This is a genomic window from Ruminococcus hominis (assembly GCF_014287355.1).
Classification (GTDB): domain Bacteria; phylum Bacillota; class Clostridia; order Lachnospirales; family Lachnospiraceae; genus Schaedlerella; species Schaedlerella hominis.
The window spans coordinates 3171930-3229600 of the sequence record NZ_JACOPE010000001.1; the positions used below are offsets into that span (position 1 = coordinate 3171930).

Annotated in this window: 57 protein-coding genes and 1 pseudogene (2 of these 58 cut by a window edge); 7 read left to right on the top strand and 51 right to left on the bottom strand. The window is 38.1% G+C overall.

Features of this window, described 5'->3' with window-relative positions; genetic code table 11:
- The 21 genes from tilS to H8S40_RS14500 form a co-directional block, all read right to left on the bottom strand.
- Positions 1 to 434 carry the beginning of a tRNA lysidine(34) synthetase TilS gene (tilS, locus tag H8S40_RS14400; RefSeq protein WP_117989957.1) on the bottom strand. 1039 nt of this gene lie to the left of the window's left edge, so only the first 434 of its 1473 coding nucleotides appear in the window; it begins with the start codon at positions 432 to 434; its stop codon lies beyond the left edge, outside the window.
- 42 nt (positions 435 to 476) lie between these two features.
- Positions 477 to 1874: a SpoIIE family protein phosphatase gene (locus H8S40_RS14405; protein WP_186865482.1), complete on the bottom strand. Its 1398-nt coding sequence runs from the start codon at positions 1872 to 1874 to the stop codon at positions 477 to 479.
- A 199-nt stretch (positions 1875 to 2073) separates the two neighbouring features.
- Positions 2074 to 2400, bottom strand: a complete 327-nt coding sequence (locus H8S40_RS14410; protein ID WP_117989955.1) for an FtsB family cell division protein — start codon at positions 2398 to 2400, stop codon at positions 2074 to 2076.
- Between the two features lie 195 nt (positions 2401 to 2595).
- Positions 2596 to 2877: a spore cortex biosynthesis protein YabQ gene (gene yabQ / locus H8S40_RS14415; RefSeq protein ID WP_186865483.1), complete on the bottom strand. Its 282-nt coding sequence runs from the start codon at positions 2875 to 2877 to the stop codon at positions 2596 to 2598.
- A 9-nt stretch (positions 2878 to 2886) separates the two neighbouring features.
- Positions 2887 to 3171 carry a sporulation protein YabP gene (yabP, locus tag H8S40_RS14420; RefSeq protein ID WP_022075461.1) on the bottom strand — a complete coding sequence of 95 codons (285 nt, stop codon included), beginning with the start codon at positions 3169 to 3171 and terminating at the stop codon, positions 2887 to 2889.
- A gap of 140 nt (positions 3172 to 3311) precedes the next feature.
- On the bottom strand, positions 3312 to 3551 hold the full coding sequence (locus H8S40_RS14425; protein WP_022075462.1) for an RNA-binding S4 domain-containing protein: 240 nt from the start codon (positions 3549 to 3551) through the stop codon (positions 3312 to 3314).
- Positions 3552 to 3670: 119 nt separating this feature from the next.
- Positions 3671 to 3943 (bottom strand): HU family DNA-binding protein, encoded by a 273-nt coding sequence (locus tag H8S40_RS14430; RefSeq protein ID WP_022075463.1) that lies wholly within the window; start codon positions 3941 to 3943, stop codon positions 3671 to 3673.
- Between the two features lie 179 nt (positions 3944 to 4122).
- On the bottom strand, positions 4123 to 5130 hold the full coding sequence (locus H8S40_RS14435) for a CotS family spore coat protein (RefSeq protein ID WP_118737675.1): 1008 nt from the start codon (positions 5128 to 5130) through the stop codon (positions 4123 to 4125).
- Between the two features lie 66 nt (positions 5131 to 5196).
- Positions 5197 to 6531, bottom strand: coding sequence for a CCA tRNA nucleotidyltransferase (locus tag H8S40_RS14440; protein ID WP_186865484.1), 1335 nt, complete (start codon positions 6529 to 6531; stop codon positions 5197 to 5199).
- Positions 6532 to 6555: 24 nt separating this feature from the next.
- Entirely contained in the window at positions 6556 to 7947 is a 1392-nt protein-coding gene (gene asnS, locus H8S40_RS14445; protein ID WP_186865485.1) for an asparagine--tRNA ligase, read from the bottom strand.
- A gap of 118 nt (positions 7948 to 8065) precedes the next feature.
- Entirely contained in the window at positions 8066 to 10534 is a 2469-nt protein-coding gene (locus H8S40_RS14450; protein ID WP_186865486.1) for a C39 family peptidase, read from the bottom strand.
- A gap of 64 nt (positions 10535 to 10598) precedes the next feature.
- On the bottom strand, positions 10599 to 11750 hold the full coding sequence (locus H8S40_RS14455) for a class I SAM-dependent methyltransferase (protein WP_117989950.1): 1152 nt from the start codon (positions 11748 to 11750) through the stop codon (positions 10599 to 10601).
- 200 nt (positions 11751 to 11950) lie between these two features.
- Positions 11951 to 14608, bottom strand: coding sequence for a histidine kinase dimerization/phospho-acceptor domain-containing protein (locus tag H8S40_RS14460; protein WP_186865487.1), 2658 nt, complete (start codon positions 14606 to 14608; stop codon positions 11951 to 11953).
- 45 nt (positions 14609 to 14653) lie between these two features.
- Complete coding sequence (locus tag H8S40_RS14465) at positions 14654 to 15349, bottom strand: response regulator transcription factor (RefSeq protein ID WP_186865488.1); 696 nt, start codon at positions 15347 to 15349, stop codon at positions 14654 to 14656.
- A 762-nt stretch (positions 15350 to 16111) separates the two neighbouring features.
- Positions 16112 to 17038: an alpha/beta fold hydrolase gene (locus H8S40_RS14470; RefSeq protein ID WP_022075471.1), complete on the bottom strand. Its 927-nt coding sequence runs from the start codon at positions 17036 to 17038 to the stop codon at positions 16112 to 16114.
- Between the two features lie 8 nt (positions 17039 to 17046).
- Positions 17047 to 18414 (bottom strand): citrate/2-methylcitrate synthase, encoded by a 1368-nt coding sequence (locus H8S40_RS14475; protein ID WP_186865489.1) that lies wholly within the window; start codon positions 18412 to 18414, stop codon positions 17047 to 17049.
- A gap of 108 nt (positions 18415 to 18522) precedes the next feature.
- Positions 18523 to 19398, bottom strand: coding sequence for a 16S rRNA (adenine(1518)-N(6)/adenine(1519)-N(6))-dimethyltransferase RsmA (rsmA, locus tag H8S40_RS14480; protein ID WP_186865490.1), 876 nt, complete (start codon positions 19396 to 19398; stop codon positions 18523 to 18525).
- Positions 19399 to 19458: 60 nt separating this feature from the next.
- Positions 19459 to 20226 (bottom strand): TatD family hydrolase, encoded by a 768-nt coding sequence (locus tag H8S40_RS14485; protein WP_186865491.1) that lies wholly within the window; start codon positions 20224 to 20226, stop codon positions 19459 to 19461.
- 1 nt (position 20227) lies between these two features.
- On the bottom strand, positions 20228 to 20986 hold the full coding sequence (locus H8S40_RS14490; protein ID WP_022075475.1) for a hypothetical protein: 759 nt from the start codon (positions 20984 to 20986) through the stop codon (positions 20228 to 20230).
- Positions 20987 to 21074: 88 nt separating this feature from the next.
- On the bottom strand, positions 21075 to 23117 hold the full coding sequence (locus H8S40_RS14495; protein ID WP_186865492.1) for a beta-propeller domain-containing protein: 2043 nt from the start codon (positions 23115 to 23117) through the stop codon (positions 21075 to 21077).
- Between the two features lie 15 nt (positions 23118 to 23132).
- Positions 23133 to 23645 (bottom strand): RNA polymerase sigma factor, encoded by a 513-nt coding sequence (locus H8S40_RS14500; protein ID WP_022075477.1) that lies wholly within the window; start codon positions 23643 to 23645, stop codon positions 23133 to 23135.
- Between the two features lie 289 nt (positions 23646 to 23934).
- Between H8S40_RS14500 and H8S40_RS14505 the strand changes: the two genes are divergently transcribed.
- Positions 23935 to 24894 (top strand): hypothetical protein, encoded by a 960-nt coding sequence (locus tag H8S40_RS14505; protein WP_186865493.1) that lies wholly within the window; start codon positions 23935 to 23937, stop codon positions 24892 to 24894.
- A 45-nt stretch (positions 24895 to 24939) separates the two neighbouring features.
- Here H8S40_RS14505 and H8S40_RS14510 read toward each other — a convergent pair whose 3' ends face one another.
- From H8S40_RS14510 to H8S40_RS14525, 4 genes are all read right to left on the bottom strand, one after another.
- On the bottom strand, positions 24940 to 27210 hold the full coding sequence (locus tag H8S40_RS14510) for a hydratase (RefSeq protein WP_186865494.1): 2271 nt from the start codon (positions 27208 to 27210) through the stop codon (positions 24940 to 24942).
- 139 nt (positions 27211 to 27349) lie between these two features.
- Positions 27350 to 27925 (bottom strand): FHA domain-containing protein, encoded by a 576-nt coding sequence (locus H8S40_RS14515; RefSeq protein WP_118738188.1) that lies wholly within the window; start codon positions 27923 to 27925, stop codon positions 27350 to 27352.
- 199 nt (positions 27926 to 28124) lie between these two features.
- On the bottom strand, positions 28125 to 28331 hold the full coding sequence (locus H8S40_RS14520; RefSeq protein WP_186865495.1) for a hypothetical protein: 207 nt from the start codon (positions 28329 to 28331) through the stop codon (positions 28125 to 28127).
- 485 nt (positions 28332 to 28816) lie between these two features.
- The gene (locus tag H8S40_RS14525) at positions 28817 to 29641 is read right to left on the bottom strand and encodes a hypothetical protein (protein WP_118738190.1); all 825 of its coding nucleotides are present in this window, start codon (positions 29639 to 29641) and stop codon (positions 28817 to 28819) included.
- Between the two features lie 500 nt (positions 29642 to 30141).
- On the opposite strand from H8S40_RS14525, the gene H8S40_RS14530 reads away from it, so the two are divergent.
- Positions 30142 to 30384 (top strand): TIGR03905 family TSCPD domain-containing protein, encoded by a 243-nt coding sequence (locus H8S40_RS14530; protein ID WP_022075482.1) that lies wholly within the window; start codon positions 30142 to 30144, stop codon positions 30382 to 30384.
- A gap of 259 nt (positions 30385 to 30643) precedes the next feature.
- Here H8S40_RS14530 and H8S40_RS14535 read toward each other — a convergent pair whose 3' ends face one another.
- On the bottom strand, positions 30644 to 31129 hold the full coding sequence (locus H8S40_RS14535) for a DUF6147 family protein (RefSeq protein ID WP_118724025.1): 486 nt from the start codon (positions 31127 to 31129) through the stop codon (positions 30644 to 30646).
- Positions 31130 to 31206: 77 nt separating this feature from the next.
- Positions 31207 to 31995 carry a DUF4367 domain-containing protein gene (locus tag H8S40_RS14540; protein ID WP_186865496.1) on the bottom strand — a complete coding sequence of 263 codons (789 nt, stop codon included), beginning with the start codon at positions 31993 to 31995 and terminating at the stop codon, positions 31207 to 31209.
- Between the two features lie 210 nt (positions 31996 to 32205).
- Between H8S40_RS14540 and murG the strand changes: the two genes are divergently transcribed.
- Complete coding sequence (murG, locus tag H8S40_RS14545) at positions 32206 to 33276, top strand: undecaprenyldiphospho-muramoylpentapeptide beta-N-acetylglucosaminyltransferase (RefSeq protein ID WP_186865497.1); 1071 nt, start codon at positions 32206 to 32208, stop codon at positions 33274 to 33276.
- A gap of 67 nt (positions 33277 to 33343) precedes the next feature.
- Here the strand turns inward: murG and H8S40_RS14550 are convergent, their stop codons facing one another.
- The 19 genes and pseudogenes from H8S40_RS14550 to H8S40_RS14635 form a co-directional block, all read right to left on the bottom strand.
- On the bottom strand, positions 33344 to 33913 hold the full coding sequence (locus H8S40_RS14550) for an RNA polymerase sigma factor (protein WP_118724022.1): 570 nt from the start codon (positions 33911 to 33913) through the stop codon (positions 33344 to 33346).
- A gap of 15 nt (positions 33914 to 33928) precedes the next feature.
- A complete protein-coding gene (locus H8S40_RS14555; protein ID WP_117989935.1) occupies positions 33929 to 34336 on the bottom strand; it encodes an HIT family protein in 408 nt (135 codons plus the stop codon).
- Between the two features lie 124 nt (positions 34337 to 34460).
- Positions 34461 to 35324, bottom strand: coding sequence for a DUF6382 domain-containing protein (locus H8S40_RS14560; RefSeq protein WP_186865498.1), 864 nt, complete (start codon positions 35322 to 35324; stop codon positions 34461 to 34463).
- Positions 35325 to 35332: 8 nt separating this feature from the next.
- The gene (locus H8S40_RS14565; protein ID WP_186865499.1) at positions 35333 to 35761 is read right to left on the bottom strand and encodes a TadE family protein; all 429 of its coding nucleotides are present in this window, start codon (positions 35759 to 35761) and stop codon (positions 35333 to 35335) included.
- 7 nt (positions 35762 to 35768) lie between these two features.
- On the bottom strand, positions 35769 to 36215 hold the full coding sequence (locus tag H8S40_RS14570; protein WP_186865500.1) for a prepilin peptidase: 447 nt from the start codon (positions 36213 to 36215) through the stop codon (positions 35769 to 35771).
- Entirely contained in the window at positions 36194 to 37051 is an 858-nt protein-coding gene (locus H8S40_RS14575) for a TadE/TadG family type IV pilus assembly protein (protein WP_186865501.1), read from the bottom strand. Before H8S40_RS14575 ends, H8S40_RS14570 begins: the two co-directional genes overlap by 22 nt.
- A gap of 131 nt (positions 37052 to 37182) precedes the next feature.
- The gene (locus H8S40_RS14580; protein WP_186865502.1) at positions 37183 to 38541 is read right to left on the bottom strand and encodes a DUF5702 domain-containing protein; all 1359 of its coding nucleotides are present in this window, start codon (positions 38539 to 38541) and stop codon (positions 37183 to 37185) included.
- Positions 38541 to 38756 carry a Flp1 family type IVb pilin gene (locus H8S40_RS14585; protein WP_022075493.1) on the bottom strand — a complete coding sequence of 72 codons (216 nt, stop codon included), beginning with the start codon at positions 38754 to 38756 and terminating at the stop codon, positions 38541 to 38543. Before H8S40_RS14585 ends, H8S40_RS14580 begins: the two co-directional genes overlap by 1 nt.
- A gap of 25 nt (positions 38757 to 38781) precedes the next feature.
- On the bottom strand, positions 38782 to 40059 hold the full coding sequence (locus H8S40_RS14590; RefSeq protein WP_243238267.1) for a type II secretion system F family protein: 1278 nt from the start codon (positions 40057 to 40059) through the stop codon (positions 38782 to 38784).
- Positions 40049 to 40807, bottom strand: coding sequence for a type II secretion system F family protein (locus H8S40_RS14595; protein WP_366482611.1), 759 nt, complete (start codon positions 40805 to 40807; stop codon positions 40049 to 40051). Before H8S40_RS14595 ends, H8S40_RS14590 begins: the two co-directional genes overlap by 11 nt.
- The gene (locus tag H8S40_RS14600; protein ID WP_118687956.1) at positions 40755 to 41933 is read right to left on the bottom strand and encodes a TadA family conjugal transfer-associated ATPase; all 1179 of its coding nucleotides are present in this window, start codon (positions 41931 to 41933) and stop codon (positions 40755 to 40757) included. Before H8S40_RS14600 ends, H8S40_RS14595 begins: the two co-directional genes overlap by 53 nt.
- Positions 41934 to 41977: 44 nt before the next feature.
- Entirely contained in the window at positions 41978 to 42886 is a 909-nt protein-coding gene (locus H8S40_RS14605; protein WP_118738200.1) for a P-loop NTPase family protein, read from the bottom strand.
- 282 nt (positions 42887 to 43168) lie between these two features.
- Positions 43169 to 43378, bottom strand: a complete 210-nt coding sequence (locus tag H8S40_RS14610) for a pro-sigmaK processing inhibitor BofA family protein (protein ID WP_118724008.1) — start codon at positions 43376 to 43378, stop codon at positions 43169 to 43171.
- Positions 43379 to 43494: 116 nt separating this feature from the next.
- Complete coding sequence (locus H8S40_RS14615; protein WP_022075498.1) at positions 43495 to 43983, bottom strand: deoxycytidylate deaminase; 489 nt, start codon at positions 43981 to 43983, stop codon at positions 43495 to 43497.
- A gap of 24 nt (positions 43984 to 44007) precedes the next feature.
- Complete coding sequence (locus H8S40_RS16585) at positions 44008 to 44481, bottom strand: arsenate reductase/protein-tyrosine-phosphatase family protein (RefSeq protein ID WP_436286267.1); 474 nt, start codon at positions 44479 to 44481, stop codon at positions 44008 to 44010.
- A 12-nt stretch (positions 44482 to 44493) separates the two neighbouring features.
- Positions 44494 to 45537, bottom strand: a pseudogene (locus tag H8S40_RS14620) (L-threonylcarbamoyladenylate synthase); the annotation flags it as partial.
- Positions 45538 to 45642: 105 nt separating this feature from the next.
- Positions 45643 to 46416 carry an N-acetylmuramoyl-L-alanine amidase family protein gene (locus H8S40_RS14625; RefSeq protein ID WP_366482615.1) on the bottom strand — a complete coding sequence of 258 codons (774 nt, stop codon included), beginning with the start codon at positions 46414 to 46416 and terminating at the stop codon, positions 45643 to 45645.
- 70 nt (positions 46417 to 46486) lie between these two features.
- Positions 46487 to 48409, bottom strand: coding sequence for a glycosyl hydrolase family 18 protein (locus H8S40_RS14630; RefSeq protein WP_186865504.1), 1923 nt, complete (start codon positions 48407 to 48409; stop codon positions 46487 to 46489).
- A gap of 57 nt (positions 48410 to 48466) precedes the next feature.
- The gene (locus H8S40_RS14635) at positions 48467 to 48718 is read right to left on the bottom strand and encodes a hypothetical protein (RefSeq protein ID WP_022075502.1); all 252 of its coding nucleotides are present in this window, start codon (positions 48716 to 48718) and stop codon (positions 48467 to 48469) included.
- Positions 48719 to 49263: 545 nt separating this feature from the next.
- Between H8S40_RS14635 and H8S40_RS14640 the strand changes: the two genes are divergently transcribed.
- Positions 49264 to 50010: an adaptor protein MecA gene (locus H8S40_RS14640; RefSeq protein ID WP_118687865.1), complete on the top strand. Its 747-nt coding sequence runs from the start codon at positions 49264 to 49266 to the stop codon at positions 50008 to 50010.
- A 113-nt stretch (positions 50011 to 50123) separates the two neighbouring features.
- Here H8S40_RS14640 and H8S40_RS14645 read toward each other — a convergent pair whose 3' ends face one another.
- The 4 genes from H8S40_RS14645 to H8S40_RS14660 all read right to left on the bottom strand — a co-directional run bounded on the left by H8S40_RS14645 (position 50124) and on the right by H8S40_RS14660 (position 54229).
- Complete coding sequence (locus H8S40_RS14645; protein WP_022075504.1) at positions 50124 to 50333, bottom strand: DUF1858 domain-containing protein; 210 nt, start codon at positions 50331 to 50333, stop codon at positions 50124 to 50126.
- 942 nt (positions 50334 to 51275) lie between these two features.
- Positions 51276 to 52049 (bottom strand): C40 family peptidase, encoded by a 774-nt coding sequence (locus H8S40_RS14650; protein WP_186865505.1) that lies wholly within the window; start codon positions 52047 to 52049, stop codon positions 51276 to 51278.
- 371 nt (positions 52050 to 52420) lie between these two features.
- On the bottom strand, positions 52421 to 53473 hold the full coding sequence (locus H8S40_RS14655) for a family 43 glycosylhydrolase (protein ID WP_118724004.1): 1053 nt from the start codon (positions 53471 to 53473) through the stop codon (positions 52421 to 52423).
- A 57-nt stretch (positions 53474 to 53530) separates the two neighbouring features.
- Positions 53531 to 54229, bottom strand: coding sequence for an MFS transporter (locus tag H8S40_RS14660; protein WP_118687863.1), 699 nt, complete (start codon positions 54227 to 54229; stop codon positions 53531 to 53533).
- A gap of 443 nt (positions 54230 to 54672) precedes the next feature.
- On the opposite strand from H8S40_RS14660, the gene H8S40_RS14665 reads away from it, so the two are divergent.
- The 3 genes from H8S40_RS14665 (at position 54673) to H8S40_RS14675 (ending at position 56717) form a co-directional block, all read left to right on the top strand.
- Complete coding sequence (locus tag H8S40_RS14665; protein WP_186865506.1) at positions 54673 to 55596, top strand: AraC family transcriptional regulator; 924 nt, start codon at positions 54673 to 54675, stop codon at positions 55594 to 55596.
- 101 nt (positions 55597 to 55697) lie between these two features.
- On the top strand, positions 55698 to 56087 hold the full coding sequence (locus H8S40_RS14670) for a Fur family transcriptional regulator (protein WP_118738509.1): 390 nt from the start codon (positions 55698 to 55700) through the stop codon (positions 56085 to 56087).
- Between the two features lie 87 nt (positions 56088 to 56174).
- Complete coding sequence (locus H8S40_RS14675; protein WP_118687862.1) at positions 56175 to 56717, top strand: NADH peroxidase; 543 nt, start codon at positions 56175 to 56177, stop codon at positions 56715 to 56717.
- A 154-nt stretch (positions 56718 to 56871) separates the two neighbouring features.
- Here the strand turns inward: H8S40_RS14675 and H8S40_RS14680 are convergent, their stop codons facing one another.
- Positions 56872 to 57671, bottom strand: partial view of an FGGY-family carbohydrate kinase gene (locus H8S40_RS14680; RefSeq protein WP_186865507.1) — the 3' portion only. It continues 724 nt past the right edge of the window; the window shows 800 of its 1524 coding nt (coding positions 725-1524); its start codon lies beyond the right edge, outside the window; the stop codon is at positions 56872 to 56874.

The window sequence follows — 57671 nt, forward strand, 5'->3', positions numbered from 1 at the left end:
AACCCGGTTCCTCGTGACAGATTCCAAAGCAGTGTCTCTGCATTATCATTTTGATGATGTGCTAATGCAATTTTATTTCCTCCGTATTTTTGGCACACACTGTCAAATGCTTCTCTCCTCACCATTCTCCCGGCTTCCTCCAAAGATTGTTTCCTCTTTTTCGCAATTGATTCCAGATTCACACGGAAAATTTCCAATGGGATTCGATGCTGCTCGCACAATGCTTCTACAAATCGCTGATCTTGGTCTGCTGCCTCTCCTCTAAGCCCATGATGTACATGCACTGCAATTAAATCAAACCCTATTTTTTCTCTCAATTCTAAGAGCATCAAAAACAGGCATACCGAATCTGCACCTCCCGATACACCTGCAATCACCTTATCGCCACAGGTGAGCATATGATATTTTTGGATAAATTTTTCTATTCGTTTCATAAGTAAACTATACTCAATCTCCCCGAAAAATGCAACAATCCCTTAATATTTCCAAATTCCGATAACCAATACGGTCATATCATCTTCAGGCGGTTTGCCTGTCCAATTCAATACTTGTTTTAAAATGTGTTGTGCCATTTCTTTCGGATTTATGATTGCAGTTCCTTTTATAATCGTTTCCAATAACACATCCTGCTCCCCTACCGGCAGCGCATCCATAATTCCATCGGTAACCATAATCACAAAATCACCATCTTCCAACTGTCTTTTTGCGTGATCTACGTCCAGCTTATGAACCACTCCTATCGGCAGACTAGTTGAACGCAAGTGCTCGATGCTATCTTTCTTTTTAATAAATGTCGACGATGCGCCGGCTTTTAAAAACTCACATATGCCGCTATACAAATCAAACACACACATATCTATTGTAGAATAATGTATCTCTTCCCGTCCCATTACCAGTGTTGTGTTAATCATCTGAATTGCCATTTTCTCAGGAAATCCTGCTTCAAGCAACTCCTCCAATAACTCAATCACCAATGTACTCTCGCGGCATGCCCGCTCTCCCGAACCCATTCCGTCTGACAATGCAACTCCCTGCTTTCCTCCCGGAAGATCCAGCATCATAAAATTATCGCCTGATATTTCACAGCTTCCTTTTCCGACTTTTGCAACTCCCTGCAACGTGTAATACTCCGGTCCTTCCATGCATACTACCGTAATGTATTCCCGACCCATTATTTGTGCCTGTTCCTTTGCGGGAGTTAGTTTTCGTCTGGCAGCAATCGAAATTTCTTTCACAATCTCACGGACTGTAAAACATTGCTCATACATTGCTCTTGCTGTTACATGGATTTCATATTTCCCTTCCGAATTCATAAAAAAATCAGTTTTTAACACCCGGACTCCTTTTTTCTTTAGTGCCTCAATAATTCTTTTTTCCAGCCATTCATCATGGAAAATACTATCCTCCATTTCCTTTGCGGTCTGACGTATCATTTCGGCAAATGTGTCCATCTGGATCGCACATCCCTCTCTGCTTAATGCCATCCTGTTTGTCCACATCATGTTCTGCCGGGCCGCTTGAAATGCCTCTAACATTTCTCTTAGAAATCGCGGAGCACGAATACAGCACTGTTTCAGCTTACGCTTCGTTTCTACATTCATTTCATCTCCATAATTATCTACCGCCGATAATATTTCATACCCCATCTGGCATGTGTGTACATAATTTTCTCCCCAGCACCAGTCTCTTTTTTCACATTTTGTGCAGACATGCTCTTTCACTTGAGCAAACATCGCATCAATCTCATCATTTGTAAAAGATTTTTTCTTATTTTCCATTTTCAGAAATGTATTCGCCAATTGTGTAAGTGAATCTGCAAACTTTTCTATCTGTGCCACGTATGGGCTTGTATGAAGCATCTGTCCTTCTTCCATTTTATTATGTCACCTCCAAAAAGAATGTGCTTTGCACATTCAAGCACCTGCGGCGGCCGCTTGCGACATTTACATTGTACGCCGCAGTGCGTATCCTGCCGGAGGATTTTTATTACATAAGAAATAAATTTTCCTAATGTAATAAAAAACTCCGGAGTTCTCTCCGGAGTTTTTCGTTCGTGTTTTTATTTTTCTATATTCAATTCGTCTGCTTGAAAAGGATCTCATTCGGATCCACTAAGCCCAGTTTATCTTCCGCAACTTCTCTTATGTAATCATCAGTCTTAACATAATCCTGATATTCTTTTATCTCTTTTGACCGTTCTTCCTCTTTCTTTATCTGGGCTTCCAATTCAGCTTCCTGCTGTTTATAGTCTTGATTTTTTGAATAAATAGAGATGGAACCTATGCCAAATACTAATGTTAACACTGCCAATCCTACGCAGATTATCTGTACACTTTTCATATGCGGACGAGCTGTTCTTTTTTTCTTATGGCCCTGCTTTCCTGCTTTTTTATTATTCATAACTGCACTCACCTTACTTTGCGAACTACATGTTACGTCCCTTCTACTTTTCTATACCGCTGCTTGTGTTTTTATAATATCTGGTTTGATGTTTATTTTCAAGTAATTTTTACATATTTCTTAAGAAATTGTTACATTGACATTGCTGTTCACTCCCGTGTTAATCACTACGCTGATTGGCACGGAGGATACATATCAGAAAACTTTTCGTTTCACAAACCATGCACTTACACTTCCCAAAATCACTCCCAGAAGGAAAAACCATCGTATCGTTCCATGCGTTGTGCGATACATCTGTCTAAACAAATAACCCCCGGTTCCCATCCAGAACAAAAAATCTTCCAAATTTATCATTACAATTGAATGTCGTATTAACTTTCTCATCTGGATCAACACTTGATAAACAATAAATAAAATGCAGCCAGACAGCCACGCATAGAAAAAAATAACAGCTTCTGTTCTAATTCCAAGCATCATAGGCATTTCCTATTTAAATAATTTTGTAAACAAATTTTCATTTGGATGCCCTGTTTGATTTGTATCGGAATAAATAATACTGTCTATATTGCCGGCAATATCTATCTCTCCCTTTTCCACGCTAAGCCTATTTACATGCAGGTCCGTACCTTTGACCAGCAACATGCCTTGTTCGGTCTCAAGCACAACTTCATTTAAATCAAAGGATAATACGTCAAGCACACCAGTCACCATACTTGTCTTTCGATTATTGATGACCAGCTTGTGTGCCTTTGCAATCTGCCTTTCTTCCACACAAACTCCCCCTCTCTCAATATCTCCAAAGCATGTTTTCCATGTCTGGATATGTCAGGAGTTTCTCAACCTTTCGAGATTGAAAGTATCTCCATTCAAATATATATGAAAGAGTTTTAAATTTTATGTCTTTTTATTTTTTACAAATAACGGAACAAATCTTTTGCTTCTTCTTTCTTTGTTGTATCCTGAATATCCAAAACTTCTACTTTAACTGTCTTTGTTCCAAACTGGATTTCTATAATATCTCCGACCTTTACCTTTACAGAAGCTTTTGCGACAACTCCGTTCACCAGAACTCGTCCCGCGTCGCAGGCTTCATTCGCAACTGTTCTTCGTTTGATCAAGCGGGAAACCTTCAAAAACTTATCTAATCTCATCTTATCTTTCCTTTTCTTTAATCCCTTTTTTAGGAGAAAGAGGCAGAGGATATAACCCTCTGCCTCTTTCTCCTTTATTTACAAGGCATCCTGCGATGCCTGCTTTTCATCTATTCGTCTTAGTTTACAGCATCTTTCAGAGCTTTTCCAGCTTTGAATTTTGGTGCGTTGCAAGCGCTGATTGTCATAGGCTCACCTGTCTGTGGGTTCTTACCTGTTCTTGCTGCTCTCTTGCTTACTTCAAATGTTCCAAATCCAACTAACTGAACTTTCTCTTCTTTTTTCAGTTCTTCAGTAACAACATCGATAAAAGCCTTTACTGCTTTTTCTGAATCTTTCTTAGAAATTTCTGCTCTTTCTGCGATTGCTGCGATTAATTCTGTTTTGTTCATATGAATATTTCCTCCTTTTTATTATAGTAGAATTCTAATTCTAACCGGGTAAAGGCTCTTCTTCGCCGTTTCTCGGCTTTGCCCTTAGATACTGTTATACAATTTCCACTACTATTTGTCAAGCATTCTACGCTTAAAAAACGGCGAAAACACGTGGTTTTTGCCGTTTTTTCCACCTCCTATAACCGAAAGTCAAATATCACTTCTAAAAATCGTAGTTTTTCCTGATTTTGAGCTACTGCAAGCTCAAGTTTTTCGACATTTTTCTCTGGCATCCACGCCTTATTGGAATGATAATAAGCATTCACAATTTTCCAAAATTTCTCCGGATAAGCTATTTTCAACGCAATATATTCTAGTTCTTCTTTCTGCAGTGTCCTCACACTGTTATACCGGCTTAAAATTTCATTTCCAAGTACAACACTCCAATGATATTTTTCCATAACTTTCCGCAAAAAATAATACAAATCCAACACCTGCACGTCTCTTCTAAAATGTTCAAAATTGGTTGTCACAACCTTTTGAGGAAGCAAGAGCACATTATGATAATTGTAATCTCCATGGATTAACAAACCTTCTTCAACGCTCGATTTATAAAGCTCATCATATTTGGAATTTGCAAGACGTTCCTCCACCGCTTTTCCCGTCTCATACATTTGCTCAAAGGATTTTAAATACATTGCTTCAAATGTCCCTTTATTCACGCGTTTCCGCACAAATGCCCTCACCTTTTTCAATTCGCGGTTATGACATATCATTTCTTCTTTCAAATGTCTTCCCGCCGGCGGTCGTATCTCCTGTTTTTCCTCTACACTGCATATGTCTCTCCATTTCATATCAAGGTGCAAGTGTGCCAGATTTTCTGCTGCCATAAGCACATCTGCTTCACGCCGTACTTCACACTCTCTCCCGTCATACCATTTTTTCAGCAGATACCGGCTTCCATCTCTCGCGGTACTGACCAATTTATTTTCCGAATTCAGTATCGGTGTGTCCACATATTTGCCACTCTCTTCAAGCTGGCATAATAGCGTATAAAATAAGAGGGCACGTCTGTCAGAGATTTTTGTCTCTTTTAACAGCATCGTTCCCTCTTTCGTGTTGATAAAAAACGCACCCCTGATTTTACGGGTGCTTTCTGCCTCAATTGGATATTGTTCTAAGATTTCTAATTCACTTTCTCTCATTGCTGCCCCCTACATTACACGATTCATAACTCTTTTTAATCTATGTAAGAGGCAGCCAAAGTATTCTTAAAGTCCAATCCTTTCTTTTACATACTCGCAAAGCAGCTCTTTTTTATTACATTGTGGATCATCAATAACCCACTCCAACAGCTCATTCAACATGTTACCAAGTTCTCTTCCCGGCTTCATGCCAATCTCCATAAGATCCTTGCCCGTAACTGCAAGGTCTCTAAGTGTCACACAATGCTCCTTGATCAAAGTATCCTGATAAATCTCTCGCATTGCAATGATATTTTCAATCTTTGCACGTCGCTGATATGAGCTTTGTGCTTTCACATCAGCCATACGAACTGCCAGATAATATGGGAATAATTCTACTCCTATACGATTCATGGCACGTCGTACGTTCGGTCCTGTCGCTTCGATACGATAATCATGATAGCATACCAGTTTTGTTACTTTTTTAATCGTATCATTATCCATCTTCAGGCGCTGCATGATGGAACGGGCTTTCTCCTCACTGCCGATTGAGTGCTCTTTAAAATGATCTTGTCCGTTTTCATCTGTCGTTTTTGCAAATGGTTTTCCCATATCGTGGAATAACATCGTCAGACGCAGTATCTTATCCTGCTTTACATTCATGATCGCATGAAGTGTATGCTCTGCCACATCATACATATGATGCGGTGTGTGCTGCTCCACCCCGACCATACGGTCCCATTCCGGAAGAATCACTCTTGTGATTCCCAACTCGTATGCATCCTTGAGACGCTCCGGATGATCTGACATAAGCAGCTTTATCAATTCTGCCTGTATTCTTTCTGCACTGATATTTTTCAATGACAGCACCTGTGAACGAATTGCATCTGCGGTATGTTCTTCAATTGCAAAATCCAACTGTGCGGAAAATCTCACTGCACGCAGGATTCGCAGAGCATCTTCTTCAAAACGTTCCTTCGGATCACCTACACAACGAATCAAATGATAATTCAGATCCTTCATTCCGCCAAATGCATCTACCAGACGAACATCATCATTATATGCCATTGCATTGATCGTAAAATCACGACGGCGCAAATCTTCTTCCAGCTTATTTGTGAAGATTACTTCCTTTGGATGGCGGCTGTCTTCATAAACTCCGTCAATTCGATATGTCGTCACTTCATACATATCTTTCCCCATAAGAACCGTTACCGTTCCATGTTCAATTCCAGTATCTACTGTTCTCGGAAAAAGTGCTTTTATTTCTTCCGGCTTTGCAGACGTAGTGATATCCCAGTCCTGAGGTTCTTTTGCAAGAATTGAATCTCTCACACATCCTCCAACCGCATATGCCTCATATCCATGCATCTGTAAATTTTCAATAATCTCTGTCACTTTGCCAGGTAACGTAATCTTCATATAATTTCTGTTCTCCTCTTAGCCTTATAATTCGCAGTTATTTACTGTTCTTGGGAATGGAATTACGTCACGAATGTTTGACATACCTGTCAGATACATTACACAACGCTCAAATCCAAGACCAAATCCTGCATGACGTGTAGAACCATATTTTCTAAGATCCAAATAGAACTGATAGTCCTTCTCTTCCAGCCCAAGCTCTTTCATTCTTCCAAGGAGCTTGCCATAGTCATCCTCTCTCTGGCTTCCTCCGATAATCTCACCAATTCCCGGTACAAGACAGTCTACTGCTGCTACAGTCTTACCATCTTCATTCAGTTTCATATAAAATGCTTTGATTTCCTTTGGATAATCTGTAACAAATACAGGACGTTTATAAACCTCTTCTGTAAGATAACGCTCATGTTCTGTCTGCAGATCACATCCCCAAGATACTTTATAATCAAATTTATCGTTATTCTTCTCAAGAATCTCTACCGCTTCTGTATATGTTACTCTTGCGAAATCAGACTCTACAACGTTCTTCAGACGCTCGATCAGTCCTTTATCTACAAATGAGTTGAAGAAGTTCATCTCTTCCGGAGCCTGTTCCATCACATAATTGATAACATATTTCAACATAGCCTCTGCCAGCTCCATGTCATCTTCCAAATCTGCGAATGCAATCTCTGGCTCGATCATCCAGAACTCTGCTGCATGTCTTGTTGTATTAGAATTCTCAGCTCTGAATGTTGGTCCAAATGTGTAAATGTTACGGAAAGCCTGTGCATAAGTCTCACCATTAAGCTGACCACTTACTGTAAGGCTTGTTTCTTTACCAAAGAAATCCTGACTGTAATCTACTGTTCCGTCTTCGTTCTTTGGAAGATTTTCCATATCAAGTGTTGTTACTCTAAACATCTCTCCTGCACCTTCACAGTCACTTCCTGTGATTAACGGAGTGTGTACATATACAAATCCTCTCTCCTGGAAGAACTGATGAATTGCATATGCTGCCAGAGAACGTACACGAAATACTGCCTGGAATGTATTTGTTCTCGGACGAAGATGCGAAATAGTTCTAAGATACTCAAAGCTGTGACGCTTTTTCTGCAGTGGATAATCCGGTGCTGAAGCACCCTCTACTGTGATTTCGTCTGCCTGGATCTCAAATGGCTGTTTTGCCTGTGGTGTTGCAACTAATGTTCCTGTCACTACGATTGCAGCTCCGACATTCTGTTTTGAGATTTCCTGGAAATTCTCCATCTTGTCATGATACACAACCTGAAGTGGTTCAAAATATGAACCATCATTTACCACGATAAACCCAAATGTTTTAGAATCACGGATACTTCTGATCCATCCACCAACTGTTACTTTCTTATCCAGATATTCTTCTCTGTTCTTAAATAACTCTTTTACTGTTATCAAATCCATATCAAAATACTCCTTTTTCTATCTTCAGTTACACAATATCAGTATTATAGCACTGCTCGTTTCTAAAGTGCAATGCTTTCAATACATTATTTACTCCAACTATCTTCTTTCGTGTTTCTTATTTTACATATCCTATAAATGTATTTCCGCTTCCTGCCACCATTGCTTCCATTGTCGCAGTATCTACCGTCTTGCCTTCGCCTGTGTCCGGATCAATATAAGTGACATTGTCTGTCGTATATCCAACCAGCAGAATCGCGTGACTTGCATCTGTCATAGCAATAACCGGTCTTCCTTTATTGATAATGTAAAGAATCTGGTTTAATGAACATCCTGTCAAATCCATTCGCTTTGCATCATACTGCTCCATATAATTTGTACATGCCTCCAATGAAGTCTGATCGTCCGCTTTCTTAAATGCCCCTACATCTGTACTGTACACCAGATCTCGGTTTCCTTTTTCCCAGACATAAGCCTGTTCCGAAGAAATCACAACACCGGAAACCTGCTCTGCTTTCTGGATTGCATAAGCGGCTTTATCATAAATTGCTACCAGCTCGCCCATACCATAAACATAATATTTATCCGAACGTATCTCATCATCAAATGCTATCGTAATCGACTTTGATGATACAACCTGCTTTGGTCTTAATATCTTCGGTGACATTTCCTCAATTCCATCCGCAAAGGTGAATCGCATCTGCCTTTCTTTTACGTCCGATGAAGTAATCTCCAGTGTGATATTATTCTTTTTACGTTCTTCATTACTCGTAATATAATCCTGGACCGCCGTAGTATAAGTATTCTCATTTCTCGTCAGACGATTTAGCGTTACCATATTAGAATCTACCAGTATATCGGAAATATATACACCTTCCTGTGCATATGTCTTCAACACCTGATTTGAAGAATCCCTGATTTCCAACTGATACATCGGTAAAATATCCTGCCCCGTAACCGTAGTCCCTTTATCCGATTCACGTATCCTTCCTACAATAAAGTCACCTGCAACAAAGCCAAGCGGACGGACAGCAGCTTCTTCATTCGCTTCAACTGTATAAGATTTTCCATTTGCCAGGTTCAACACTTCTACCTCTGTAGCTGTATTTAACGAACCATCTTTCTCATATGCGATCAAATGTCCATCCTCAGATACCACATACTGTCCTTCGTCCAGATCTTCTGCCAGTTTGGTCTGCTCATAATCTTCCATTGATACTTGATAAAACGTACCGCCTGCGAGTACATAAAGCATCTGTTGCTCTTCGTTAAAATATACCATCTTTCCAAGCTCGTCTTCCGCAATTGCAAATGACTTTGTACTCGGGATAAATGCCTTTTCCTGTACGGCATTTTTATTATCATCAAAGTAATAAACCGCAACACCAACCTGTCCTTCATATTCTCCACGATTCATATATCCATATACGGCAAATGTTATATTTCCCTTATTGTCCATTTGAATGATACGTACTGCATGCTGGTCATTTCTGGAACGTTCATCCTGCCCTTCCATATTAGCAAAGCTAAACACTTGTGATAATTCATTTGTATTTTTATTATATAACCACAAATCTCTCTCCTGGACAAATGCTACAATAGTTCCTTTTTTATTTGTCGCATAGGCAACATCCGAATTCGTCACGCCCAGCATAATACCATCTTTATCTATCACCTGCTTATTTCCGTTGAATATCTGGTTCATCGTTCTTGAATAATCCAGCAGATACATCTGCCCTGCATTACAACGCACACGGAAAAACTCTTTTACATTGTAAGTTTCCACTTCACCGCTGTCTCCGGTACATGTCACCTGATATCTTGCTAACAAAGACGTATATACTGTATTACATTCTTTGATGCTCCAGTCCACATCTGTTGACACTTGTGGATTTAAGTCTCCCCACTGTAAATGCGAAATATTCGAATGAATATTCACAGTCTGCAATGTTGTATTATCACTTTCTTCATTTGGCTCAAGATAAGCTTCCAGTTCTTCTGCATATTGTTTGTCAAATGTTTTCTCATGGATGCTTTTAGCAAAATTCAGACACTCTCTGGCTGAACGATTGAAATTCTGCTCGATTCTTGTGTAATAATAAACATCCTTATCTTCCAACGTTAAAGTTACTTTTAGAACTGCCTCCTGAATTGAATCGTCCACTGCACGACTTAAGTTTAACGTCACTTGCGATGATTCCGTATCCGAATTTCCACCATTCCATTCTTCAACATTTTCTTTCAGATAGCAGTCCTTTCCGTCAAGCGAATACGCCTCGTAAGAAATTTTCCGGATTTGCTCTCCATAGCTATAAAGATTCAACTGTAATGTCCTTGTTGCTGCCACCGGAGTGATCGTATCACGCATTGCTGTTATGTTCATCTCCGTAGTGTACCCTGGCAACGCATTTACCTCATTGTCATCTACAATGACCGATACCATCGGCAATGTCGGCTCCCCTAAGCTAATCGTCTGGTCATCGGTTCCCTTATTCATGACCAGACTGCTCACAAGTACTGCTGTTAAAAATATCAGGATGAGAATTCCTATTTTCATCCATTTCCTTGATTTTTTTCTTTTCTTCATATTCAGTTTTGACCCCTTATTTTTTTAATTTTGTTTTCATTTGGCTTCACCTGTCCATCTCTGCCTAATTAAGCAGTCTCCCCAATGTCGGTGATGCATGCAAAAATTCTTCGCATGCCTGAATCTGTTCTTTACATTGTTTTTCTTTCTTTATATGCTTCTCCTTTGACTTCACCGCTCGAAGTAAAATATTCTTCGGTGTGTGTTCCATATCTATAAATTCCAGAACCTGTGTATCATATCCCATACTTTCCAGATATTCTGCTCTCAGACCATCTGTCACAAGTGCTGCAAATCGCTCTTTTAGTAATCCGTATTTCATAATCGGAGCCAGAACCTCATTTTCAATCTGGCTGTTCAATTCATGCTGACAACAAGGAACTGAAAGTATGACTTTTGCATTCCAGCCAACAGCCTTTGCCAGTGCATAATCTGTTGCCGTGTCACATGCATGCAGTGTCACAACCATATCAACTTCATTGACACCCTCATAATCTGCAATATCGCCCTCTAAAAATGTCAGTTTTTCATATCCGTATTCCTTGCTCAATGCATTACAATGTGCGATAACCTCTGATTTCAAGTCTAGTCCGATGATGCGGATATCGTATTGCTTCAATTCATGCAGATAATAATACATTGCAAATGTCAAATAAGATTTTCCACATCCAAAGTCCAGAATTGTGATTTCTCTATCCTTATCCAGCTGTGGCAGGATATCCTCAATAAATTCCAAAAAGCGATTGATCTGCCGGAACTTATCAAACCGTGTTCTCACAATCTTGCCATCTTGTGTCATAACCCCAAGATCCTGTAAAAATGGTACCTTCATACCTTCCTGTAAAATATATTTTTTGCTTCGATTATGTGCCTGTATTTTGACGTTCCTGCTTATTTTTACAGCTCTTTTCTGTATTGTAACCTTTCCCTTTTTACTGATAAGTATCGTATAATCTGTATCTTTGGTTGCCATCTGCATTTGTTTAAATTCTTTCATATAATCAACAATTCTCTCAACTGCTGCATCCGGCTCCAGATTTTCATGAAATGCTTGTGTCTTCGAAAAAGATTCTAATTGCAAAAACAACCGGTCTTTCATCATTACCGGTCTGACTTTTACTTTTATAATTCCCTCTTTTGTACGGGGATTACTCAAAATAGCCTGTATAAAATCTATATTTAATGTTTCACATAACAATTTTTTTATATTTTCCATATTTACTCTTTCTATGTTTAAATTGTTACTGTTCACAGTACCTGAAAACAGTAAAATCAAATTTTCTATCGAATATAATTTTTCCTACTATCGGGTTTATTTTATCACAGAAGTTTTTTCGGGGCAACCGACAAGAGAGTGAGTTTATGGCTTTTTTACAAAATGTAAAAAGTCATAAACCCACTCTCTGTTATTTCTTTTTATCGACTTTCTTTAAGTGGTAATGTGATCGTCACCTTAAACAAATCACCATCCACATATACTTCAAATGTTCCACCTTGCATCTCTGTCAATGTACTTGCAATAGAAAGCCCGAGACCGCTTCCTTCTGTACTTCTTGAAATATCTCCACGGATAAATCGTTCTGTAAGCTCTTCCGCTTTAATATTCAGCTTCTGAGCGGAAATGTTTTTCAATGTAAATTCTGCCACTTCTTCTTTGATTTGCAGATCGGCATATACACGTGTTCCCGGCATTGCATATTTTGCCGCATTATTGAAAATATTTTCCAGAACGCGCCACATCCTGCGTCCATCTACATGAACAATAACCGGGGTTTCCGGAACAGATGCAATCACTTCCAAATCATTTGTCGACATCTTCTCTTCGATTTCGCCAATCGTCTGATTCAATATTTCCACAAAATTGACATCCATCATCTGCAGATTTATATTGCCACTGCTCACCTTTGATGCTTCTACCACATCCTCCGTCAATGTCTTTAACCTCTGAGACTTTTCCTCTAAGACTTTCAAATATCCCTGAATCTTTGGATCATCAATCTCTTCTCGCTTTAACAAATCCACATAATTAATAATCGATGTAAGAGGTGTTTTAATATCGTGCGACACATTTGTGATCAAATCCGTCTTCAGTCTTTCACTTTTGATTTTTTCATCTACAGCACGATTCAATCCATTTCCTATATCATTTATCATCTCCGCAGTATGTTTATATTCGCCCTTTAGTTTTTCTGTCGGTATCTGATATTCCAACTCTCCGGATGCAATTCTTCCAATTCCTTTTCGTATCTTATCCTTTGCAATTGCGTTTCGCACAATATAATATACCCCTACAATTTCCGCTACGAACATAAGGAAAATAAACAAACTGAAACCTGAGCTCATACCAAGCCAGTGAATACATACAAATCCAATAAACACTATAACTGCCCGCCAGGTAATACTTCGATTTCTCCAAAAATCGCAGAAAAATCTAACAATTGCACACAAGACTTTGATACACCATTTTAAAATGAAGTATAAAATACTATTTTTCCAGAGGATTCGTCCCTTAATCCTTCTTACCAGACTAAGATATCCCGCAAGGAACAATACCATACTCAGTCCCATATAAATCGTTACGAGCACATAATTCATTCCTGACAAAGAAAATGTATAATAATACTGTTGAGATGTGTTTCCCCAACCCACAGCATCGTAATAGGTTCCTTCCCAGCATTCTCCGACAAACATCGTTAGAAAAATCCATGGCACGATTACAAGTGCTGCTCCCAATTCGCTCTTCCAATAATCAAATGAATTCAAATGAAGTTCTTCATCTTCTGAATTTCGCCCTGCCACTGCTGTCAGCCAGACTATAATGATTAAACACAGTGCTGTGCCGACTATAATAAATGCACTTGCCATATTGATATATGGAGCATATTGCCGGTAATTTTGATTATATGTGTAAAATACGTCCTGAACCGGAAAATCTGTATCGACCGCTGCCACAAAAATATAATTGTCGGATTCTTTATTGTCTCCTTCTAAAATATGGAAGACTTCTTTCCATTTTCTGGCATCTGTATCTTTTAAGTTCGATTCAAAATCTGCCAACTTAGGCTTTACTACAACATACTTGCTATGCTCTTGTTTTTTTAATTCTTCTATGTTTTTATCTACATCACTATATTGTGTCCATGCACTATTATTTGTGTACACTTTCTTCGCCTGCTGATCCACAAGCAGATACTTGAAATTTGTATTTCCTTCCGAAAAATCTGTGGAATCTTTATATTCGCCATACTGTTCTGCATCATAAGCAATATTCTCCAATGAACTGCTCAAATCGTTGTATATCTTATTCAGCTTTCCATTTAACTTTTCATTTTCATTAATGAGTGTTAACAGATTTTTTGCACCAATCGGTGCAGCCTCTTCTTTTCCTATTGAAGAATCCCAGTTACCGTCATATAGCCAACAATCTGTGTAGAGAGTATTTCCTTTTTCATCTTCAATTCGGATGGTATCATAATAATTTGACATTCCCACGCCATAATTATAGGACAAATTATCATAAAATGTTTGCAGCTGACTATTCTCCTCTGCATTTTCCTCCGGTCGAAGCTGGGCTCCATTTAAAATAACCTTGAGTTTAGCATCATTGATCAAATTTTGGAATTCATTATAATAATAGTAATAGTATTTTCCATCTTTTTTCTTACAGACAATAATGCGATAATCATCCGCATCCTCACTGCTCGTTTCTTTTGCCTGTCCCCATGCTGCCAGCTCACCTAACTTGTATGCAACTCCGGAAGTATTCTCCCCGGATATCGTTCTGCTTTTTGCATACTCTGTAATATCTACAATCTTATCCGGATTATATTTGCCATCTGTCTCGAATTCGTCTTGTATATGAATCCTCTCCGCCACGTAGATTGCCGTCTGATACATTGTTTGCTCAAATGAATTTGCATTCTCATATTTTTTCTCTGCTCGTAGCTTTGCATCATATACTACACCATTCAAGCTTGCCAATAAAATAACACTGATTCCAAGCAATATTGCTGTAACAATCGCAACAAAAACCAATATCGCCTTTGTAATCGGTTTTTTATACCATTTCTTCATATAATCACACCCTTACCTCTTAATTTAGGAAACTGTACTTTATATTTACAGCTTTTCAATCTTATATCCGACTCCCCACACTACTTTTAGATAACGTGGTTCTCTCGGATTGATCTCAATTTTTTCCCGGATATGACGAATATGTACCGCCACTGTATTATCAGCTCCGATTGCCTCCTCATTCCATATTGATTCATAAATCTGGTTAATTGAAAATACGCTTCCCTGATTTTTCATTAATAATTTTAAAATATTGTATTCAATCGGTGTCAGTTTTACAGATTCCCCATCTACTGTGACCTGTTTCAAATCATCGTTCATCTGCAGTCCACCGGTCTCATAAATGGTATCCTTCTGTTCTTTTGCATTCCCGCCAAACTGGGTATACCTGCGAATCTGTGATTTCACACGTGCGACTAATTCCAACGGATTAAACGGCTTCGTCACATAATCATCTGCACCTACATTTAATCCTAATATCTTATCTACATCCTCTGATTTTGCCGATAAAATAATGATTGGAATACTATGCTTTTCACGAATCTTTAATGTTGCACGGATTCCATCCAGTTTTGGCATCATCACATCCAAAATTAACAAGTGCACTTCCTCTGTCTCCAACAGCTTTAATGCCTGTTCGCCATCATATGCTTTCAAGATATGATAGCCTTCCTGAGTCAAATAAATATCTATTGCCTCTACGATTTCTTTATCATCATCACATACTACGATGTTGTACATTCTTCATCACCTCCCTTACAGTATACATGATAGAATGAAAAAATTAAAAAGGTTTGGGGGAAATCTTATGATTTTATTAATGTTCCAATCACTGTTCCATTCATATGCTATTTTTGCTGCTTTTCTTTCAAGTCGAACGTCTGTGAGACTTGGCGCGTGATTCTGGTCAGCGGAGCTGACATATTCCTATCAGAATCACTGCGCATCCCCGCGGAGCGTTTATCTCAGTCGGAGATTGGACTCCGACTGAGATAAATTTCATATTTTCATAATATTTTTTCGATTTCTTTTATAGTTTTAACATATTTTAGACATATTTTCTGGATATAATAATCTCAGATAGTTGATACAGCAACTATCTCCCCCTCATAAAGTTAAGATATCTTGGACAGATTTCAAGATATCAAACTTTACTCTCATTCCTTTTAGTTAAATAGAAAACACGAAATCCGTTAGCCATAGTGGTTAACGGATTTTTGTTTGCCCACATATTATTCTTTTTCGGACTTTAGTTTCTAAGTTGTTTATAATTTTTCGATTTCTTTTATAGATTCAACATATTTTAGACACATTTTCTGGATATAATAATCTCAGATAGTTGATAAAACAACTATCTCCCCCCTCATAAAGTAGACATCGGGCGTAACTTCCCGATGTACACTTTACTCTCATTCCTTTAGATAACTATAAAAACACCAAAACCCGCTAGTCCTTGTGATTAGCGGGTTTTGCGTTGTATATATTATGTATATATCTCAAATCCTATATTCTATTTTCCATCCATGCCAGAATATCCTGATAAACTTGATCTCGGTCTGTCTCATTTAACAACTCATGCCGGTCTCCTGCATACAACTGTAATGTAACATCCCTGATTCCTGACTCTTTATACTTTTCATAAACCTTACGGACACCCTTTCCGCACTTTCCGGCCGGATCTTCTACTCCTGCAGCCATAAGGATTGGAAGATGTTTCGGAATCATAAATACATTCTCTTTCTTTTCCATTCGTGTCATGCCTTCTAGCATATTGCCGTATGCATTAACTGTAAAGTGGAAAGAACAAAGAGGATCATTGACATATTCCTGGAGCTTCTCATCATCACTGGTAACCCAGTCAGCTCTTGTCTTCGGATGTTTGAATTTCTTATTAAACGTTCCGATTACCATGTCCTCAACTAATTTACTTCTATAATGGTCGCCTTTTACTACTGCAATACCTTTACACAATACCTTTCCAAAATTCAATACCGGTATCGGACGTTCCGCAACAACTCCAATTAATATTGCACCTGCAAGTCCATTGCCGTACATCTGGATATATTGGCGCAAAAGGATTGAACCCATACTATGTCCTAACATAAAGTATGGAACATCCGGATATTTCTTTGTAGTCTTTGTTCGAAGCATATGCATGTCTGCAAGCAGACACGCATTGCCATATTCTTTTTGAAAATATCCATATTCTAGCTTACTCTGAACAGATTTACCATGTCCTAGATGATCGTTACCAACTACATAAATACCTTGTTCACTTAAAAACTGGGCGAATTCATCATAGCGATCTACATATTCTATCATTCCATGACAAATCTGCAGTACTGCTTTTATTTCCCCTTCTGGTTTCCATTCAATTGTATGGATTTCAGTATTACCATCTTTTGATGGAAAATAAAATTCATCTTTCATGTTAACCTCTACCTGTCATCTAATTTAATATAATCTCGATATGGTGCAAGCGGTTTGTATGCCGGTCGAATAATTTTATCTACATTCTTCAGCTCTTCGAGACGATGTGCACTCCATCCAACGATACGTGCAGCTGCAAAAATTGGTGTATATAATGCTGGTGGAAGATCTAACATGCTATATACCAGGCCACTGTAAAAATCAACGTTGGCATTAACACCCTTATACATCTTACGTTTTTGTGCAATTACTTCCGGTGCCATCTTCTCTACTTTCTCGTATAATGCATACTCTTTCTCGCAGCCTTTTTCAATTGCAAGCTCTTTTACAAACTTCTTAAATATCTCAGCACGTGGGTCTGATACAGAATAAATCGCATGTCCCATTCCATAAATCAGTCCTTTGCGGTCAAATACTTCTTTATTCAGCAGCGCTTCCAGATAACCTCTGACCTCATCATCATCTGTCCAATCTTTCACACAGAACTTCATATCTTCAAACATCTGCGTTACCTTAATATTCGCACCGCCATGCTTTGGTCCTTTTAAAGAAGCCATTGCTGCAGAAATAGTAGAATATGTATCTGTTCCCGAAGAAGTAACCACATGGGTTGTAAACGTTGAGTTGTTACCACCGCCATGGTCCATATGCAGAACCAGGGCCATATCCAGAATCTCTGCTTCCAGTGCGGTATACTGTCGATTTTCACGAAGCATCATCAAAATATTCTCTGCCGTTGATAATGACGGATCTGGTGCATAAATATATAAATCCTGACCTCTTCGATAGTTATACGCATGATACCCATATACCATCAACATCGGAAACTGAGCAATCAAATTCAGGCACTGACGTAAAACATTAGGAATATCTGTATCGTCTGCCTTCACATCATAAGAATATAATTGTAAAATACAGCGTGAAATATTATTCATCATATCTCTGCTCGGTGCTTTCATAATTACATCTCGAACAAAGTTCGGCGGAAGCATCCTGCGCTGTGCTAACATCTGCTGAAAATCTTTTAATTCTGTCACATTCGGCAATTCACCAAAAAGGAGCAAATATGCGGTCTCTTCAAATCCTGAATGCTTGGCATCCAAAAATCCTTTTACCAAATCTTTGATGTTATATCCGCGATAATAGAGATTACCTGCACACGGCACTTCTTCTCCGTCCACAATCTTCTTTGCACAAACATCTGATATATTTGTCAGTCCTGCTAATACACCTTTACCATTCAAGTCACGCAATCCACGTTTTACCTCATACTTTTCATATAAGTCTCTGTCGATTGCATTATTCTCCTCACACTTACGTGCTAATTGCTGGATTGCAGGAGTGTTGTTAAATAAAATGTCGTCTACATCTCTCATTGTTGCTCCTCCTTCACGTCGTATTCATTTCATTATACTAAAACTTTACCTATTATACAATGAATTGTATATTAAATTTTACACTAACAGGTTATAAAGTTTTTATATTTATTGCTCTGCACTCGATAAAATATTACTCAATCTTGCGAATTCCTCTAGAGTCAAAGCTTCACCTCGCACACTTGCTCCCTTACCAAGAGTTTCAATTGCAGCTTCAATTTCTTCTTTGCTAAATTGAATTTCGGGTGAGTTTTTCAAACCATTCACAAGCGTTTTTCGCCTCTGATTAAATGAGGCACGAATAATCCGGAACATCAATTTTTCATCTGCAACCTGTACCGGTGGTTCCTCATATCTCTCAAGACGGATTACCGCAGACCCGACTTTCGGACGAGGCATAAAACAGTTTGGCGGTACATTTGCCACTATATATGGTTTTGCGTAATACTGTACTGCAAGTGACAATGCTCCATAATCTTTTGTTCCCGGTCCGACCTGCATACGGTCTGCTACTTCCTTCTGTACCATAACCGTAATGCTCTTCAGGGGAACATGATTCTCAAATAATCCCATAATAATCGGTGTTGTAATATAATATGGCAGGTTCGCTACCACTTTGATCGGCTTTCCGTCATTTTCCTCTTCTGCTAATTTTGCAAGATTCACCTTTAAAACATCCTGGTTTATAATCTGAACATTGTCATATTCTGACAATGTATCTTCCAGAATCGGAATCAATGTCTTATCAATCTCTACTGCAACTACTTTCCCCGCTGCACATGCCAGATACTGTGTCATAGTCCCAATCCCTGGTCCAATCTCTAATACCATATCATCCTTTGTAATTTCTGCCGAAGCAATAATTTTATCTAATACGTGTGTATCAATCAAAAAATTCTGTCCAAATTTCTTCTGAAATGAAAAATTATATTTTTGTAATACAGCAATTGTATTTTGCGGATTCCCTAATGTAGGTTCTTTCATCAAATTTCTCCTCTTTTATATCCCCTGCTCTATACATCTAAGTTCTCACAGGATTTACTTTTATCTATCTAAGCCATAAAATTTTCTTGCATTCTCTTCTGTCACAGCAATCACTTCTTCCGTAGTAGTTCCTTTCAACTGTGCAATTGTCTGTGCCACATAAATCAGATTCGAAGATGCATTTCTCTTTCCACGATTCGGTTCCGGTGCAAGATATGGACAATCTGTTTCCAAAACAATATGCGACAATGGTACTGCTTTTACAACTTCCTTTAATTTTTTTGCATTCTTAAATGTCACAACGCCGCCAATACCTAACAGATAACCCATTTTGACATATTCTTCTGCCATCTCTTTTGAATACGAATAGCAATGAATAATCGCCTTCATATCAGCTGCATGTTCTTTCATAATCTCCATTGTATCCTGAGCAGCTTCTCTGCTATGAATGTTAACCGGCATATTTAGCTTTCTCGCCAGCTGTAGTTGACATATAAACCATTCTTTCTGAATTTCATGCTGCTCTTTATCCCAATAATAATCCAGTCCGATCTCTCCTACTGCCACGATTTTCTCTTCATGAAGTAATTGTTCCATCCGGGCAAAATTCTCTTCATTCAAATCACCCACTTCATCCGGATGTACTCCAATCATCCCATATACAAATGAGTATCTTCTTGTTAATTCAAGTACACGCTCCCAGGAATCTACCGTAGCACTTGCATCAACGATCGTTCCAACGCCTTGTTCCTGCATAGAACTTAATATCCGGTCTCTGTCCTCATCAAATTGTTTATCATCATAATGTGCATGTGTATCAAATATCATGTTAGTTATCCTTATATTCTTTAAACTTATCGTACATCTCTTCACCTGCCAGTTTGATGATATCCAAAATCTCATCCTCAGATATCTTCATATGTTCTGCAAGCTCACTCATCGTAATTCCACGGCCTTTTTCATCTGCCATTTTATGCAATGTCTCATCCAGATTGTTAACCTGGTTTTCCATCTTTTTATCACGGCGTTTTAATTCTTTATGCTCTTCCATCATCGCCAGAATTCCCTGTCTGATTTCCTGCTGAATAAATGCATCTGCATCATCTTCCGGAAGCATATCTAACGCTAAGATCAAACTGACATTCCCTTCCTGCACACAATCGCCAAGATAAATTCCTTCCTCATGAAGTTCTTTCGCAATCTCTACTACCTGTGGAAGATAAAGCTCTATCAATCTGCTCTTTGCAAGCGCATCCTGTGCAACTGCCTTCTTTAAAAGTTCTGCTCTCTCGCCCTCCTGCTCTTGCTTCATAGCTTTCAAATCTTCTGTATACTCCGCCAAATACTGCTTTTCTTCATCTGAAAATTTGCTCTCATCTATCTGTTCTGTTGTTTGCTGTTTATAATATCCTGACACAACAATCTTCTGCGACATCAAAAAATCATATACTAACAGCATCTGTTCCTCTGTCAGCCCATCCTCTGCAAAAAATTCTTTAATCTGTTCATTTGTCAAACGTTTATCCTGTACATCTGCCTGTTCCAGCAGCTCTTCTAATTTCTTACGAAACTGTGATTGATCAATCATATTTTCCTCCCGATAATTTTAAATCTATCCGATATAATGTATTTATTATATCGGATAGATTTGCATTTGACAATTCCAGAATCTTACTCTATAAAACGATATCGTCTACTTTCTTAAATCCATTTAATTCATATTTTTCGACTGTATTTCCAGATACGAGAAAAAAATATTCCCCTGCATACAGACCTCTTACATTTCCATAACCGGTCATTTCTCTTTCAAATAAACACTTAAAGCCCGATTCATCATAGGAAAAGATATAATATTTTGTATTCTCCCCATAAGCTACAAAACCAATCATATTTTTTTCGACATCTATCATTGCCGCCTTATACTCATATGTGACATTGGTCGAATAACAATCTTCCATTACATACTTCTGCACTTCCGCTACATCTTCCGGATTCGAAATATCAAACATGGATAATTTCACACCATTCGTAGTTGTACCTGTGTCATCAACATCCATTCCAATCCCCAGCAGCAACCCATCTCCATACGGATGCAGATATTCGGAAAATCCAGGGATTTTCAACTCCCCGATTATCTGTGGATTTTTTGGATCTGACAAATCTATTGAAAACAATGGATCTGTCTGTTTATATGTTACAACATAACCTGTTTTGCCAATAAATCTTGCAGAATAAACTTGTTCATCCTTTGCAATATCCTCAATCTTAGATAATTCATTCAATTTGTCATCCAAGATATAAAGATAATTAGTATCTTCTTGTTTCGCAATTTCTGAATCTGCTGAATCTCCAAACAAAACCAGTGGCATGATTCCTGAATCTCCATTTGAACTCACAGTCGTAACAAGACGAAGATTCCCCTCGTATTCATCTAAACTAAATGAATCATTCAATGTTCCGTCAATTCTTGTCTGTCCGACAGCTTTCAATATTCCGTCCTTATAAGAAATTTTTCTAATACATGTCTGAGTTACATCAGAGTCATCGGAATTATAATACGATTCACATACATAAATATTGTTCTTGCTGACATATACCAGTCCGGAACATCCAAAGATTGCTTTGCTGTCCACTTTTTCTTCCGGGTTCTTCAACGAGAAAGAACTTACCACTGTATAAGTATCACCCCTTACATACTGTGGCATACAAATATTACTGTCCTCTACTAATTTACCCTGTACACTCGGAACATATTCTCCAATCGCATCTCGTCCGTTTACAATGGATGCATTAAAATCACTTAATAAATATACATAATCTCCACTTACACGCATAGTGTTATAGTTCCCACTCTGCGTTACTTTTCCTTTAGACATTGGTTTATCCGGATTGCTGACATCATAAATCTCGGCTGTTGTTACAATGCGATAACTATATGAATCTGTTTCGTCCCCATAATAAGACTCTGTATAAACAACGACCAGTTGATCATCTTTAATATAAATTTCCCTAATATCTTGATTCTTCTCAAGGCGAATCGTAGCAGCCTGCTCCATATTCTGCTTCTCGATATTCACAATCTCTATTCTATTATTGTACATGGTATACAAATTCTTACCATCTGTCTTTACGATATCGCCCTCTCCGACTCCATCTTCTCTGACATTCGTATCTGAATAATCTGATGCTGTCACACCACTATCTACCGCTTGCATCACAGATGTGTCTGAGGATGCCACTGCTTTTTCCGATGAACTGTCCATGGATGCACCTTCAGCACTATATGTTGCAGCACCACCTCTTGCTTGCACTGACTGGCTCTCTTCCTGCGCTTTAACATAATCATAAACTTCATCATAATCTTTAGCCGATGCAATCTGGGTCCCCGCTGCTGCCTTCTCCGTGTTTTTTGATTTTGTTTTTTCCTTCAATGATGCCGTATAATTGGAATCTGACTTCTTATCCAACTCTACCCCTACAGCAGTTCCTCCTACTATCACCGCACAACATGCTGCTGCGATTGCTGTATATATCGGCTTCCATCTCTTTACCTTTTGTTCAGTATGTTCCCGCAGCATCAATTCGATTCGCTCCGGTTTTAACTTATCCGGAACTTCTATTTTATCTGCTTCTTCACGAAGCTCATTCCCTATCTTTCTGTCCTTCTCATCTTCAAACTGTTCTTCTGTAACATGACTTTTCAACTCTTTTCCGCTCATAATTCCAACTCCCTTCTATGCAAGATTCTTACGAAGCTTCTCCAATGCTCTTGACTTTTTCGAACGCACTGTAGCCGGATTCATAGCCAACATATGTCCTATCTCTTCGCTGGAATATCCTTCTAAAATAGAACAAGATAAAATCATCCTCTCTTCACCATCTAACATCTGAAATGCTTGTAAAAGATCATAATTCTCTTCCTGCGATACCTCTTCTGCCGTAATCTCATCCTTTAATTCTTCCGTCTCACTGTTCTGCTTGAAATGCTTTTTACACTGATTCATCAATATCGTAAAAATCCAGCTGCGGAAAGACTCTTCTTTTTTCAATTTTTTTATGTTCTCATATGCGGCAATAACAGTCTCACTTACAACATCTTCCGCATCCTGGCTATGTTTCATTGTATATAACGCAAATTTATAAAGTTCCTGATAAAGTTGTGCATATAACTCGGAAAATGCTTTTATATCTCCTCGCTTTGCCTTATGAATCAACTTTAATTCAGAATTAAACTCATAACGACTCATGCATCCGCCCCCTTTCTTTTTTCTTGTATATCTATTAGAGTTAAAAAATCTGTCTTTTGTTGCATGATTTCTGATTTTATTTTACCATACAAATCTTGCAATTTATCCACATCCTGTGCTAAAGTAAAAAAAAGCATATTTCTTATGAATTCTAAGGTGACCAATCACCATCTATATTCTAATAACATTTCGGAAATCTATGCTTTAATACCAAACAATATATAAAAAACAGCAGAGGACTGAAAGTAATTAGAGATAAAGAGAGTTCCTTCTGCAAAGAGGAGGAAAAATGAATACTGAGTTGAAAAATGCTGTATTAGCAACAGACCTTAAAGCACAGTATGATGCTTGTGCAAAAAAACTGCTTGGCTATAAAGACATACTGGCGCAAATCTTGATAGGGGCGGTCGAAGAATTTCAAAGGATGTCCCCGGAAGAAGTGAAACCATTGATTGAAGACGATATACATATTGGAAAGGTCCCTATTGACCCAGGTCTTACCAATGCAGTTGTCAGAGTGGACGAAGATGGCAAAGAAATCATAGGAATGAATACAGTAAATGAAGAGGTGAACGCCGGATACATTTTATTTGATATTATTTTTTATGTGCGCTTGAAAGCGGGACGCTCGAAGATTATTATAAATGTAGAAGCTCAGAGAAAAGAACCGGCAGAATATGATATTCTTAACCGAGCTGTCTTTTACGCCAGTCGAGAAATTTCGTCCCAAAAGAACCGGGAGTTTGTAAATAGCAATTATAACGATATTAAAAAAGTTTATTCAATTTGGATATGTATGAACATGTCAGAGAACAGCATGAACCATATTCATCTGACAAATGATACAATTATAGGAAATCAGGTCTGGAAAGGAAACGAGGATTTGGTGAATATCGTTATGATAGGGCTGGCAAAAGAAATCTCACCTAAAGAAGAAAAACATGAACTACACCGGCTTCTGGGAGCGTTGTTGTCAGAAACATTAAACGAAGAAGAAAAATTAGATATACTCAAAAATGAATATCATATACCGATGGAAAAATCAATAAAGGAGGATGTGAAAGTAATGTGTAATTTAAGTGAAGGAATAGAAGAGCGTGGAATAATAAAAGGACGGACAGAACTTCTTAAACAGCAAGTCCGAAAGAAGCTCGCCAAAGGGCAGTGCGTGGAAGTTATAGCAGAGGATCTGGTGGAAGAAGTTGAGGTTATTCAGACAATTGTGGATGAGATCCAAACAAAGGAATAGATCTCGAAAAAAGGGAGCTATCGCAATGCGACAGCTCCCCTCTTCTTATCCTCTATAATAATTGATCAAACATCCCTTCAAGATGATCTCACGCTCTGCATCTGTCATCTCTCCAAGCTTCAATTCAATCTCTTTCAATTCATCTCCTACAACTACATATGCCTTCACTACCGATTGCTTCTCTTCTACCACTTTTCTTACATCCGGCACGAAAATATAATCTCCGTTCTTGAACGGAAGTGCTTCGTGGTCTGCATCTGTTAAAAATGGAAGCATACCCCAGTTAATCAAGTTCGAGCGATAACGTTTTGTTGCATATTCATTTGCAATATTCGCCCATCCGCCAAGTACCTTCTGGCATGATGCTGCCTGCTCACGTGCAGAACCATCTCCTGGTTTCACTGCGAAAATTGTACTTCCTACACCTACATTGCCTTTGCCAACTTCTGGGTAATCCTTCTGGATAGCTGCCATAACAGGCTTTAATTCTTCTAAAGCTTCTAATGGGCATTCGCCTGCTTCGATTGCTTTCTGTGCTGCCTGTACTTCTTTAGCACGTCCTACATATGCAGGATCTTTTCTTGATAATGCAAATTCTGCAAGTCCAAGTGGATTTGAACGATATGATGAAGTCTCTCCTGAAGGAATCAATTCATCTGTTGTTGTAACCGGATCATGAATCTCAGAAACAACCTTCAATACAAGATTCTCCGGTAATGCTGACATTGCCGGCCAGTCTTTGATGTTTGGTCCAAACTGAATCTCTACAGATGGATCTGCTACTCCCTTGCTGTCAAATACTCGATTTGCATAAATGCTTGAATCGAAATGATACTTCTGTCCCTTATATTCTACATCCATTGCTGTTGCAGGTGTTAAGAATCCTTTGTTCGCTGCTGTTGCTGCAATAGAACGTGCATCCATCAATGCAACTGATGAAATCTGTCCGCTCTGCAGTTTAGAACCTTCACGGTTCGGGAAGTTTCTTGTTGAATGACGGATAGAGAATGCATTATTAGCAGGTGTATCTCCGGCACCAAAACATGGACCACAGAACGCTGTCTTCACAATTGTTCCGGCTTCCATAAGATCTGCTATCGCTCCATTTTTCACAAGTTCCATATAAATTGGTGTACTTGCCGGATATACGCTAAATGTAAATGCATCTGCACCGATATTCTTACCTTTGATAATATCTGCCGCAGCACAAATATTTTCAAATCCACCACCGGCACATCCTGCAATAATTCCCTGTTCTACATAGAATTTACCATCTCTGATCTTATCCTGCAGCGAGTAATCTACTGCTCCGTCTAAACTTACCAGTGCTTTCTGCTCTACATCATGAAGAATATCTTTTAAGTTCGCATTGACTTCATCAATTGTATATACATTACTTGGATGGAATGGCATTGCGATCATTGGTTTAATCTCGCTTAAGTTTACATAAACCATGCCATCATAGTAAGTACATGCTCCTGGGTTCAGTTCTTTATAATCACCGCTTCTTCCATGAATATCATAGAATTCTTTAATCTTCTCATCTGTTTTCCAGATTGAAGACAAGCATGTTGTCTCTGTTGTCATAACATCGATACCGATACGGAAATCAGCACTTAATTTGCCAACGCCCGGTCCGACGAATTCCATAACTTTATTATTAACATAACCATTTTTAAATGTTGCACCGATAATCGCCAATGCCACATCCTGTGGACCGACACCTTTCATCGGCTCTCCGTCCAGATAAATTCCGATCACGCCCGGCATCTTAATATCATAAGTTTTATTTAATAACTGTTTTACAAGCTCAGGTCCGCCTTCTCCCATTGCCATCGTTCCGAGAGCACCATAACGAGTATGGCTGTCAGAACCCAAAATCATCTTTCCTCCGCCTGCAAGCATCTCTCTTGCAAACTGATGGATAACCGCCTGATGAGGTGGAACATAAACTCCGCCGTACTTCTTCGCACATGTAAGTCCAAACATATGATCATCTTCATTGATTGTTCCGCCGACTGCACATAATGAATTGTGGCAATTTGTCAATACATAAGGAATCGGAAATTTCTCAAGTCCTGAAGCTCGTGCTGTCTGGATGATTCCTACAAATGTGATATCATGCGATGTCAGTTTATCAAACTTAATCTGCAGGTTTTCCATATTTCCTGATGTGTTATGTGCATTCAAAATGCCATAAGCCATCGTATTCTTCGCTGCCTCTTCCTTTGAGATTGGAAGTTGTGCGTTGCCATTATCTTCTACAATTTCAGTTCCATTTAATAAATAGACACCATTTTCATATAACTTAATCATGTACGACCTCCTGATTTTATCATTTTTGTCTTATTGCTTTGCGTTACATTTTAGCATGGTAAAGCGCTGTTGTAAAGGAATAACTTTATATGTGTATTCCTTGATTTTACAACAACGCTTTTTGTTTTTCCTTATTCTGTTAGTCGCGTTCACGCAAAATCTTTTTCACTTCAATCTTCGTCTTTCCAAGACCGATCACATCTTCCTTCTGGATTGCAACAGGCTCGTCCAGGCTCTGTCCATTCAAGTATGTACCATTACGTGAATCCATATCTTTCAGATATAATCTGTCTCCTTCGTGAATAATTGCACAATGCAATTTTGAAATTCGCGGATCATCTGTGATAGTGATGTATTTTTCGAATTCCGGAGTCTTCTGTCCTCTTCCGATTCCAATATTATCGTAGAAAATGAAAGTATACTTCTCCCAAGTCTCCTGATTCTCCAAAATAATCTTCCACTGTTTCTTTGTTTTCTTCGTTTGCTCTTGCACATCAAGCGGTATTGTTGCATCACTGTGTCTTACCTGACGTCTGCGACGGGATCTTGTATCTTCTTCCTCATCGTTCCCGGTATTGTAGTCATCGTCATCATACTCGTCATCATATTCATCAGCAGGTTTCACTTTACGACTTTTCACAATAACCGTAATAATAATTCCAAGCAAAAGTACAGCTACCACGATCAATGCAATCAGTATTGTTGTTACACTCATTATTTTCAACTCCTTTGAGATTTAATCATACTATAGATTTCATCTTCTAGCAAGTCTTGGATTAATGATTCACAGATGATTCACAAGTAAAGTTACTGTTCACAGTACCTGTGAACAGTAACACAATCGGTATTCTTATGAGGCAAGTTGATCTATGCCTGTTTTGTGCAATATAACTGCTGTAGGTTTTTTCACCGTCTTATTCTTCTGCTTGAATCTCATCCACAATTGTCCGGATAATCTCAACCTCTTCTACCAGATCTTCTGCTATAACTTCTACACTCTGTCCTTTGGCGAGCTTCTTTTGCACTTGTTGTTTGAGGAGTTCTATTCTTCCTTCCGCTTTTCCCTCTGCTCTTCCTTTTATTATTCCACGCTCTTCTATTCCATCACTCAAATTGCACATTACTTTCACATCCTCCTCTATTGATTTTTCCATCGGTATATGATATTCGTTTTTGAGTATATCTAATTTTTCCTCCTTTCGCAGAAGGAACCTCCTCTATCTCTAATCTCTTCCAGTCCTCTTCTGCTTTTTTACGTATTGTTTGGTATTAAAGCATAGATTTCTGAAATGTCATTAGAATATAGATGGTGCGACGCACCTTAGAATTCATAAGAAATATGCTTTTAGACAGTTTAACACAGGTAGATCTGGGATTTCAAGATGGATTTTCCCAGCATTGATTTTTCTTTCTTTAATCGTTACTGTTCACTCCCGTGTCAATCACTACGCTGATTGGCACGGAGGATGCACGTTTTATCTTGAACGACATCTCGCCCATCGCCAAAGGCGATTTTAAATGGCGAGATGCGTTGCTGGTCACAGGTACTGTGAACAGTAACCAAGTAAATTTCCCGCTTTAAGAATATTTTTAGAAAATAAATGGTTTATGCCAGAAATTCTTCTAAAATCTGGCGAATTGTCTCTTCTTTTAAATTTGCCTCCGCATCCGCTTCTTTTTGTTTTTCAGACGACTTTCGAAGTAGTTGCCCTGCCTCTTCTTTTAATGGCACTCTCGGTTTTCCTTCGATATGGATAGACAAATTTTCCTCGGTACTGCTATTAGCACCCTGTTCGCCCTTTATATTTTCTGTATAGGTTTCCTCAGATATTGCCTCATTCATCTTTGCCCTATCGGCCGCACTTTCTTTTTGTGCACGAAGCATCTCTGTCTGCTCTCGTTCACTTTGTTGACGCCGATATCTGCCCGCACATACATTTTCCAGATATTCAATCATGTAATTCTTCACCGCATTTAATTTGTAATCCTCGTCTGAAAGCTGTCCGACAACAAACAGTAAAATCATTTCGGCTGCTCCCAGCATAACGTATTGGTACATCTTTTCACACACACCTGCGGTCTGGTACCAGGAAATGGCTCCGACTACTGCCAGCACTCCTGCTGCCCAGACGCTTTGTTTTTCTAACTGTCTCCAGGTATGTACTTTCAAAAAATTCCCACGATATTCATAAATATATTTCTCCACAAATGCTTCTGTATTTTCTACACTGTCACGCAGCATGCATGCCTGTTCATATTTGGAGCGTACCAATTTTATCAGTCTGTGTGTACTCTTTGACATATTTGCCGCTGCTCCCAGCATCCGGCGAATTGTAAACAGATTCATCATTTTCGCAATGATTCCAATCACACCCACTGCAACCATCAAATGAAAAAGGATATCTGTACTTGTTACCACGTCATAGAACATATCTTAGCCCTCCTGCTTTCACTGCCCGCTATTCACATATTTTGTGAATAGTCTTATATTTTTACCCACAATAATCCGGATTGTGTTGAAGCTATTATAGACCATGTCGTGCATATTTGCGCCATAAATCGTTCTACAAAATTCTACATTTCGTCTTGTAATTTTTGTGTCCTGACCAGTCCTCTTTTCCTTTGAAAATGTATAAACGTTTATGATAACTCGCTCAACTAAAGCTGTTTTTTAGCTCTTATAGATTATTTTGCTATTCCATTTTGCTTCCCTTATGCCCTGTCGATTTTGCATGAATTTAAGCAAGTTCTGGCATACGATTCTTTGTGTATAATGAAATGTTGAATATTGAAATGTGGCCGCTTATCATTTACTTTTCTTTACTATTTTGCTATAATCGGTTTTGCTTAGAGAAGTTTGTTATATTCTTACACTTTTTAAAAGAATGAACATTACAATTCTCTGATTCACATATTTAGGAGGAATATATCATGGAATATAAAACAAAAGGCGTCTGTTCTCAGATGATTCAGTTTGACATTGAAGATAATAAAGTAAGAAATGTTGCATTTACAGGTGGATGCAATGGAAACTTGCAGGGAATTTCGCACCTCGTCGAAGGAATGGACGTAAACGAAGCAATCTCCCGTCTGGAAGGAATCCGCTGTGGATTCAAATCAACTTCCTGTCCAGATCAGCTTGCTCACGCATTGAAAGAAGCAATTGCCAAATAAGCAAACCTTTCTTATTTAATTTTTATAATTGAAAAGCTATACATAACTTCGCTGTCATGTATAGCTTTCTTTTTTCTTTATTAAATTTTTACCCTCGAGCAATCACACCAGTCGCCGTCTGCTTATATGGTTTAGGTTTGCGGTTTGATGGAATCAAGAGGATTTTTCCTTAATATTTTTTATTTTTTTAAGTTATTATTTTCTCAATTCCAAGCAGACAGCGACCGGTGTGATTGCTCGAGGAGGGTAGGGCAGTTAGCTAGTCAATCCAAATTCCATCTGTGAAACAAGCTGTTTCTTCAAAATTTTTGCCTTTAAACACAAAATGTTCACTTTGTAATCTATAATAAGCGCCTCTATCTACTGTCATTCTTTTTCCAAGAGATACGTAATAGTTGTCTTTACTTTCTTTTGAAATCACATCTACTCTGTCCCATTTATCTGTTTTTTCATTATATTTGTCTATATAAACCACTACTTCTACTTTATCTACTGTCTCATGTGCCGTTGTTTGACCATAAATGTAAATCTTACCAATTCCTGCTTTACTGATTGTACAAGAACCATCCATCAGATATTCACCACGTGCCAAATCATTCTTTGTCGTCCCTTCGGACATCTCTTGGTTTGTGAGATATGATCCATCCACTTGTTTTAAAGATGTCTCTTCTGCATTTATTGTTCCACAAAACAGAAAACAGACTGATAATATCAAACTTAAAGTCGACATAATTTTCTTTTTCATTTGTCTCCCTCCAAAATCTCAAATAATTTGCTTTATATTATATAGACAAATGAGCCATAAAATCCTTACGCGTTTTTTTAATAAAATTTTAAATTTTCTAATATTTTATCAAATTCCTCTTTTTTCAACTTTCCTCTGAGTTGATATAATACCCCTTTATATTCAAATTCTGCTGTCATTACATTTGAATCTGTTTCCTCTGTTTTTCTCTGTTCTACTTTAATTTTATTTCCTTGCACTTCCAATTCATAGATACTCTCTGCGTCATCTTCTTTAGTCACTCCTTTAGAAGAGTCCTTACGATTCAAATAAATTTCATATCTTATAGTTTTGTCTTCATATTCGTAATATAAATCAGCTTGTTGAATATTTTTGTCTATGGTATATGACATAAAATGCATTTTCTCTGGTACAATCCACATACGAACACTTTTGTCTTTTAACATTTTATCCACTTCTTGATAAGCTTCTCTTTCTTCCATATCTTCTACGTCATGGCTATCCATATCCTTCACATTCGTCACATCCACCTGTGATTTCCCTGTAAACTTCTCTATCAGCTCCTTCATATACGACTTACTTCCCACACTGGATACACTCATCCCCATAACCAGCACGAGTATCGCTACCAATGCGACGAGTAGCTTGGCTCTTTTCTTTTTCTTATATGTCCGAAGCGGGAATTCTTTGATTTTATTTTCTTCCAGCTCTTTTTCATACCGCTGAATCTCTGCGTAAATTGCATCATCCAGCTCTTTACTGACTTTTAGATTATCCAACTCTGGATCTTCTGCAAGTTCTTTTTCTATTTCGGCAGCTTCTTTTTCAAGCTCCTCTTTCAGTGAGAGTTTTCTCAATTTTTTCATCTTATTGCCTCTTACTTATAGGTTTTGTTTGTTGCTATTGTTCGTTTATAGATTATCTATAAACGACATTATATATTGATAAACATCAACTTCCGTTTATCTTGACTTTTTTCTAAATACGTTTATTATGAATTTATGATGATTTTATTGCTGATTATATATTCTATGATAAGCAGCTTTTGATTATAACTTCTATGGAGGTCTTTTTTTATGAAACGAATTATCCTTACCGGCGGTGGAACTGCCGGACATGTTACTCCAAATATTGCCTTGCTCCCTAAATTAAAGGAACTTGGCTATGATATTCACTACATCGGTTCTTATAATGGAATTGAAAAGGAACTAATCGAACCTTTCAATATTCCATATTACGGCATTTCATCCGGTAAACTTCGCCGTTATTTCAGTTGGCAGAATTTCACTGATCCATTCCGTGTATTGAAAGGACTTAGTGAAACCAACAAGCTTGTTCGCCAGTTGAAACCGGATGTCATTTTCTCCAAAGGTGGATTTGTATCTGTTCCTGTCGTTATGGCTGGTAAACGCAACAAAGTTCCGGTTATCATTCATGAATCTGATATGACTCCGGGGCTTGCGAATAAACTTGCTTTTCCTTCTGCAACAAAAGTTTGCTGTAACTTCGTTGAGACTTTAAAGCAGCTTCCTGAAGGTAAAGCCGTTTTAACCGGTTCTCCTATCCGTCAGGAGCTTCTTTCCGGTAATAAAATCGCAGCTCTTGACTTCTGTGGATTTACAGCCGGCAAACCTGTTATCCTTGTCATCGGAGGGAGCTTGGGTTCAGTTGCTGTCAACAACGCTGTCCGCGGTGCTCTTCCTGAATTACTTAAAACATTTCAGGTTATCCACCTTTGCGGGAAAGGTAAATTGGATCAATCCTTAGTAGGCACAGAAGGATATGTACAGTTTGAATATATCAAAGATGAATTATGTGATATATTTGCACTTGCCGATATCGTAATTTCCCGTGCCGGTGCTAATGCAATCTGTGAATTACTTGCTCTTTGCAAACCAAACCTGCTTATCCCGCTTTCTAAAAATGCAAGTCGTGGTGACCAGATTCTAAACGCCCGCTCATTTGAACGTCAGGGATTCAGTATGGTTCTGGAAGAAGAGGAAACAACAAAAGATTCTCTTCTTGAAGCAGTTCACAAGCTTTACGACAATCGTGCCACCTATATGGATGCCATGCGTAATTCCGGACAACATGATGCAATCAATACCATCACCGGATTAATCGAAGAGGTTCGTTTAAACAAGTAATATATTTCTTATACTTATTTAAAGACGTAATAATTAAGTTCAAGGCTCAATCACGAGTCTTGAACTTTTATATTTCATCCAACTCTTCGTATTCTATTCCATACTTCTTACGAATCCATACCTTTGCTCTATGCAACATGGTATAAAATGCCTGAGTACTCATCCCCATGATCTCTGCCGCTTCTATCTGAGTTATTTCTGTATCGTATGTAAGCATGATTGCCTGATACCATCTTTCATTTTTCTTTAGCACGCCTGCCAGTACATTATCGTGCACTGACTTATGCTTTTTATGTCTCAACTCATTTAAGCATCGGCTCTCCGCACTCGCTTCCTGTGCTTTTTCATCTATATACATTTCCAGTGTTTTTTCAGATTCTTCACTAATGTATATTTCATGCTTCATTTTCACCAGATAGTTATATGCTGTATTTCTTGTTGTTACTGTCAACCATGCTTTAATGTTTGTATACTCCTCAATAGACTTTCTCTGTTTCGCATCCTGCATAAATAATACAAAAACATCGTGTGCTATATCATTTGCAACTTCTGAATTCCGTGAATATTTATATGCTACCTTGAAAACCACCTGCTTATATTCATCATAAATCTTTTTGATTTCATGACCTTCAATCAATGTTCTTCTCCAGTGCTATTTTAATTTATTCAGAATCTCTTCTTTATCTTCATCTGTTAATGTTCCAAGTTTCCATCCAAGTCCTACATTATCATCTTTGTATCTTGGAATCATATGCATATGGAAATGGAAAACTGACTGACCGGCCACTTCTTCATTGTTCTGTACTATATTGTATCCGTCACATCCCAATACATCTTTTAATTTGTTAACTTCTTTTTTCGCAAGTACCAAAACTTTTGCCGCAAGCTCATCATCCAAATCATACAGATTTCTATAATGTTCTTTTGGTAAAATCAGTGCATGTCCTTTTGATGCCGGGTTCAAATCCAGAATCACGCGAAAATCATCATCTTCATACAGTGTTGCTGATGGAATCTCCCCCGCTGCTATTTTGCAAAAAATACAATTATCATCTCTCATGACAGTTCCTTCTTTCTAAAAAATTTTATACTGTTTCCAGTATATCCCATTTTTTCGGAAAATAGAAGAATAATAATTTTTCTTTTGCATTTTCGACAGTTTGTCTGTTTTGTTCACTTTCGTATCACATAGAATCTGAATCCTCGTCTCCTTCAAGTATAAAATCATTCCAGCTTCCCCAACGGTTTCTCTTTAACCTCTTTGCAGCCTTTCTCCATGACTTCCAGGTACCGCCTTCTTCTCTGATTGCCTGCATCCCTTCCTCTACTTCATAATACCCTTTTGTATCTTCCGGGTCATACTGTTCTTCCTCTTCCGTAAGACGAAACACATTTCCATAATCTTCTGCAATTCGCATCTGGACACCTTCTGCCTTTTCTCCAAACATCAGGCGGTTTCTATTCTGCCTCTGTTCTTCTCTCCACTCTTCCATTGTACGTTTTCTCTCTTCCTCATGAGCTTCGTACTGTTTCATAATTTCTCCCAGATTATAGTTTTCCTGCAGCGTTGCTTTATGCAGTTCATATGCCAGAACAATCCCATTTGTATCTCCATAATCCAACGTTCTCACAAAATATTCTGTCAACTGATGAAAGGACTGAGTGAGTTTTCCGTCCCATCCTGGAAGATAACAAAAATACCACTGTTTTTCATTTAAGAAAATATATTCCGGATCTAATATCAGGCAATTGGGATTTAACATATAATTTTCCAGCTTTTCTATTATCTGAAGAAGTTCCATCACCAATAACTGAATTTCTTGTTGTTGGATTGGTTTCTTTTCATAAATAACAGCCATCGTTTGAAACCCTTTTGTTTGATACGTGTATTTGCTTCTTCCGTCTAATGCCGCACCTCTTACCGGCAGGATTCCAACAATCGGATTTTTTTGAAGCATCGGAATCTGATAATCTTCTTCATATGATTGGTCCAAATAAATATGTAAATTGCTTTGATTTAATTTTGATTCGAATTGCGCCTGAAACATATTTTTCCTCACTCGCTTTCGCTATTCTTTATTGCCTTTTCTAGAATTGCTTTTCTTCTAATCTTCTTTTCCGGATTGACAACCGGTGCTCTTTGCCTGATATGAAGTTTCATTTTCTTCTTTCTTGCATAAATATCTACGTCTACCCATTCTTTCGTCACTGATGTTGTAACCTCAGTTTCTGCAAATAAAATTAACTTTCCACCGATTCTCTCACGGCAAAACTGTTCTGCAGCCACACTCTCTCCCGGCCATCTCTTCTGCTGTGCCCCAACAGTTGCTGTTTCTGTCGCCGCACCGATTAAAATTTGTTTATCATGATAATAAAATGAAGTGTAAACAACGAGCACAAACACCATAAAAATAATTGGCATCAAATATGCCATTTCAACTGTTATAACACCCTGTACTTCTTGATATTTTTTTATTCTTCCCATACTTGCACTATCCCATCAATATCACCGCAACATAACCTATACACAAAAACGGAATGAAAGGCATGCTTTGTTTTTTAGCTCCTTTATTCCACACTAATAGTAATATTGCTATAAGTGATGCACCAAGAAATGAAATCATCAATACGATTAGCAAATCCCATAAGCCCAAACAAATTCCCAGAATTAGGATAACAATTCCATCTCCATAACCGAATGCCTCTCTCGTAATCTTACTAATTCCTAGAAATACAATTCCCACAGCTGCACCCGACACAATAAGGATTGGAGAAATCGACGCTCCTTTTAAACTTTTCCATATCTGCATAACAATTGCCGTTATCCCGCCTACACCTAACAGCCATATTGGAATTTTACGTGTTCGAATATCAATCACCGATAAACAAGTCAAATATACAATCCATACGCCCTGATTTAATTCGCACATTTGCTGCATGCTCTCCTTCCTCCTGCTTGTGATTTTTTGACAGAACGAATAGATCTCTTTAAACTGCTGCAATTCAATGAATTATGATATTTTGTTCCATAATCAGCAATATAAACTCCCGACATTGTGCTGCCATGTACACAATGTTCACAGGCATAATATCGTCCTCCTGACTCATTTCGATATCCTGACAGTGCTGACTGGGGCACAAACTGAATCTGTACATGTAATGCTGAACACTGATAATTCGTATGATAAACACTCCCCGTATCTGCTATATATACAATACTGTCATCCTCGTCATCCAATCCATTGTGTGGATATCCGGTCCACGCCTTAATTTCAATCTCCTGTCGGATTTTTTGTCCCACATGCATATGCTGTGGAAACGGCAATTTCACTCGATAGTTGACATAAATATGTACCACTTCATCTCCCGTATCGTAATAAGAAGTAAAGCAATGAATTCCTGCACTTCCACCATCGACAATACTTCGATCCAATCTCTCTGCCCCAACCACATTGACAATATCCGCTTTTAATTTAATCGGATTTAACACTGACACAATCGGGATCTGCTCTGCTGCCAGTTTTCCTGCATGCTGCGCCGCAGCTGAAACGCTAAAACGAATACTTTGTATTTCTAAAATATATACGATACACAATATTGCAAATAAAAATATCGGTATTGCCATCGCTGCCTCTACAGTCACACTGCCATTCGTATAATCCTTGCCTTTATTTTTTCTATTCCTCCGCTGTTTTTGTACAGTACTGATTTTAGGATCTGATACAGGTACCTTTTCCTGCACTTTTTTAGATGAGTAATTATAATTTTGCACCATGCGGATTTTCCTTTCTAAAGATTTTCACATTTTATTTTTTTGAGGGATTTATAAATGCCGAAAAGGCACCCGTATCAAACCCCAAAACCAGCCTGTTTTTGTACTCTGTTTATAAGAACTATTCATCACTTTTATTGTGATTCATACCCAAATTTACATGGGAACTGATATGTTTTCCCGTTCCAGATTTCTGCCTTGTTTTGTAGCTTCATCCTTGTAACACATGAATCTGCACGAAAATATCCCAGATTATTTTCATGTATCAGATTTTCTTCTACCCTGTCTAACGTCCTCATCGTAATCTCTGAATTTTGTTTCAGAAGTAAAAGTATTTGCAAATATTGGGTATATTTCATACCATTTTCATCATCTCTTCCCTCTTGCGTATCCAGTGCGGTTCCTAGAAGAAATAACGAACTCAACTGCAATTGCCAGTTTGAATCATCTTTTATCATTGCTACACGATTACCTGACAAAAGTGCTCGTATATCTATCACACTTTCTCCGAAACCCCATAGCATTAAAATTATCTGCTTTGCTGTCTCCATCAACTCCGGCTGTAGTAAAATCACCGCAACGGTAGCCGCCAATGCCGCTGCTTCTTCCTGCCTTTGTACGCTTCCCATCAAGTATCCGTAGTTTAATGCAAAACGTGCCGCCATCAACCGTTTTATAACTGCTTCAAGATTCTCTTTATCTGACGATTTCCCACACAATATATATTCCAGTTCATAGTCCAATGTCCGATTTTCTGATTTCTTTTCAACAGCTGAACTAAAATGTTGTTCTATATATTGTTCAAATAATACTCTTTCTTCTAATCCTCCAACTCCTACTCTTGCAGGAAAACTTCCTCTGCCTCCGTTTAAGGTACGACCTGACAATTGCTGTTCTTTCGATATTGATCTGTTCGATAAAATAAAATTCTTCGGCAAAGCCAGTGCCAAAAGTCCTGATGCCTGCATCTGAAGTAATTCTGAGGCTTCTTCCTCTATAACACTTCCGTTTTGTAATAATTCATTTTCCATCTGTTCTGTCAACTGACTGCCTTCTATCTCTCTTTCTTCCCATTGTGCAGATAAACCAATCATATTCTGTATGCTTTGAATTCCTGTCTGTTGTTCCATAAATGCCAGAACTTGTTCCCTGAAAGCCTGTCCCTGATTATCTGTCAACATCTGTATTTCCGAAATCTCCTGTTCGATTCCGGCACTTCCATAATATGCAAGTCTGTCCAGAATCCGATTCTCGTCGTATTGTCCTGACTGGTAAGAAGCATCCAACGCAAACACTTCATATTCCTTCCATAATTCCTTTTGATATTCTCCAAATATTGAAAAGATTGCTCGATCCACATCCAATCGCTTTTGATTCTTTGTGGTTTGAATTGTCGCACTTTCAATCAGTGCAAAAATAAATGAAATAAGTAGAACAAAAATTAAACTTAGAAATGCTGTAATTTCCCCTGATACCTTTCTTTTACATTGCATCAGATACCTGCACTTTCACTTGTAATCTTTTCAAAAATTGTATTTACCAAATCTGTCAACTGATTCTTAAAAATAAGAACCAATGCAATAATCACGACCAAAATTAACAACAATTCTATAACCGACATTCCAGACTGGTCTTTCAGAATGTTTTTAATTTTTTCTGCTTCTTTCTGTAGTCTTATCTTCCCCATTAATGTAATTTGTTTTATCATAATATCCCTCCATATCCTACATACCTTATATTTGCAATGATAAAAATGCCGGTACGATAATCATCAGCAATACAACCGCCAGCATCAAGAACATTGGAAATAATATCTTCGTTCCCGCCTTTTCTCCCAACTGTTTTGCTGTGTTTTTCCGCTCATCAAACGCTGTATCTGCCTCCTGTCTCAATAATTCAGTCAAGCCTTTTGTGCCTTTTTTTAGGTTCTGTGACAACATTGTTCCAAACTTTTTGTATACTTGTAATCCACAACGTTCACCAAAGCGTTCATAACATTCATTTTCTGCCATACCTCCTTTCATCTCATGCATGGTGTATGCCATCTCTTCATATACTTCTCTTTCAACTTTTTCTTTTTTCCTTTTTCCTTCTTCTACACTTACTTCCCGTCTTTTCTCCTGTTCATAATCGTTGACAATCTTATTCCACGCATTTCTTGGTGTCATACCGGCTCCAAGAAAAAGTGTAAAACGACTTATCATTTTAGGATAATCCAATGCTAATTGCTGCTCTCTTTTTGAATGTGTTTCCTTTACCTTTTGTTTTTCTGACACGTACATCAACACTGCCATAACAATACCGATCAGAAGTACTGCTGCTGCACGTAGATTCTTTGCATATTTCCAGATTATAACCTCCCCGTTTATACTTGTTGGAAGTAACATCCGTTTCTCTGTCTCACTTAACCTGTCCTGCTTATCTACCTCTGCGTTTAAATTTGATATCAGTTTTTCCATATCTGTCTGTTTCGGTGGCAATATTCTTGCATAAAGAAAATACATCTCCTTTATTTTCTCATAAGATAACGTAGCTCTCAGTTCAACTATGCGTCCTTCCTTTGGTAAATCATCATTCTGAACTTTCCCCTGCAAATTCAACACTTCATAATTATCCAGTTCCCAGGACACTTTAATCCCCGTATCGGGAATATTACGAATAAGATTCAGATTACTTCGCACCTCATCAAGACTTCTATTATCTCCTAATATCAGCTTCTCCAGCTGAACTTCTGCCTTGGCCAGTTCTCGTTGTAATTCTGCCTCCGTATATTTCTGTTCGTGGATTCGGACAGTATATGGTTCTTTGGCATCTCCGATCCATACTTGTAAATCTTCTTGTCTGTCTCCTTTACCTTGCTTGTTACGTTCCACATAATTTATCCCTTCTTTCGTCATCGGAAGACTCTTAAAATTATCTGCAAGAAAAAGAATCAAAGATAATATTCCTGCTGTAAGAAGAATTATCCCTATTTTTTTCTGCATCGTATTCCGATTTTCTTTAAACTTCAATGTGTACCATCTTCCTTCCCATGTAATATGCCGCTATATAAATAATCAGGCACACACTCATCAACATGACTCCTGCAGCACTTCCATACAAGACAGATAAGAACTCCGGAAATGTAAAACGCATATACAGTACCATACCTAACGGGATCATACACATCACTTGAAATTCTAAGCTCTTCGCCGCTAACATCGTCTGGATCTCCCGCTCTACTTCCATCTTGTCTCCTATCATGCGGATTGACTCTTTTAAAATTGTAATGCTGTCTCCACCCATCCGCTTGGCTGTCGCAAACACCACCGCAAAATCTTCTGCATCTTCTTGTTGAACTCTTTTGGCAAACACCCACAATACATGTTCGGCAGTCTGATTCATACTTAATTTATGTGTCATAAGTTCAAACTCCTGACATATACGGCTATCCTTTGAATGTAATGTTTGCAACTCCTTTTCTGTGGAGCGAATCGCATTCTCTACCGAATATCCCACCTTCAAGGAAGACGCCATGATCTGCATTGCATCTCGAAACTGCATACGGAATTCCAATTCTTTTTTCCTGCAGCACTCTTCTCTCCACTGCTGAAAATATCCGATTGCAACCGGCAATAAGACAACACCTGCAATCCATGAATCATAAAATAAATATGCTAAGAGCAAATCCAGTACAATAGCCTTTGTAATTGCAACCATGTATTCCTTACGCTGTATATCCTGCTGCCAGCAATTTGTCCCGATGAACCAATTCCGCACTCTTCACCAGTGTTCCTTGAATCTTTCCACCTCGCATTCCCTCCTCTCGAAATTCATATAGCGTCTGTGTCTGAATCCGACCATTCTCAAATCCTAACACCTCCACTATCTCCAGCACCTTTCTTGACTTGTCCCTCAATCTTCCCAAATGAATAATAATATCTAATGCAGATGCAATCTGTCTCTGAATTGCCGTTAAAGGAAGGTCTATTCCCATCATCATCATCGTTTCTAATCGATGCAACATATCGGTCGGATTATTTGAATGTCCGGTGGACATAGAGCCGCTGTGCCCGTTCAACATCGCCGATGATATCATGTCCACAGTCTCATCTCCTCTTACCTCTCCGACTACGATACGATCCGGTCGCATTCGAAGTGCCGATTTGATCAAATCTCTGATTGTCACCGCTCCTTCTCCTTCCAGATTCGCATTTCTCGCTTCCAGCCTTACAAGATTCGGGACCCCCTTTATCTGTAATTCTGCATTATCTTCAATCGTGATGATTCGTTCATCCTTTGGAATATAGTCCGATAAGGCATTTAAAAAAGTTGTCTTCCCTGATCCGGTTCCGCCACTCACAAAAATATTATATTTGGCTTTGACAAGCATCTTTAAAAATTCTACCGCCTCTTCTGTGATACTCTGCCATTCAACCAACTGTTTCATCGTCACCTTTTCTTTTGGAAACTTTCTGATCGTCATGATCGGACCATTCAAAGCCACTGGTTTCAACACAACATTCACACGTGAACCATCTTCCAATCTGGCATCTACGATTGGAGACAATTCATTTACATAACGATTCGTTCCTGATACAATCTGCTGGATCACATCTTCCAATTTTTCCTGCGATAAAAACGTCTTGTCAGAGCGGACTATTCTGCCGTCCCTCTCCACAAATATGTGATCCTTTCCATTAATCATAATCTCCGTGATTGAATCATCCTCTACCAGCTCCTGTAACACATCCAATTTACGAAAAGAATGAAACAATCGTCTGCTCAACCGTATCTGCTCTTTCAATGGCAAATACTCTTCCTCCGAAAATTCCTGTAACACACTATAGATAATCTCGGATAATTCTTCGTCTTCCATCTCTCTTGTAAGGTCTATCCGTTCCATCACCCGTTCATATAGCTGTTCTTCTTGTATATTCACGTTATCTTCTACCTCATTCTTTTTTGAATCGTTTTCTCCAAAACCTGTTCTTTTCCTGTTTTACGCAAATTTTCCGTATACTCTGCAAGCTTTGTCATTGCTGCCCGCTCTTCGATATATGGTGTGTAAACAGTATGGCATGCCTCCAAAATTTCAAACAAACCATTCACACTGTCTCCCAAATCCAAAATAATCTTCTCATAAATGCACTGATTTAAAATCTGTTGAAATAATTGTAACCATTCCTCTTTTTGTATCGCCTGCATATCCAAAATATATGGCATCGGTTTAATATAATCTAACTTCTCAAGCTGACCTGCCATCATACTGATCCGCATCCCGAGATTTCCCTTTTCCTGACGCAAATAATAAATCAAATCTGCCAGTGTCTGCTCTGTTGGATCGGTAAAATAGTAAGACGAACCCGCATATCCTTCCAGATTCAAATACAATACCGGTTCCCGCTCCGCTAATTTCTTTCCCAGTGCAAGAGCGAACCTTGTCTTGCCAATTCTATGAATTGGAGAATACACCCCGATCAATTGTCCTCCTCTTCGTGCCCTTGTACTTCTCTGCGTCTCCTTTCTCTTAACTCTTCTTTCCAACATCTGTGCACGTATTGCTTCTGCACTCTGATATCGATAAACACCAATCTCTCCGTCTTCCAATGCACTCCTTTTATCTTGTACTAACACAAACTTCCTTACCGCCGGAATCTGCCTTCTTTTTTCTTTTGGACATTCTTCTCCTGTCAGCAATGCATAAATCTTCTTCTCTTTTGCAAATTGCTCCGCGTCCTGCATACTGTGGAAAAGATAAAACTGTACTTCCGGTGACTTACTCTTTGTTAATACTTGAAACAGATTTTCCGAATATTGTTTTTGAGAATCACAAATTACAACATTTTTTACATACACTTTGTCCTCCTGTCTCTCTACACACCACACCTATAGTCCTATAGAGTTTGTCCGTATTTTACTTTGATTAATTCAACTTGAAACATTGTTGCGAAATATGCAACGGAATTCATAATTGATAATTGAATGATATACTTGCTCATCCAATCCCTAGAAATATCCAAATCAGATTGATTTGAAATGAAACAGCAGATGTGATAACTACTGTGTGAATCGTATTATAAACGTGTATTTTTTATTTGTCCAGATAGATTTTTCATCTTTTTTGTTTTTGTGAAATCCTCACAAATTTTGAAAAATTAAGATACTATATAACAGACATACCCCAGGTACTCCAAGCGCCCCGCTTGTAACCAACGAAGCTGCGTTAATCCCCACATTTAACGATGTTTGATCCGGTAACACATAATGATTTATAAAAAAGATCAGTGTTCCTCCAACAAGCGCACGAATAAAAAATGTCACAAAAAAAGATGCCAGCTTACGAAGCATACCATACCTCCGTCCAGAATTATTTTACCCAATTGTTATCCACTAAACAATTTAGATACACCATTCTCATTTCCTGAAATATCTATATGCTGCTGACATCTTCTTTATGTTCTTTATTATAAATTAATCTTTATTTCCCTGTTTGTTCTATGATACTGATAGAATTTCACACCTGCTGCGCTCATCATACGCTTAGATGCGATCACACTTGGTGTATCGGCATATTTATCACAGTCATAAATAACTTCCTTAATTCCTGACTGAATGATTGCCTTTGCACATTCATTACAAGGAAACAGAGAGACATACATTCTCGCCCCTTCCAGACTGCCGCCGCTATAATTCAAAATAGCATTGAGCTCACTGTGTGTTGAATATACGTATTTTGTTTCCAACGGATCTTCTCCGTCTCTCGTCCAAGGAAAATCATCATCTGAACAACCTCTTGGAAGTCCATTGTAACCCATTGATAAAATCTTATTGTCAGGACTTACAATACAACATCCCACCTGTGTATTCGGATCCTTTGAACGAAGTCCGGAAAGCAGAGCTACCCCCATAAAATATTCATCCCATGATATATAATCATCTCGTTTTGTTGACATATTCCCCTCCTTTTTTTCCCAGTTTTACACTTCTTCAAAAGACGCGTCTTTATTTAAGGTTTCAGCCAGTTTATCGATTGTCTCTGTCAGCCTCTCCATACATTCTCCATATGCGTTCAATGGCTGACCATACGGGTTCGGTATCCCCGATTCTTCTCCGATAAATTCACTGAGCGTAAAGACTTTCGCAGCCTCACCATACTCTGACTGTACTTTTTCTTTTTCACTCTCACACATTGCCAATATCAGTATATCTTCTGCAACATCATTTTCTGAAAATGCAGTTGCTGTATGATTTTCCATCGTCATTTGTGCACTTTTCATGACTGCCTCGGCTTTTTGATTCACCGGTTCTGGGAACAATACTACCAGCCCACGGGAATCAATGGCATATTCCTGGCATAAATCTTTGTGTCTGAGCATCTCTGCAGCCATTGGTCCACGGCATGTATCTGCATCACTCAAAAATACAATACGTCTGTACTTCTGATATTTCATAACTGCCTGTGCTGAGATTCTTGTATGTCCTGCCGCCTTCTCAAGACGATTCATGATTGCTTTTCCTATCCCCTGCAAAGCAAATGATTCACTGTAGATCAAATCTACTTCTTCTGCATCAAAATCACGCAGGATTGCATAAAGATTTCTCGCAATCGTCTCTTCATTTTCACGGCTTCCGATATTCTTGATCACACCATTTGTATAATACGCAATTGTTTCGTTCGTTGCAATGATTCCAACGCGCTTGCCCTGTCTGATTGCTTCATACACAAGCTGGCGGATTGCCAGAACTTCTTCCCTGATATTACCCTCTACAATCGTTAATTTGGCCTTTGGTGCATAATGACGATACTTCATTCCAGGTGCCTTTGGCGCCTTTTTTGTCTCTATTCCAAGAATTGTCTCATCAATCGTTACATGATCGATCACTTCTTCAAACATCTCTGCTGTAATTGCACCGGGTCTTAAAATCATCGGCGGATTGACCGTCATATCAAGAATTGTAGACTCCAATCCGATATCTACGCTTCCTCCATCTATAATCATGTCAATCTTTCCGCTCAAATCTTCACTTACGTGTTCTGCTGTCGTCGGACTTGGACGTCCCGAAGTATTCGCACTTGGTGCCGATACAAATCCACCGCCCGCCAGAATTAATTCTCTCGCAATCGGGTCACTTGGCATTCTGACAGCCACTGTATCTAATCCTCCTGTTGTTCCATATGGCACGATATCTGTCTTTTCAAATATCATCGTCAGTGGTCCCGGCCAGAATCGATTAGCCAGTGCTTCTACGTCTTTCGAAATATTCTTAGCTACCTTCTCCAAATCTTCTAAAGTTGCAATATGCACGATCAATGGATTATCCGAAGGTCTGCCCTTTGCTGCATAAGTCTTTTTCGCTGCCTCCTCGTCCAGCGCATTCGCCCCCAAACCATAAACCGTCTCTGTCGGGAACGCTACCAGACCGCCCTTCTTAAGAATCTCTCCTGCTTCTTGCATAATCTGCATGTCAATATTATGTTTATCTACTTTTCTAATTATCGTTTCCATAAATTTTATTATACCATTTTTCATAGTAAAAAAAAATATACATCTTCTAAAAAGCAGTCTATCGGGCAAACTTTCTACTAATATTTACAGAAAAAATGCAAATTTCTAACTTATATCTTTCAGATATGTTTCAATTCCATTACAAATTGCATCTGCAACCTTTTCCTGGTATTCATCTGTGCTTAATTTTTCCGCTTCTTCCCGATTGCTTAAAAATCCGCACTCTACAATGATGAGCGGAACCTCTGTACGCTTCAACATGTAATAAGTGTCATTTGCTTTCGCCTGTCTTTTGTTATCTGCGTCCACACTCAATAAACTATTCTGCATATATTCTGCTGCACTTTTCCCTTCCGTTGAATGCGTATAATAGAAAACCTGTGCCCCACAAATTCCTTCCTGCTCATAACTGTTTTGATGAATACTAACTGCCAACACTGGCTTATTTTCATTAATTATATCTACTCTTGTTTTCATATCTTCCACTTTTGAATCTGCCAGTCCCCTTTCATCTGTTCGGGTCATCATCACAACAATTTGCTTTTCCTGTAATTTGGATTCTACTTTCTTTGCAATCATAAGATTGATATCCTTCTCTTGTACGCCATTAATCCCAATCTTTCCCGGATCACTTCCCCCGTGCCCACTATCCAGCACAATCTGTACCTTTTTATTCTCTATCTGTGTGCTCTCTACACTTGTTTCACTTCCCATATCTTCTACATTCTGACTATTATTTTGCATATCATCTACTTTACTTATAACATGTTCATAAAACTTTGTCCCGATAATCTGGCTCCCAATTGCAACTCCCATTAAACAGACTATCACAAGTACTGTTTTACCCTTTGTCTTTATTTCTTTATAATTTAACTTCAAAAAAACATCCCTTCCCACATATATTACTTTTAAAATATATGCAGAAAAAGGATGTCTCTTTCTTACTTATTTAATTTACATACTGCAGAATCATATCCCAAACATCAGAATTCTCCCAACCAAGCTTCCACTCTGCAACACCTGCAAGATTATCACTCTTGATCAGTTTCAATTTTTCCTCCAGGGATTTTGTATCTTCCAGCCAAATTTTGTAGATTCCATCTTCCGTTTCCCACTGTGCATAGTTCTGCTTTGTAGTATCATCCCATTCAGTCTGTGCACCCGCATCCTGAACTACCTGCTGTGCTTCATCCATACCTAATGCTGTACTACTTACTTTATTCTTATAATTTGCCGCTTCAGTTCCCTCTTCGGATGCCAATTCAGCATCAGTCTTCGGAGTTTCTAACCAAAGTCTCGTGTAAAATGGAATTGCTGCTATCAGCTTATCAGATGATACACTCTTTGCTGCATTCTTAATTCCATCTTTTACATAATTATAAGATGATACAGAACCTGCTTCATAAGACCCTTCTGTATGTTCGTCATATGCCATAATTACAACATAATCTGCGACAATTCCCTGTTCCTTTAAATTATAATGCTCATTATATGGTTGCGGAACATAATTATCTATTGAAAATACTAATCCATTCTGTCTGCATTTTACTGACAATTCTCTCACGAACTGAATATAATGCTCTCCACATTCTGTTGAAATCAATTCGAAATCAAGATTGATTCCATCAATTCCTGTCTGAAGTGCTGCAGCAATAATCTGATTCGTCAGATTCTCACGTTTTGAAGTGTAACTTAATACTTCATAAGTCTCATCATAGCTATTGATTCCACCATGAAAATCTCTGACTGTAGCCCATACGTCAAGATTCACCTGATGTGCATAATTAACATAATCTGAACTTGCAAGTGATGTCAGATTTCCATCGGTATCTGCAATTTTAAACCAAGTAGGAGCTATCACATTAAGCCCTTTTGTAGATGCAATTGTTTCTAATGCATAACTGTTCGCATCTTCATTTTCAACATTGTGCCATGCCATATTAATCGTATGACCTACAGAAATATTCGTGTATTTTGGTTCGTCAAAATCTCTTTTTGTCGTTTCTTTCTGAATCTTCTTTAACGTTCTTGTCTTAACATATCCGACAAATCCGTCTTCCGTTGCTATTTTCTTCCAGCCATCTTCATCTTCCAGCACGGTTACTTTATCTGACTTCTTCACTTCTGTCAGAATTGGGCTCTTCACTCCGCCTTGATAACGCACCTCTGTTTTTTTCTTTATGATCGCACTTTCAATCTCTCCCCAGCTACTTGTAATTGCAACACGATTCGGGGTTTTGTATATGTTGTAATCCATGTTCGTATACTGTTGGATGAATGGAACGGCTATATATGCTGTTCTTCCCTCTGTCTTCAGAATTGTATACGTCTCACTTTTCTTCTCTGTAACTTCTGTATAATCTTTGCTTCCAACTTCAACTGAAACATTGCCGTTTGGTAATGTATATAGCATAATGTTCTCATTTGGGTCCCAATAAAAACGTTCGTTTATATAATCTCTGACAACAGAATATTCCACATACGCTTCACCGTCAATCAATCTGCCTACCGCATTCCCATCGCTATTTTTGATTACTTTATTATTTACTGTGACACCCAGCTCATTTTTATCACTGATTCCATAATAATTTTTCAAATCAGCTTTCTCTTTAGATGAACCATATTTGTGATAAAGTATGAATCCCAAGCCCACTGCGACAACTAAAATAATACATATTACTCCTCTGATTATAAAAAGTCTTCTTCTACGTCTCGCACGATTACGTCTTGCTCTATTCACATTGTTTGAAGTTCTTCTTCTCTGCGCATCTGCCTCTGGATACCCTGCTCCAGCTCTTCCGCCTCTACCTGACTGTACCGGTCGTCTGGTTTTCTTAACTTGACGCTTTTGGCGTCTTTCTCTTTCGTCCATGGCGTACCTCCTATCAGATTCCATTATACCATATTACACTGTCTGAAATAAAGGGGTTTACGACGGTTTATGCTCATTCTCAGTTTCATTTTTCTTTGTTACATTGATAAAAGATAAGGATTCGATATATCCATCTGCATTCATCTCATAATCCCGCATATAACTGCCTTCTTCTCGGGCCATTAGTTCTCTCACTACCTGCATCGGGCTGACATGACTTCCTTCCATCAACAGACAGACGCCATTCCTTTCGTATCCTTCCAATTCTGTATACAATTCTGTGTATACCGTTCCATTACTTAAATCCATTTTTTTGACTCTGCTCCTTTCCATGTCGGTTCTGATAAATATACATTTATATATATCATCTATATATCGGAGGTTAGGTGTGTGACATGCCGTAAGATGATATGTCCAAAAGATAGTACGAACCGTACCATGACTTTCTCTTTTTTAATTATTAGTTGTGTACTGTCCTAGAATTCAGGACTCGAATTCTTTAGAATATGCAACTTTCCAATTTAATCTGAATAGTTGCTCGTATTTTTCGAATAGATTTTTTTGACTGAAATGTTTATGAAATGTTATTGTTATCCGAATTTAGATCTTACGATTCTAATTGTATTTCCCGAAATGATTCTTTCCTCCTCTCGTATATTAATTTATTTATCACGAAATACTATCTTCTGTACTTGCCATTATAGGAACATCTTTCCCATATTTCAATGTGTTTTTTGTTCATAAGTGCTGTGGATTTGTTGATAAGTAATATATTTGTGTTTTTCTTTACATTCGAAAAAGATTTGTTTATACTAATCATGAGAAATAATATATAAATGTAAGGATGTGATCATATGAAAATTGAAAAAATTAACGATAACCAGATTCGTTGTACATTGACACATGCCGATTTGGCTGCCCGCCATTTGAAACTAAGTGAACTTGCATATGGTACTGAAAAAGCCAAGTCCTTATTTCGTGATATGATGCAACAGGCATCATTTGACTTTGGTTTTGAAGCTGACGATATTCCATTGATGATAGAAGCAATTCCAACTTCTGCTGACACAATTGTACTTATTATTACAAAGGTTGAAGACCCGGAAGAATTGGATACCCGTTTTTCAAAATTCACGTCTGCAGGGGAAAATGATTTTCCTCTCCCTGAGACATTGAATAAACTTGAAGGTGCAGATGAATTTTTAGACTTACTCAATAAAGTAAAGGGTGCTGCTGCCAGCGTATCTGCTACATCATCAGAACAGGAAGAGGAAAAAACGGCAGAAGATGCACCTGTTCCACTCAATGTCAAATTATATTCCTTTGACAATATCGACCAGGTCATTCAAATGGCACAGTTAATCGGTTCTCTTTATCATGGTGCTAATACTTTGTATCGTGATAACAACAGTGATGGTATTTACATTCTGGCACTGACACAGTCAGAGCATACAAAAAATGAATTTAATAAAGTCTGTAATATGCTTTCTGAATATGGTTCTCCGGAGAAGGTATCTACTACGATTCTCGCATTTCTTGAAGAACACTGTGAGATTGTGATAGCAGCCGATGCCGTACAGAAACTGGCGCATCTTAGCTAATAACAGATATTCATTTATCGTACCTGCTATGATGTAATCATTATTTTTAAGCAAAAAAATGTCCGAAATTCTTCAAATCGAATTTCGGACATTTTTATTTTAGTCATTTTAATTTATTTTCCTGCTGCTGTCATTGCTGCATTGATCTTCTCAACAAGTAAATCTGCATCAATACCATGAACCATAGCTGCTTCTTCTAATGACTCCATCTGTGAAGATGGGCATCCAAGACAATGCATTCCAATTTCCATTAAGATTGGAGCTGATTCTGGAAATACATTCAACAATTCGCCAATTTTTGTAGCTCTTGTAATCTGTGCCATTTTCAATTTCCTCCTTATTGTTTCGTGTTTCCTATTATAATCCCATACATTGAATTTAGCAACTCCAAAAATGTATCAAATATCTGAATTGTCACTTCAATTCTCATAGATTTTAGACATCTTAAAAGTCAATTATTTTTTTGTTTTTTTTCGACAAAAATGCATTTTCATAATTTACACCAAAACATCTGTTCTTTTTTTATTAAAAGTAATTCACATAAATGTGGGTTTTTAATGTGGATAATGTGAATAACTATGAGGAAATCTCTAATTTATCCACCATTTTCCGAATTTTCAATGTGAATAAGTTGAAAACTCCATTTTCAAGATTTTCGACGTTTTTCTGTTTTTTTGTGCATTTTGCCATTCGACATTTTCCCATTGGAGAACTTTTAACAATCTTTCCTGTCTTATTATTTTGTAAACTTTCTGTAAATTCACCCTGTTACACACAAATACCTCATTACTGTCATACTTTTTCACATAACTAACTCCAAACAGTTGTTCATGTACTAGTTACCCACTATTTTCCCCCAACATATTAACAAAATGTGGATAACTTTGTGAATTTCTGTGGATAACTCGGTTTTTCATGTGAAAAATCAGGGGTATACCAGTGAAAAATTATCCTTTCCCTGTTGATAATCTGTTGAGAATTGGTGAATAATCTTCTATTTTTCAGTAAAAGTCGGTGTATATTACACTATTTTTCATGTTGATAGTGTGGATAAGCTATTTGGCTAAGTTATCCACATATTTATCTCAGTCGAGAAGACTCCTACCTCTTCAGGTAGTGAGTAAAAGCAAATTTGTCTCAGTGGGAGTCCAATCTCAGACTGAGATAAACGCTCCGCGAGGATGCGCAGTGATTCTGATATACTTTCTTCCTATAATAATGTAAAAAAATGATGCGGAAGTTTTTCTCCGCACCATTCTTCATATCTATAATACTCTCCTCACTGTCACGATTGGTGCATACGTTGCCGTGCATATACCAATCCCATCTGCTTCATTCATTGCATTTACAATATTCCCATCACCCATATACAAGCCAACGTGACCATCATAAAGAATCAAGTCACCCGGCTGTGCCTGTTCATATGATACTTCATATCCGATATTTTCCATATCCCATGTGGTTCGCGGAAGACTTATCCCAAAGTTTGCATATACAGACTGTACAAATCCTGAACAATCTGCACCACTAGTTAAACTTGTACCTCCCCATACATAGGGATTCCCAATAAACTGACAAGCAAAATCTATAACCTGCTGTCCTGTTGTATATGACGAAGATTGTAACGCAACCGTTTCTTGTGCCGTCCCCACACTATCTTTTTGTGCCTGTTTTTCCTCTTCTGCAAATTCATCTTTGTCCACTTTCTCAGTCGTGATCCACTCACCGGACACCCATCCGTCTACATCCCCTACTGTGATCGGATACCATCCATTTACTGAGTCCCCTGTTACTTCATAACGTTCTTGTTCTAAAACTTGCAATAAAATTTGAAAATCGGTTCCCTGACCGGCTCTTACATTCAGCACATCTGCCGTTACTGTTGCAACTGTAACTTGATCGATTCCTGCAACCTGCGATACTACATTTACATTTTCATCTGCATCTGCTGCATCTACTACCATTGCACTCCCCGGAATCATCAATGCTCCAACTATTGCAGAAGCAATCAATTTTTGTTTTATGTGTACTTGTTTCATCTAAAACCTCCTTACTGTTTTTTCTTTATCTTTTGTAGGAAGTTTTTAATTGTTACACATTTGTTAACTTTTAGTTACATTTGCATTGTATCAACAAAATATTATTTTGTCAATATTTTACCATATCTTTCCATCTTCATCCTACGACCTTATCTTACATATTATTTCATATTTTCCGTTCTTTATGTAATATATTTGTAATATTTTGTCATTATCATACATCCCGGAATTTATTTTCATCATTCACAACTAGCTTCATTATACAAATAATAAGAATTTCTTTTTTATATCAAAACAGGTGTTGTCAGTAATCTTGGAAGCATAAACTTCCTAACCTACTAACAACACCTGTTATCCTAATTTATTACTTTTTACTCGTAATCTTCTATTCTCCACTCGTCTTTCCAATCAATATAAACCATATCTCCATCAAAACGAAGTGGTAACCATACATAATCTGCAATGGATGTATTCTGAATCGGTTCCTCTCCCATGCGGCTAAAATCAAATTCTTTCTCTTCTTCTGAATAAATACTGTTAAACATTTCCTCATAAATTGGATATTCTTTATCCATATTCTGTGGCAGCCATCGATCTGCACACGCAATGTATAAATCTTTTTTTCCTTCCACTTTAAAGATACATGAGATCTGACTGTGGAAAGATGTCTGACTCTCATCTCCAACATGAGGATTTCCCAATACTTTATATGGTCCATGCCATGTATCTGCAACAGCTACTTCTGACGGATTTGGTAAATATCCTGTTGTTCCGGAAGTAATCAGATAATGTTTTCCTTTTCTTTTAAAATGTGCCGTTGCCTCTCTCACATATGGTGGATGTTTTCTCGGAAAATGCGTAGAATAATATCCTGTAACATCTGTATAATCTTCCGTCAGATCCGCACAAATTGTTTCCGAATGCACACGTTCAAAGTAATAATATGCTTTTCCATCTTCTGCTACAGCAAGATCAAAATCTCCTGCATTCATTCCCAATGGCTGTAATCCTTCTTTCACCTTCGTGTATGGACCAAGAATGTGATTTGCAACCATTACAGTTTCTGTCTGTGTCTGGAAACTGTCTTTGTTCATAATTTTCATCCAACATACATATTTCTTTGTTTTCTTATTATAAATAATATGTGGTCTGTCCATACATGATTCCGGATGCAATGAAGATGTAGGATCACCTGGTTCCGGTGGAATAATAATTCCTCTGTCTTCCCAGTTATACAAATCTGTGGAACTATAACATTTCACTCCCCAATGCCAGATACCATTCACACCATCTGTTTTCTCTTTATTTTCTCCATACCAATAATACACGCCATCAATGTACATAATAGAACCGCCATGAGCCTGAATACGATTTCCATTTGTATCCAACCATACCTTACCCGGATATATCGCCTGATTCTTCATATTTATTTCCTTTCTCCACTATCGTAATATTTCTATAAACATTCTTTCAGCTTCACACTATTTTTCTTTCTGGTGTCTTTCTTCCAGTTCTTTGACAATTGTCGGATACTGTTTTTCCAGTTTGTAGAAGCTAAGAATAATTACACACAGAATATTTAAGACAATTGGAAGCACTACATATACAATCGTAATACCTGTTAAAGCCGATGCAGTCTGTACCTCTGCTGCACCATTATATCCTGCCCATGCAAGAATCCATCCACAGAATGCTGTTCCCAAAGCTGTACCACATTTGGAACCAAAACTATTTACTGACATGATCAGCCCTTCCTGACGATAACCATTCTGCCACTCACCATATTCTACCGTATTACAAAGTAATGGATAAGAGCACCACTGTGTACTACATCCTACAGCAAAAATAACCGAACCTATATATACTGCCATAAGAGATGTACTTCCACCAAGACCAACGACCACACGTCCCAATGTCATAAGCAAAATACCACCAATCAGGCCGTTCTTCATACCAGTTTTTGCGATCACAGGTTTTGAAAGAGGAATCAGGAAAAGCATCGGCATGGATAAAATCATTCCTACTACTGCTACCGACTGTGGTTTTCCACATACATACGCAAGATAATAAAACATAGATCCCATATTCAGTGAAATAACCGCTGCATTAACGTGCGCATAATTTGTATAATATACAAGTAGATATGCGCTCATTGCTGCAAACAACAAATTTGTTCCCATTTCACCACTGGAAAATGCTATTTTTCTCTCCAGCTTAGCTTTCCTTTTGAATTCACTCCCATTTTAATATCCTCCTTTTTTCTAAAGGCATCATATCATTGCAACCACATTTTCCGCTCTGTAATATCATAATGAATTCACTTTATTTTCCTATATTTTTTAATATTTATAATTAAATATATCCTGTTTTTTTTGTTTTTTACTATTCATCTTGTATCTTTTTTAATTTACACTGTTTGAATTGGATGATATACTGGTGCAAAGGAGGTAAGCATATTATGAATTTCTACGTTTCACTTGGAGATATCCAGGATAGCATTGATAATTTTAACCGAGTTCATAATAACCATCCTAATCTTCCGGATATTCTTCATGAACTGTATAAAAACCAAAATTATATTTGTTCCGAGTCAGAGCTTCCTGATATAAGTGGATTTGCCCTGATGGATGATGATGAATTTTTGAAAAAAATACGTACTTTATATTTCCGTTTTCCTGGAAATATTCTAACTAATATAGAAGATTTTGATGTTGTCCCTATGAATGCAGACTTAACCGTTATAAGTCAGTTTTGGAATATTAATACCTTTATTCACATGCATGATTGTTTTGAGATTAATTATATTTTCAAAGGTCAGTGTGAGTTTGTCTTTCTGGATGAAAAAAGAATACTAAAAGAAGGGGATTTCTGTATTATTTCTCCTTTTACAAACCATTCTACCAGACTTCTCGATCCAGATTCACAGATTTTCCCTATCCTTGTGAAAGAACAAACTTTTAGTAAGACATTTTTCCCACTTCTTTCCAATGATGATATTCTGTCCCACTTTTTCAGGAAGATTTTATCAAATACAGATGAGCCAAATTATCTGCTTTTCCAGACAAGTGCTTCTCCTGATGTACGTTTTTTAATGAAAGAACTTTTTTTAGAAAATTTTCAATATGATAAATATGTAAATCAAAGCAGCGTCCACTGGCTTAGCCTTCTATTCGTAAGCATTCTACGAAATTACGAAACATACAGCCAGTTTTCCAGTTATAATAACGGAATTGCCTACGCTCCTATTTTGCGCTACATACAAAGTCACTATACCACAATTACCCTGTCCGAACTTTCAAAAATTTTTCATTATTCTGTGCCTTATCTGTCAAAAATAATAAAGGAAACTACAGACCAGTCATTTTCTTCTGTAGTCCGAAAATTAAAAATGAGAGCGGCAGTTCAATTGTTAGAAACAACAAATGATTCTATCGAAAAAATAGCAGAAGATGTCGGCTATAACAGTTCCGATCATTTTTACAGAGTATTTACTGATTATTATGGAATGTCTCCAACAAAGTATCGAAAAATTCATCAAGAAACTTGAAAATTTTTTTCAAAAAATGTTGACTTTTCTTCTCAAAAGTTGTATATTCTAATTACAGTAATTGTTACTATTATTGTTTAAGTTTTAAGGAGGGATTCCCAATGGCAACATTAAAATTCAGCCGACAACGAGAATCCATCAAACAGTATCTGGCCTCGACTAAAGAGCATCCAACTGCCGACATGGTTTATATGCATGTAAAGGAAGATTATCCTAACATCAGTCTTGGAACTGTATATCGGAATTTGAATCTTCTTACGGACATTGGTGAAGCATTGAAAATCGCCACTCCAGATGGAGCCGACAGATTTGATGGATGTGTCAAGCCACACAATCATTTTTTCTGCACTGAGTGCAGACGGGTTCTTGACCTTGACCTGGATATGAAGGAAATCGAACAGATAAACAAGGCAGCCGCCTCGAATTTCGACGGTATTATAGAATCCAGTAACACTATTTTTTATGGTAAATGCGGTGACTGCATAAAATAGCTATAAACTCACAGATTTCTGCGAATTATAACTATGAAAGGTCTTAATTATACCAAAATTTCATTTTAAGAAAAGGAGAACAAAATTATGAAAAAATTTGTATGTACAGTATGCGGATACGTTCACGAAGGAGATGCTGCACCAGAGAAATGTCCAGTTTGTGGTGTTGGTGCTGACAAATTCAAAGAGCAGACAGGTGAAAGAGAATGGGCTGCTGAGCACGTTGTAGGTGTTGCTAAAGGTGTTAGCGAAGACATCCTTGCTGATTTAAGAGCAAACTTTGAAGGAGAATGTTCAGAAGTTGGTATGTATCTTGCAATGGCAAGAGTTGCTCACAGAGAAGGTTACCCAGAGATCGGTCTTTACTGGGAGAAAGCTGCTTACGAAGAAGCAGAGCACGCTGCTAAATTTGCAGAACTTCTTGGAGAAGTCGTAACAGATAGCACAAAGAAAAACCTTGAGATGAGAGTTGACGCTGAGAACGGAGCTACAGCTGGTAAATTTGACCTTGCTAAACGTGCTAAAGCTGCTAACCTGGATGCAATCCACGATACAGTACATGAGATGGCAAGAGATGAAGCTAGACACGGAAAAGCATTCGAAGGACTGCTCAAGAGATATTTCGGCTAATATTTGACACTTCCAAGAGGGTGAGATGAAAGTCTTGCCCTCTTTTTGTAGTGCCGGATAGGGACGGAGTTTAGTGGCTTTTTTGCATAGCAAAAAGCCACTAAACTCCGTCCCCATCCGGCTCTCCCGGCACCCTATCTAACACTCTCGATTCTCACACCAGGTTTCCGACTGCTTTACTCCAACCTATATACTTCTTCTCTCTCAAATTCTCATCCATTTTTTTTGAATATATCTTTCTCTTCATAAGTTTGAACAAATCCATCGTATAGATTCCCATTGCGATACCTGCTGCATATGCCACTCCGATTCCGGAAAGTTCTTCCGCATCCGGCACTAAAACATTTCCTCCAAGGATATCACTTTGAAATTGCATCAGATAACCATTCTTTGTTGGTCCTCCATCCACGCGAAATTCTTTCACTTTTACTCCTGCATCTGCCTCCATTGCTCTCACAACATCTGTGATCTGATAAGCGATACACTCAATTCCTGCACGAATAATCTCGGCTTTTCCGGTTGTTCTGGTAATTCCAGATAGGGATGCTTTTGCATTACTCTTCCAGTGTGGTGCTCCCAGCCCGGTAAACGCAGGCACAAAATAAAGTTCATCATCAGAAATTGCTTCTCTGCACAGGCTTTCCGTCTCTCCCGGAGAATCAATCAGTCTGACATCGTCTTTTAACCATGAAATAACCGCTCCGGTATAATTTATATTTCCTTCAAGAACATAATTCACTTTTCCATTCATGCCCCATGCAAGTGATGTGACAACACCATGTGTACTGACAACCGGTGCTTCTCCAATATTCATCATAATAGAAGATCCCGTGCCATAAGTCGCTTTGATGTCTCCTTTCCTAAGACACCCCTGACCAAATAATGCCCCGTGAGAATCTCCCAGTACCGCATGAATTGGAATAGGTTTTTCAAAAAGTCCTTCAAAATCTGTCC

What these genes read in the sequence shown, in the direction of transcription:
- H8S40_RS14405 (WP_186865482.1), bottom strand. Translation starts at nt 1,874, where the DNA reads ATGGAAGAAGGACAGATGCTTCATACAAGCCCATACGTGGCACAGATA.
- H8S40_RS14410 (WP_117989955.1), bottom strand. Translation starts at nt 2,400, where the DNA reads ATGAATAATAAAAAAGCAGGAAAGCAGGGCCATAAGAAAAAAAGAACA.
- yabQ (WP_186865483.1), bottom strand. Translation starts at nt 2,877, where the DNA reads ATGATGCTTGGAATTAGAACAGAAGCTGTTATTTTTTTCTATGCGTGG.
- H8S40_RS14425 (WP_022075462.1), bottom strand. Translation starts at nt 3,551, where the DNA reads ATGAGATTAGATAAGTTTTTGAAGGTTTCCCGCTTGATCAAACGAAGA.
- H8S40_RS14430 (WP_022075463.1), bottom strand. Translation starts at nt 3,943, where the DNA reads ATGAACAAAACAGAATTAATCGCAGCAATCGCAGAAAGAGCAGAAATT.
- H8S40_RS14435 (WP_118737675.1), bottom strand. Translation starts at nt 5,130, where the DNA reads ATGAGAGAAAGTGAATTAGAAATCTTAGAACAATATCCAATTGAGGCA.
- H8S40_RS14440 (WP_186865484.1), bottom strand. Translation starts at nt 6,531, where the DNA reads ATGAAGATTACGTTACCTGGCAAAGTGACAGAGATTATTGAAAATTTA.
- asnS (WP_186865485.1), bottom strand. Translation starts at nt 7,947, where the DNA reads ATGGATTTGATAACAGTAAAAGAGTTATTTAAGAACAGAGAAGAATAT.
- H8S40_RS14450 (WP_186865486.1), bottom strand. Translation starts at nt 10,534, where the DNA reads ATGAAGAAAAGAAAAAAATCAAGGAAATGGATGAAAATAGGAATTCTC.
- H8S40_RS14455 (WP_117989950.1), bottom strand. Translation starts at nt 11,750, where the DNA reads ATGGAAAATATAAAAAAATTGTTATGTGAAACATTAAATATAGATTTT.
- H8S40_RS14460 (WP_186865487.1), bottom strand. Translation starts at nt 14,608, where the DNA reads ATGAAGAAATGGTATAAAAAACCGATTACAAAGGCGATATTGGTTTTT.
- H8S40_RS14465 (WP_186865488.1), bottom strand. Translation starts at nt 15,349, where the DNA reads ATGTACAACATCGTAGTATGTGATGATGATAAAGAAATCGTAGAGGCA.
- H8S40_RS14470 (WP_022075471.1), bottom strand. Translation starts at nt 17,038, where the DNA reads ATGAAAGATGAATTTTATTTTCCATCAAAAGATGGTAATACTGAAATC.
- H8S40_RS14475 (WP_186865489.1), bottom strand. Translation starts at nt 18,414, where the DNA reads ATGAGAGATGTAGACGACATTTTATTTAACAACACTCCTGCAATCCAG.
- rsmA (WP_186865490.1), bottom strand. Translation starts at nt 19,398, where the DNA reads ATGAAAGAACCTACATTAGGGAATCCGCAAAATACAATTGCTGTATTA.
- H8S40_RS14485 (WP_186865491.1), bottom strand. Translation starts at nt 20,226, where the DNA reads ATGATATTTGATACACATGCACATTATGATGATAAACAATTTGATGAG.
- H8S40_RS14490 (WP_022075475.1), bottom strand. Translation starts at nt 20,986, where the DNA reads ATGATTGATCAATCACAGTTTCGTAAGAAATTAGAAGAGCTGCTGGAA.
- H8S40_RS14495 (WP_186865492.1), bottom strand. Translation starts at nt 23,117, where the DNA reads ATGAGCGGAAAAGAGTTGAAAAGTCATGTTACAGAAGAACAGTTTGAA.
- H8S40_RS14500 (WP_022075477.1), bottom strand. Translation starts at nt 23,645, where the DNA reads ATGAGTCGTTATGAGTTTAATTCTGAATTAAAGTTGATTCATAAGGCA.
- H8S40_RS14505 (WP_186865493.1), top strand. Translation starts at nt 23,935, where the DNA reads ATGAATACTGAGTTGAAAAATGCTGTATTAGCAACAGACCTTAAAGCA.
- H8S40_RS14510 (WP_186865494.1), bottom strand. Translation starts at nt 27,210, where the DNA reads ATGATTAAGTTATATGAAAATGGTGTCTATTTATTAAATGGAACTGAA.
- H8S40_RS14515 (WP_118738188.1), bottom strand. Translation starts at nt 27,925, where the DNA reads ATGAGTGTAACAACAATACTGATTGCATTGATCGTGGTAGCTGTACTT.
- H8S40_RS14520 (WP_186865495.1), bottom strand. Translation starts at nt 28,331, where the DNA reads ATGTGCAATTTGAGTGATGGAATAGAAGAGCGTGGAATAATAAAAGGA.
- H8S40_RS14525 (WP_118738190.1), bottom strand. Translation starts at nt 29,641, where the DNA reads ATGTTCTATGACGTGGTAACAAGTACAGATATCCTTTTTCATTTGATG.
- H8S40_RS14530 (WP_022075482.1), top strand. Translation starts at nt 30,142, where the DNA reads ATGGAATATAAAACAAAAGGCGTCTGTTCTCAGATGATTCAGTTTGAC.
- H8S40_RS14535 (WP_118724025.1), bottom strand. Translation starts at nt 31,129, where the DNA reads ATGAAAAAGAAAATTATGTCGACTTTAAGTTTGATATTATCAGTCTGT.
- H8S40_RS14540 (WP_186865496.1), bottom strand. Translation starts at nt 31,995, where the DNA reads ATGAAAAAATTGAGAAAACTCTCACTGAAAGAGGAGCTTGAAAAAGAA.
- murG (WP_186865497.1), top strand. Translation starts at nt 32,206, where the DNA reads ATGAAACGAATTATCCTTACCGGCGGTGGAACTGCCGGACATGTTACT.
- H8S40_RS14555 (WP_117989935.1), bottom strand. Translation starts at nt 34,336, where the DNA reads ATGAGAGATGATAATTGTATTTTTTGCAAAATAGCAGCGGGGGAGATT.
- H8S40_RS14560 (WP_186865498.1), bottom strand. Translation starts at nt 35,324, where the DNA reads ATGTTTCAGGCGCAATTCGAATCAAAATTAAATCAAAGCAATTTACAT.
- H8S40_RS14565 (WP_186865499.1), bottom strand. Translation starts at nt 35,761, where the DNA reads ATGGGAAGAATAAAAAAATATCAAGAAGTACAGGGTGTTATAACAGTT.
- H8S40_RS14570 (WP_186865500.1), bottom strand. Translation starts at nt 36,215, where the DNA reads ATGCAGCAAATGTGCGAATTAAATCAGGGCGTATGGATTGTATATTTG.
- H8S40_RS14575 (WP_186865501.1), bottom strand. Translation starts at nt 37,051, where the DNA reads ATGGTGCAAAATTATAATTACTCATCTAAAAAAGTGCAGGAAAAGGTA.
- H8S40_RS14580 (WP_186865502.1), bottom strand. Translation starts at nt 38,541, where the DNA reads ATGCAATGTAAAAGAAAGGTATCAGGGGAAATTACAGCATTTCTAAGT.
- H8S40_RS14585 (WP_022075493.1), bottom strand. Translation starts at nt 38,756, where the DNA reads ATGATAAAACAAATTACATTAATGGGGAAGATAAGACTACAGAAAGAA.
- H8S40_RS14600 (WP_118687956.1), bottom strand. Translation starts at nt 41,933, where the DNA reads ATGGAACGGATAGACCTTACAAGAGAGATGGAAGACGAAGAATTATCC.
- H8S40_RS14610 (WP_118724008.1), bottom strand. Translation starts at nt 43,378, where the DNA reads ATGCTTCGTAAGCTGGCATCTTTTTTTGTGACATTTTTTATTCGTGCG.
- H8S40_RS14615 (WP_022075498.1), bottom strand. Translation starts at nt 43,983, where the DNA reads ATGTCAACAAAACGAGATGATTATATATCATGGGATGAATATTTTATG.
- H8S40_RS16585 (WP_436286267.1), bottom strand. Translation starts at nt 44,481, where the DNA reads ATGAAATATCAGAAGTACAGACGTATTGTATTTTTGAGTGATGCAGAT.
- H8S40_RS14630 (WP_186865504.1), bottom strand. Translation starts at nt 48,409, where the DNA reads ATGGACGAAAGAGAAAGACGCCAAAAGCGTCAAGTTAAGAAAACCAGA.
- H8S40_RS14635 (WP_022075502.1), bottom strand. Translation starts at nt 48,718, where the DNA reads ATGGATTTAAGTAATGGAACGGTATACACAGAATTGTATACAGAATTG.
- H8S40_RS14640 (WP_118687865.1), top strand. Translation starts at nt 49,264, where the DNA reads ATGAAAATTGAAAAAATTAACGATAACCAGATTCGTTGTACATTGACA.
- H8S40_RS14645 (WP_022075504.1), bottom strand. Translation starts at nt 50,333, where the DNA reads ATGGCACAGATTACAAGAGCTACAAAAATTGGCGAATTGTTGAATGTA.
- H8S40_RS14650 (WP_186865505.1), bottom strand. Translation starts at nt 52,049, where the DNA reads ATGAAACAAGTACACATAAAACAAAAATTGATTGCTTCTGCAATAGTT.
- H8S40_RS14655 (WP_118724004.1), bottom strand. Translation starts at nt 53,473, where the DNA reads ATGAAGAATCAGGCGATATATCCGGGTAAGGTATGGTTGGATACAAAT.
- H8S40_RS14660 (WP_118687863.1), bottom strand. Translation starts at nt 54,229, where the DNA reads ATGGGAACAAATTTGTTGTTTGCAGCAATGAGCGCATATCTACTTGTA.
- H8S40_RS14665 (WP_186865506.1), top strand. Translation starts at nt 54,673, where the DNA reads ATGGATGATGATGAATTTTTGAAAAAAATACGTACTTTATATTTCCGT.
- H8S40_RS14670 (WP_118738509.1), top strand. Translation starts at nt 55,698, where the DNA reads ATGGCAACATTAAAATTCAGCCGACAACGAGAATCCATCAAACAGTAT.
- H8S40_RS14675 (WP_118687862.1), top strand. Translation starts at nt 56,175, where the DNA reads ATGAAAAAATTTGTATGTACAGTATGCGGATACGTTCACGAAGGAGAT.